Source organism: Pseudomonas sp. H3_A02, from assembly GCF_054671965.1.
The window spans coordinates 4,308,826-4,366,496 of record NZ_CP162807.1; the positions used below are offsets into that span (position 1 = coordinate 4,308,826).

Consider the following 57,671-nt stretch of genomic DNA (forward strand, 5'->3'; position numbering starts at 1 on the left):
CAGTCACGTGTTCAGCGGCACGCCGTCCATCGGCTTGCTGTTCTGCTTCGCGGCGTTCATCGGCTTCGAGGCCACCACTATCTACGGCGAAGAAGCCAAGAACCCGCAACGGACGATCCCGATTGCCACCTACTGTTCGGTGTTGCTGATCGGTGGTTTCTACGCGCTGTCGGTCTGGTCGATGGTGATCGGCGTGGGGGCGGACAAAATCGTCTCCACGCTCCAGGCCTTGCAGGACCCGACGACGTTTATCTATGGCATGTCCGACCACTTTGTCGGCCCGCACCTGACCCAGGTCATCCGCGTGCTGTTCATGGTCAGCATCTACGCCGGGCTGTTGGCGTTCCACAATGCCGCGGCCCGTTACTTCTATGCCATCGGGCGTGACGGCTTGCTGCCCAGCCGGCTGGGCACGACCCATCGCGTCCACCAGAGCCCGCACATGGGCTCGGCGTTGCAAAGCTTGATCTCCGCCGTGGTGGTACTGATTTTCGCCGCCATGGATGCCGACCCGATCCTGCAATTGTTCGCCTGGTTCTCCAACCTGGCGACGCTTTGCGTGATCTTGCTGATGGCGCTGACTTCCGCAGCGGTCTGGGTCTTTGCCCAGCGCCACCCCGAACTCAAGCTGGGGATCTGGCGTGGGCGGATTTTTCCTGGGTTCTCTTGCGTGGCGCTGTTGACGGTCCTGGTCATCGCGGTGGTGCATTTCGATGTGTTGACCGGCGCGAGCAAGGCCTTGTCGTATGGTCTCTGCGCCATCATTCCCGCGGCCTTGCTGGCGGGTGTGTTCCTGGCGGCGCGACTGCGCAAGGCGGCGCCGCAGCGGTATTTGGTGTTGGGGAGTCATAAGCTTTAGGGGTCCATGCTGGAGACCGGGTCGGCTGGACATGAGTGAACGAAGCCGAGGCTTTATGGGGCTGGCTGTGCTTTTTCTCGCCAACTCCGTAAGCTTTGCCTCACTATTCACCGTCACAGCGGATCCGACGCCGACAAGAAAGGGACGACATGTCAGAGATTTACAGCGTGGAAGTGCCGGGTGCGAAATCCCCGTGCACGAAAACATACCAGACGCTTGCCGAGAGTGCCGATCAATGGCAACTGCTGCTGAAAAATGCCCATGGCAAGCAGGCCAAGTGTTTATGTAAAGGCAACGGCTCAAAGCATCTCAATATCCGACACCTCAAGGTTCAGAAGCGGTACGTTCTCGCAAGGTATGCGAACACAGGCCCTGAGCATGCCTTGGATTGTCGCTTTTTCAGCGAAGCCGAGTATCGGACGGGGTTGCAATCCTACGTTGAGGGCGTCGTGGTGGAGGGGGATGAGGATGACGTCACTGTTCGTCTCTCTCAAGCGATTCAGCTCAGGAAGAAGAACGATGACGCCGAAGCCGAAGCCAAAGTCGACCTCCCACTCAATCCTCGAAAGCCGGGGCGAACACAGCGGGCAATGAAGCTCCGGGGGTTGCTGGATCTGCTGTGGACGCGCAGTAATCTAAATACCTGGTTCCCCAAAATGGAAGGCAAGCGGGATGACTCGATTCTTCAATGGAAGCTCAAGCAAACGGCGGAACACATCAAGACCCACCGAATGACGCTGGACAAAGTTCTTTTGTGTCCAGCACAAAAGGGTCCCAAGTGTGGAGCTCGAAACGTTGCAATTGTGAAACAGGCAGATCGACTCAAGTACAGGCTGGTCACCGTCGGTGTACTTATGCCTTACATCGAGGGTGAGCCCGTAGATCAGATGCAAACCCTTTCGCTGATGAACAGTAAAGGCATGCCCACGATGTACCTCAACGGGCGTACTTGGCCGGATGCACAAAAAAGCTTTGGCCGGGAGATTGGTGCCTGGAAAAAGGGTGCCAAGATCATTGCCATCGCATTTTTGGAGCTTCGACAAAATAACGCTCGTTATAGCGATGTTCTTGAGGTTGCCCTGATGCACGTGAGCGACATGTTGATTCCCCTGGACTCAGATCTGGAGGGCAAGGTCGAGGTGATGCTCCGTGAGCAAAAGCGTAAATTCTCAAAACCGCTGCGTTTCGATGACGACGACAAAACGATCCCTGACTTCTGGTTGAATGATCTGGATGACGAGTATCCGATGGAAGTGTTTGGGATGAACACGCCGGAGTATTTGCAACGCAAGGCCGACAAAGTTCTCCACTATCAGACTGAGTATTCAAAACGCTTGGGGTGGTGGTCTTGGGATGCTTATCAGAACAGCGATGTGGCAAGCAGTCCTGCACTGCCGCCTGCGACGAGGTAGTAGCTACGGCGGGTGATTCTAGCGCCGCAGCCTGGCGCACTCGTCTCGCCTAGCTAACGACGTGAGATGGATCCGGCCATTGGCGGGCAGCACGTCAGTTATTTTTACTTGGGGACATTGGCAAACCTATGCCTAGTCTCGGACTGAGCCCATCGGCGCCGGCCAGCGCCTTGGTGGCTGGCGTGCCAGGGGTTGTAAACACCAGAGGAGTCATCCAATGACACTTCCACAAGCGTTGGCATTTGATGTGTTCGGCACCGTTGTTGACTGGCATTCAGGCATCGCACGTGAGGCGAGTCCATTCGTGTCGACCTACCTGCCCGCGGTCAGCCCCGCAGAATTTGCAATGCAATGGCGCCGGTTGTATGCGCCAGCGCTGCACGAGTGCATCAAGGGGCATGGGGGCTTCGTTGTCCTGGATACATTGCACTACGAGACGCTGGTCCAGTTGTTGACGACTTACGGCTTGGAAGCCGATCAGCTTGCCCCCGAGGTATTGCACACGCTTGCCCATGCCTGGCGTCGCTTGGACCCGTGGCCTGACGTGGCCGAGGGGCTGGCCCTGCTGCGACGACGCTTTGCGGTGGTGACCTTGTCCAATGCCAATGTGGCCTTGATGATCGCAATGAACCGGTATAACGGTTTGCAGTGGGACGCGCTGCTGGGGGCGGAATTTGCACAAACCTATAAACCGGATCCTGCCGCGTACCTGTCCACGGCAAGGGCGCTGGATCTCAAACCCAATGAACTCTGCCTGGTGGCTTGCCACCACAGCGATCTTGCGGCGGCCAGGAATTGCGGCCTGATGACGGCCTATATCGACCGGCCCATGGAATACGGTGGAGCACCTGCCCCCGACGCCGCCGACGTACAGGATTGGGATTGGCAGGCCGATAGTTTCATCGAGCTTGATCACAAGCTTGCGTGACGGCGCCCGTCAGCTTACCTCCGCAGCCTCATCAAACTTCAACCGGGCCGCTTCAACCTCAGGCAATTTGTCGAGCGTCCATTTATGCAATTCGCGAAATGGCTGCTGCAGTGTTCGACCCAGTTGAGTGATCTCATATTGGACCGCCACAGGCGAGAACGAAATGACCTTGCGCGAGACGAGGCCATTTCGTTCCAGGCGCCGCAGGCACTGAGTCAGTGCCTTCTGAGTGACGCCCTCCAGGCGACGCCTGATGGCGTTAAAGCGATGTGGCCCGTCATCCAGCACCGCCAGAACCATCATTGACCACTTGTCTGCGATCTGGTCGAACAGCGCCCGGCTTGGGCACTCCGATGAAAAACATTGCGGCTTTAATTCCTGCATCGAAGTTTCCCCATATATACCTAGGCGACTCTAGGTGCCTAATTGACATTTGGTTTACAAAATATACTTATATGGCTTCCAAAAGCAAATGGGAGTCCATTCAATGTCAAACCTTGATACCAGCGTTTTATTCCGTCCTTTTTCCATTCGGTCGCTTGAACTGAAAAATCGGATTGTCATGTCGCCGATGACGAGGCAATTTTCGCCGGAGGGCATCCCCGGTGAAGGGAGCGCTGCATACTACCGGCGGCGGGCTGAGGGGCGAGTCGGGTTGATCTTGTCAGAAGGGACCGTCGTTGATCGTCCCGCTTCACGTAACGGCTCCGGCATTCCTTTTTTCCATGGTGAAGCAGCACTCGCTGGATGGAAGAACGTGATCGATTCTGTTCACAATGCTGGGGGCCGTATGGGGCCGCAACTCTGGCACACCGGCGCAGTGCGTGACGTCAGCGGCTGGGAGCCTGATGCGCCGGTTGAAAGCCCATCTGGCCTCGATTCGCCAAACGACCGGCGCGGCGTGGCAATGAGCGGAGAAGATATTGCAGACACAGTTGCTGCTTTCGCCAAGGCCGCGGCGGATGCCAAACGACTGGGTTTCGACACCGTTGAGATCCATGGGGCTCATGGTTATTTGATCGACCAGTTCTTCTGGGCCGGCACCAATCAGCGCACCGATCGTTATGGCGGACCGACGATCAAAGAACGCTCCCGCTTTGCCGCAGAGATCGTGACTGCAGTTCGTCACGCGGTCGGGCCCGAATTCCCTATCATCATGCGCGTTAGCCAATGGAAGCAGCAGGACTTTGGGGTGCGCCTCGCCGAGACGCCTGCCTTAATGGAAGACTGGCTGCTACCGTTGGTCGAGGCGGGTGTTGATGTTCTGCATTGCTCGCAGCGACGCTTCTGGGACCCTGAGTTTCCCGAAATTGATGGTGAAAACGGGCTGAACTGCGCAGGCTGGGCGAAGAAAGTCACTGGAGCCACAACCATTAGCGTCGGCTCGGTCGGGCTGGATAATGATGTGACTCACGCATTCGCCGGCCAAGGCTCAACCCCGGCGAGCCTGGATCGGCTCGTCGAGCGCATGGAACGCGAAGAGTTTGATCTGATCGCAGTAGGACGTGTTCTGCTGAGTGACAAGGATTGGGCCGCCAAAGTGGAAAAGGGCGATTATGCGGATCTGAAGGGCTTCAATCCGGCATCTTTAGCCGAATTGGTTTGAGCCTGAGTGGAGAGTGTGACGTCACAAAGGTTTTAGCCTGAAGGCGTAAGCGGTCTGGCCTCGGATGTCGCGAGGCCGAGATTGCAATCTGTTGTTGAGTGCGCCATGACAGTTTCAATGACTGATGTGTTAAGGCCACTCAACATGGGGTTAACACTTTTTTCGGAACTCGGTGGAATCTGTTACAGGCTATCCGGGTCGCCAAAAAACATCTGAATCCGCGAACGCAACCAGCGCTCCCCAGGATCATTGTCCTGAGAACCGCGCCAGGCCATGTGCAGTTCGAAGCTGCGCACCGGTATGGGTGGGTCTTCGGCGCGTACGCCACCGGCGGCGGTCAGTGCGTCGGCGGTGTAGTCGGGCACGGTGGCGATGATGTCGGTACCCGACAACAGCGTGCTCAAGCCGTTGAACTGCGGCACGGCCAACACCACATGGCGCTTGCGGTCGAGTTTTGCCAGTTCTTCGTCGATGAAGCCGCTCAAGTCCCCTGCGAAGGAGACCAGGGCGTGGGGGCGGGCGCAGAATTCGTCCAGGGTCAGTCGTCCCGGCGCGGTGTCGGCCCGCAACACTTTGGGCAAGCTGCGCCGCAAGACCTTGCGCTTGGCGTTGGCTGGCAGGTCGTCGGTGTAGCTGACGCCGATGGAGATTTCACCGGAGGCCAGCAAGCCCGGCATCAGAATGTAGTTGACCCGGCGCACCACCAGCACAATGCCCGGCGCTTCGGCCCGAAGGCGCTTGAGCAGCATCGGCAGCAGGGCGAATTCGGCGTCGTCCGACAGGCCGATGCGAAACACCGAGGTGCTGGTGGCCGGGTCGAATTCCGCGGCGCGGCTGACGGCCGTGGAAATCGAATCCAGGGCCGGAGAGAGCAGGGCGAAGATCTCCACCGCCCGGGCCGAAGGTTCCATGCTGCGGCCGGTGCGCACGAATAGCGGGTCATCGAACAGGCTGCGCAGCCGCGACAGCGCGGCGCTGATGGCCGGTTGGCCTAGAAACAGCTTCTCGGCCGCGCGAGTCACGCTGCGTTCATGCATCAACGTTTCGAACACGATCAACAGGTTCAGATCGACACGCCGCAGGTCATTACGATTCATCTGGGGTCCTGGCAGATTCGGTAAGCTTGACGTGAACGGCCATATGGGAACAATGGCCGGCATGAATCTTACGGGGAAAGGCTGGTACTCTGCATCGGCTAATTGAGTTTTCTTAGGTAAGTCCTACAGGAGTGGTTGGTTTTTCTTGCTGCGGAATCAATGACAGGCATGTCGACTATTAATAGCCACTGATGGTCTTGGGTACAAAGCCCGGATAGAGTTCATGGCATTAGAGGTTACTTTGACGAGGTTTGCGATGTCCCGCACGATCCGTTTTCACAAGTTTGGTGGTGCCGAGGTGCTCAAATGCGAAGAGCATGCGGCGGCTCTTCCTGCGCCAGGAGAAGTGCAGGTCCGCGTCGAAGCGATCGGCATCAGTTGGTACGACACGTTGTGGCGCCAGAACCTGGCGTCCTCCCAGGCACGCCTGCCTTCGGGCCTGGGCCATGAAATGGCCGGCGTGGTAACCGCCGTCGGCGATGGCGTCGATGACTTGGCCGTGGGCGACAAGGTTGCCAGTTTTCCGGCCGAAAGCCCGAACGATTATCCGGTGTACGGTGAAGTCATCGTACTGCCCCGCACCGCCCTGACCCGTTATCCCGACGTGCTCAGCCCGATCGAAGCCGCCGTGCATTACACGCCGCTGCTGATCGCGTATTTTGCCTACATGGACCTGGCGCGGGTCAAACCGGGGCAATTCGCCTTGGTCACCGATGCCAGTCATTGCGCCGGACCATCCTTTGTCCAGCTGGGCAAGGCCCTGGGTGTGCGGGTGATCGCGGCCACCAAGACAGCTGACGAGCGTGAGTACTTGTTGTCGCTGGGTGCCGAGAAAGTCATCGTCACCGAAGAGCAGGACTTGCTGATGCAGATCAACAAGCTCACCGACAACCGTGGCGTCGACGTGGTATTCGACGGGCTCGGCGGGCCGCAGATGTCACTGTTGGGTGATGTGCTGGCGCCCCGTGGCAGCCTGGTGCTGTATGGCTTGCAGGGTGGCAACCAGACGCCGTTCCCGGCCTGCGCGGCGTTCCAGAAGAACATTCAGTTCTTCGTGCACTGCATCGGCAATTTTACCGGCAAACCGGAACTGGGCATCCTCCAGGACCAGGTGGCGTTGCAGCGGGCATTGCGTGATATCAATCAACTGACCGCCGATCACGTGTTGTTGCCACTCAAGACTCGGGTCTTCCCGTTCTCCGAGTTTGTCGAAGCTCACCGGTACATGGGTGAATGCCCTTGCCGTGAGCGCGTTGCCCTTCAGGTTGTCGACCCCGCCTGATACCTGTCTTGCGCAAGAGTCATCGCCGGGCTCTTGCGCTGTTCGGCTTGATCCCCATCCTTCCTTTCCCACGACACTGGCTGCCTGGCGGCGGTGCATTCGTGTCTCGCAAGCCCCCTCAAGTTGCCTGTCCCGGTTCGTTCAAGGCAGAAACGGTTTGTCGGTGAACATCTGAACTGGTTTTTGCCCTCAATCTGTATCTTCTAATCATTATTTAAGTCCTGATAATTGAACGCTGATTTCCATATCAAGGAAGAAGTCGTGGTGCGGTATAACTTTCTCGAAGGCGTTCATCCTTCAAGGCACATTCAAGCTGCAACGAGCGTTAATGGGGACGGGGCTATCTATCGATTCTGGCGAGAACAGAGTGGGGTAGAGGGTCAATTAAAGTTCGGCAAGTTCCTTATTTTGCGTACTCATTATCTGTGGGACGTTGTCGGAATTCTCCTAGGACGTGCGGCCCGCGCGGCGAGCCCCCCGGTTTTAAAGGCCCGCGGCGGGGGATGCCAAGCGCGCGAGGTGACTCGTTGTGCATGTATCAAATAATTACGACAAGCAACGCTTGAGCGTATTGCTAATACTCTTTGGGTACTAGAACGATCCTTTCAGATCAACACGTCGCGCGGTCACGTAGGTGCGGGTGCGGCGCCGATAGTTGAATTTCAGGTAAATGGCTATGAGTGCAATTCATGAGCAGGCAATGACTCACGTGTATCAACAGATACTGCAACGATTGTTGGGTTTTTATTCCCGGGCCGAACGGACTGCGTTGCAGCTTTTGATCCAGCGATTGATTGTCGCCGCCGGAGGCATCGACCGGATTGGCGATTATCGGGTGTTGACGGTCCAGAACGGCAGCCGGGAGGGCTTTTATGTATTAACCGCTTTGCGGGCCGCGCAGCTCAGCATCGCGGGCCGGCATCCGGTGACCTTCGCCTTGCGCGTCGCCACGCCGCGCTTGAGCGAGACCACCCAGGCGACGCTTGAAAACATCCATCGCTGCTACAGCGCGCTGTTTGTCTATGACGATCCCCGGGTTGAATTGCTGATGGCGGATAACCGCGAAGTATTGCCGTTCAATCACCGGCAGCCCTTGTCGGTGGCGGGGCACGAGGCCAATCGCATGGACCTGTTGACCCTGGGGCACCTTCGCTCGGTCGACAGCCCCCTGGAAATCGGGAGTGAGGGCTACCTGGCGATGACAGAATTCTATCGGCACATGGCCCGCTGGGAGTCTGGCGTGGATTCGATGGTCAGCAGCGATACGCCTCGCCAGCAAAGGCAGTTCATTTCAGGCCTTCGCCGCGCGGCCCGCAAGATCGGCCTGCCGACCGACAATATAGGCTGCTTCGACAGCCTTTTTGCGCATCTTGATACCTTGAACAACGATCTCTACGAGCATTTCTACGGTCCTGAGCGCCTTGGCGCATGGAAACCCGAGGGGCATTACGAAGCCTGCCGGCGGATGAGTCACATCGGCATCGACGACCTGATCGTCGATCGCCTGGAAGGCACCAACTGGCCGCTTTTCAACGAATTCCTGCGGGTACAGACCGATGGTCTCATGCCTTCGGCGATCGAAAACGAATACCTTAGCCCGTTGCTGTTGGCTCATTTGCACGGCCTGCAGGCCTGTTACGTGCAAGGGCGCAGCTACGAAACGGGATACGGTGACTACGTGCAGCGGGCGATCATGCTCATGCATCGCAAGCAACTGCCGGAACACGCCTGCGAGCAGGCTCGGGCGCTGTTCGGCTCACCTTCGTCGATTCCCGAGCGCCGCGCCTACGCCGCCCTCGAAGCGCAAAAGATCCTGGGGCTCAGCGAAACGCAACTGGTGTGCATGCTGTTCGCCCCGTTCGTGGGGCAGGGCGCAGGCCTGGAACATTTCCTGCGCTGTTGCCATCCCGGCATGCTGGTGGCGATGCCGGACTTGCATAAAGCCATGCAGGGCGCGACGGTCGCTGATCAGATCGCGCAATGGATGGTCGACGTCAGTGGTCTGCCCGTCGGTGTCCTTGGCAAACTGTACCAGGCGAGCGTGGCATCGCCGGACCAACCGGAAACTGTTCCGGGAGGTGATCTGCAACAAGTCCTCGACGACGTCGACGCGGCAGAAACGGGGCAGGTCGCCGATGAGCCGCACGAACGCTCGGCAAGGCACTGAGGAACGAGGTTTGATGGACTCGTCTATCTCGTCCCTGGTCGTTGTGTCCGGCGTTGCGACCTGGCCGACGACAATCCGCTCTCCTGGCGTGATCCCATGAAAGGTTGCCGGGAGACAGACTTCGCCTACCAGGCGGTTTATCGCTACCTGACCACGCTGATCAACGAACTGGAGGTTGATGCGCGGGTGCGCCTGCCTTCGTTGCGGCAATTGGCCGAGCGTCTGAATGTGTCGATATCTACCATCCAGTACGCTTATTCGTTGTTGGAGAAGGAAGGGCGGGTGTACTCAATCGCCAAGTCCGGTTATTACGCGCTGCCGGCGCCCACCATGACTACCCTGGACGGTGGTGACGATTTGCTCGAAACCTTGTACGTCAATGCCCGGCGACCGGGCATGCGGGTGCTCAGTGCGGATGAGCCGGCATCGATGCAGCCGTTGGACAGCCCGATGTTGTTGCTCGAGCGCGAGCTGCTGCGCCAATACCCGCGCTCCTCGCAAACGCCCTCGCAACCTTGGGGCGAACTGGAGCTGCGCACCGCGCTGGCGGCCCGCTACACTTCGTCGCCGGCCCGTTGTTGGAATGCCGATGACGTCTACATCGGCGCCGACCTGCGGGGTGTCCTGGAGATTCTGATTGCCGTACTGGCACTCCGGGGCGCCACGGTGCTGATCGAATCGCCCTGCGACTGGGCCGTGTTGCGCCTGCTGCAGGCAGCCGACATCAACATCATCGAGCTGCCATTGCTGGCGAGCGGGGAAATCAACATCGAGCAGTTGGAGGAACTGCTCGAGAGCGAAACGGTACGCCTGGTGATGCTGTCCTCAGTCCTGAACATGCCCACGGGTTCGCTGGTACCTGAAGGGAACCGTCGCACCATCGCCCATTTGCTGGAGCGGCACGGCACCTGGGTGTTGGAGAACGATAGCCATACAGATCTGGCGTTCGAGGCCGGGGCGACGCCTTTTCGGGACTTGCTCGACCCGGACCGGTTGATCGTCTATTCCACGTTCGAGAAGACCATCGGTCCAGAGGCGCCGTATGGCTACGTGTTGTCGCGCCAGTTGACCCTGCACCTGCAGCGACATTTCCTGCTGCGCGCGTTTCGCCTGTCACCCATTCGCCAGAAAGCCATCGCTCGGCTGTACAGCAACGGTCGGATTGATCAGCATTTGCTGGTATTGCGACGCCTGCTGCGCGAAAGCGCGGTTTCCACTACACAATTGCTGTGCGAGCGGTTGGGGGATAGCCTGCAATGGGTGGAGCCCCAAGGCGGCGCGACGATCTGGATGCGCTCGACGCGACGGGTTGACTTGCGGCGGGTTTTCCATCGGCTGCTGGCCCAGCGCATCGTCATCGCACCGGGGGAGCTGTTCAGCCTTCATGGCCTGTATGGGCAACATATGCGTCTGACCCATGCGCTCAATGGGCCCCAGGACCTTGACGCGGCACTCTGCGCGCTGGCCGATGCCCTGAGGCTCGAACAATCGTAATCGGCGGCGATGGATCGAACCCGTCGCGCCATGGTCGAACTGTCAGTAAACTGCACCCCATTTCCCGAGCCACTCCACTCAGAGGTTTTGCATGACAGTCAGTCCATTTGCGGGCAAGCCGGCACCGGCAGAGTTGTTGATCGATATCCCGCGACTGGTGACGGCCTACTACACCGGCCGACCCGATGCCTCGGTTGCGACCCAACGCGTGGCTTTTGGTACCTCCGGTCACCGTGGTAGCTCCTTCGACCTGGGCTTCAACGAGTGGCACGTGTTGGCAATCAGCCAGGCGATCTGCCTGTACCGCGAAGCCCAAGGCATCGACGGGCCGCTGTTTGTCGGTATCGACACTCACGCGTTGTCGACTCCGGCGGGCGCCAGCGCATTGGAAGTGTTCGCGGCCAACGGCGTGACTGTCATGATCGCTGAAGGGGATGAATACACCCCGACGCCAGCGGTTTCCCATGCCATTCTCTGCTACAACCGTGGTCGCACCTCGGGCCTGGCGGACGGTATCGTTATCACACCGTCCCACAACCCACCGCAAAGCGGTGGCTACAAGTACAACCCCACCAACGGTGGCCCTGCCGATACCCATATCACCAAGTGGATCGAAGCCAAGGCCAACGAACTGCTGGCCAACCAGCTCGTCGGCGTCAAGCGTGTCAGCTACGAGCAGGCCTTGAAGGCCGATACCACCCACCGTCACGACTACGTCAACACTTACGTGGCGGACCTGATCAATGTCATCGATTTCGATGCCATCCGCGCCGCCGGGTTGCACTTGGGCGTCGATCCGTTGGGTGGTGCGGGCGTGCGCTACTGGCCGGCCATTGCCGAGCATTACCGCCTGGACCTGGACGTGGTGAACACCCACGTGGATTCCACCTTCCGTTTCATGACCGTCGACTGGGACGGGCAGATCCGCATGGACCCATCCTCCAGCCATGCGATGCAAGGGTTGATTGGCCTGAAAGAGCGTTTCGACGTGGCCTTTGCTTGCGACCCGGACCATGACCGCCATGGCATCGTAACGCCGTCCGGCGGCCTGTTGGCGCCGAACAATTACCTGGCGGTGTCCATCGACTACTTGTTCCAGAATCGCCCGCAATGGCGTGCCGATGCTGGCGTGGGCAAGACGGTGGTCAGCAGCGGCCTGATCGATCGCGTCGCCAAGCGCCTGGGGCGCCGCCTCTATGAAGTGCCGGTGGGCTTCAAGTGGTTTGCCGACGGTTTGTTCGATGGTTCCCTGGGCTTTGGCGGTGAAGAAAGTGCCGGTGCTTCGTTCTTGCGCAAGGATGGCGGTGTCTGGAGTACCGACAAGGACGGCCTGATTCCGGCGTTGCTGGCGGCTGAAATGACGGCGCGCACCGGCCGCGACCCGAGCCAGGCCTACCGCGCCTTGACCGACGAGCTGGGCGAACCGTTCTCGGTACGCGTCGATGCCAAGGCCAATCCGCAGCAGAAGGCACTGTTGAGCAAACTATCGCCGGATCAGGTGACGTCTACCGAACTGGCGGGGGAGAAGATCCAGAGCATCCTCAGCCATGCGCCGGGCAATGACCAGGCCATCGGCGGCCTGAAGGTCATGACCGAAAACGGCTGGTTCGCGGCGCGTCCGTCCGGTACCGAGGATATTTACAAGATCTACGCCGAAAGCTTCATTGGCGATGCGCACCTCAAACAATTGGTGGCTGAGGCGCAAACGTTGGTGGATGGGGCGATTACCAGCAAGTGATCCGTTAGCAAGTCTTGCTCCAACTTGTGGCCAGGTGATTCATGTGGGAGCAAGGCTTGCCCGCGATACAGACGATGCGGTATTTCAGAAAACGAGGCGCCTACTTCGCGAGCAAGCTTTGCTCCCACAACCCTCTCGCCACAAGATTAATCAAGCCAGGTCTACGAGCACGATTTCGCTGTCTTCGACCGCAGTCACCCGCAGAAGCTGTTCATCTTCAATCGCAACACCATCTCGAGCTTGTGCACGCAAACCATTGATTTCTATCAATCCTGTGGCAGGTACAAGATAGGCTCGTCGTCCGGCGTCCAGTCGGTATTCCGCACTTTCACCCGCCTTGAGGTTGGCCGCTACCAGCCGGGCGTCGGCGCGAATTCGCAGGCTTTGGTCGTCGCCGGCCTTGCCACTGGCCAACGTCACGAAGCCTTCGCGCGAGTCCTTGGGAAACGGTTTAGCGCCCCATGACGGTGCCAGGCCTTCTTCATTGGGAATGATCCATATCTGGAAAATGCGCGTGGCCGTCGATTCCAGGTTGTACTCGCTGTGGGCGATCCCGGTGCCCGCGCTCATGACCTGGACATCGCCAGCCTCCGTACGGCCCTTGTTGCCCAGGTTGTCCTGGTGGCTGATCGCGCCTTCGCGCACATAGGTGATGATTTCCATGTCCCGGTGCGGGTGTTGAGGAAAACCGCTGCCGGGGGCGATGACATCATCGTTCCAGACGCGCAGGTTGCCCCAGTGCATGCGTTGCGGGTCGTAATACTCGGCGAACGAAAAATGGTGGTGGGCATCCAGCCAGCCATGGTTGGCGGCGCCCAAGGTGGCGAAGGGCCTGAGTTCGAGCATGTTCGTGTCCTTTTCGCTGGGAGCGAAAGCGAGGGTTGATGGGGCTATTTTGTCCAAGCAAACCATCGATAAAAAGCGTAAAAAACGCGTCAAAACTATCGCCTATTTAGATATTAAATCGTGAGCCAACTTTCACTTCATCGCCTAAACCTATGACTTAAAAGCTTTTGGGTGGAACCTGGCGGCAAATACAGACACCATAGCCGTCATGGTTCATGAACACCGGAGTCCCCAGCGTGTCGCAACACACTCCTGATCTTCCCCCCGAGCTTTTACCCCTGGCCCAAATGCCGTTGCTCAAGCGCCTGGCCGCTCGGTTATTCGGCCATGGCCTGACGCGCCTGCGCGCCCAGCACCGAGCGTCCTGGTTGCACGGCCAGGCCGATGGTTTTCGCAGCGGCCATACCGCCGGTTTCGACTATGGCTATAAGGAAGGCCGGGCCGAAGGGCTTGAGGAGGGCCGCCAGGTCCTGTTGATCCGTGATTCCCGCAGTACGGAGCATCCGGCACCGCAGGTCGATGATTTGCTGTTCGATGACTGGCGCCTGCCGCTGACTGCCGAGCTGAAGAAACGCATCAAGGCGGATGTCGCCCGATTGCTGCCAGCGCACGCACAACCAAGTGCTGCGCAATGGAAGATGATTTTCAGCGACACACCGTCTACCTCGGTGGTCGCCGGGGCGGGTGCTGGCAAGTCGACGACCCTGGTGCTGCGTATTGTGTTGCTGTCCCACTACCTGGGATTCGAACTGGACTCAATGACCGTGGTGACATTCACCCGGGAATCGCGCAAGGACTTCATTCAGAAATTGATCGAAGTGTTTGCCCTGTGGGGGCGAACCGTCAGCCTCAAGGACGCCCGTGACTTGGTGCGCACGTTCCATTCGCGCATCTTGCCCATGGTCCGTAGCCTGCCCGGGTTCGAGCGCCTCCAGGCCTTCGAGACCCTGAGTCATCGCGCCGAAGCGGACGACGACGCCCAAGGCAATCCCTTTGAACTGCGTATCAACGATGTCCAGCGCCGGCAACTCAACGCCTGTTATTACAACCTTTACCAGAGGGACGCGCGTTTCCGTGAGCTGATCCAGCCATTGTCCCGTCACGCCCTGCAACTCAAGGAGCTGGAGCGCGATCACCCTGATGTGCAAAAACGGGTGGCCGTGACCGAGCTGGCGGCCCAGCGCGACGAGGAATTGTGCGACGCCGTCGAAGACCTGTGGTTTCGCGCCGGTGCCTGGCCAATCAAGGGCATCGAGCCAAAACGACAAACCTTCGAAATCAATGGTTCGACATTCCACTGCCATGGCTACGCACCCTCACTGGATGCCTGGGTGATGCTGGGGTTCGATCCGCGGGAAGATGCCCGGCTCAGTCGTCCGGGTGCCAAGTTGAGCATCCGCGCGGAGTGGGCGGTAAAGCGCACATTGTTTCAAGCTTTCTGTCGTAAGCCGCTGATCTGGCTCGAAAGTTACGAAGTATCCAAGCGTGTAGTGGCATCCATGGCCGGCGACGCCAGCGCTGGTCCCGGGTTCGACTATAAGGTCAAGGGTGAGCTGGGTTCGGCGCCATTGCTCGACTGTTTTGTCGCGGCGGCGGGATTTATCGAGAACCTTGGCCTGGACGTTCCGGATGCCGTAGGCCGGATGTCTTTTGCCCAGGATGATCCCGACCGGTATTTCTTCGAAGCGCTGAGCCGCTACTGGCGGGCATTCGAAGACCATTTGCTTGATCAATCGCCACCGATCATGACCTACAACCGCATGTTCGCGTTGTTCAGCGAGCACTCGCCGGAAAATTTCAAGTTGCTGGGTGATGCCTTACTGAGGCCGCTTTCGCACCTGATGATCGACGAGTTCCAGGACGTGTCACCGCAGATCGTCTCCTGGCTTCGCGCCAGTCTTCGGGAGGTCCGCAGCCGTGGGCCTGTGCTGCACGTGGGGCGCGGCGCCCAGCGTTCTTCCTTGTTGTGTGTCGGGGACGATTGGCAATCGATCTATGGCTGGCGCGGCAGTTCGCCGAGCTACTTCATGGCGTTCAACAAGCAATTCCCGTCACCCGCGACAACCCGAGTCATGCTTACGGACAACTATCGCAGTCACCAACACATCATCGATGCGGCTGAGCACATCGTGCGCGCGGCTGCGGCTATTCCGGGCAAAAAAGCCAAGGCCAGCGGTATGCCTCGCTCGCTGAGTCCGGTCAATGTGTTGGATCGAGACGATGAAGGGCTGGCCCTGCGATTGGATGAACACTATCGCAAAGGTGATTCCATCCTGATGTTGTATCGAAAAAGTAGCGATAAGTTTCTGATAGAAAAGTATATTCATCCAATAGTTAATGTTGATTCTAGCTTGCCGTACGATGCCCGGCGGCTCAGGCAAATGACTTACCACAGTGCCAAGGGGCTCCAGGCCGATGCGGTGTTTTTGTTGGGCGACTGCCAGCACCTGAGCAGTTCGCCTTACAAGAATCAGGTTTATCGGATGGCTGGGCTGGGGCAGGACGGAGATGCTGAGCCTTACGACACGGCGCAAAAAGATGAAATTTTGCGTTTGGCGTATGTGGGGATCACTCGTGCAGTGCAGCATTGTTATTGGTATGTCGATGGGCAGGATGGGCAGGCGGCCAATGGGCCGAAGGCTTCGGATCGTGTTGCGGCGGACAAGCCTTTTTTTGCTGACCACCGGCGTAAAGGATAAGGATGTGTACGGGTGCGGATATACACCCAAAACCCAAGCCCAAAAAAACGGCGCCTTCCACAAAAGAGGAAGGCGCCGCTTTTTAAATGATCAACATCACCCTTGTCAGGAAGCAAACCGCCGCAACCCCACCGGTGGCACAAACGCTTCCAGCTCGGCCTCTACCGCCTCGATTATTCGCTCCACATCCGGCGCATTCATCACCGTCGCGCAGGGGATCCCCGCAATGGCGATCATCGTCTCGCCGCTGGCACGGTCAAACAACCGGGCAACCATACTGCCAGGCGCATCCATGCTCGCTTCGAATCCCATGGGATGGAAGTGCCAGCGCATCAACTGGCAAGCGTTGGGGAACGTAACCTTGCTGAAAGATCCTTTATTCATGTGTTGCCCGCCTTCTTCAATCGAGCGCTTCCTTTTGCTCATGTCAGGAAGGAAGAGCCATCATGGCTCTACCAGTGAGAACTAAAAATAGCACCTGAAAATGAAGCTCATGTGGATTTTTTCAGTCCGTTTTGCGATTGGTTCACTTTTTTTGATCCGGATCACGACTTAAGCGGCAATACTCAGAATGCCATCACACTTGGCTACGGGTGTCCTTGGCTTCGCCGAACTGCTCTGGCACGCGGTATTTCAAGGCGATGACCACGGCCAGGATCGCCATCGCCAGGGCGACGGCGAAGGTCGTGTGCAGCCCGTTCGTCACGGCCTCGGGGCTGGCGCGGGTGATGTCATTTGTCGCCGCTACAGTCGCAAACACCGCGCCGAGCACGGAGGCTCCGGTGAAGAAACCCAAGTTGCGCGACAGGTTGAGCAGCCCGGCTATGACACCCCGCCTCTGGGCGGCCACATCGGCCATGACGGCCGTGTTGTTGGCCGTCTGGAAAAACGCGTAGCCCAGGGTCGTGACCACGATGGCGGTGATATAGCCGGCGATGCCAAGGGCAGGGGCAACCAGTGACAGCATCAGGCAGCCGAGGGCCATGGTCGCCAGGCCGGCGAGTCGCATGGGCTGCACGCCGAACCGGTCCGCCAGGCGTCCGGCAGGCACTCCGGCCAGCGCTGCGACGCACGGCCCTGTCGCCAGCACCAGCCCGACGAGGGCCGCTGGCAGTCCGAGAGCGATGGACAGGTAAAAAGGCCCGACCAGCAGCGTCGCCATCATGATCGTTGCGACCAGGGCGCTCGTCGCCAGGCCCGAAACCAATGACTTGTCGCGAAAGACTGCCAAGGGAATCAGCGGCGACACGGACCGGGACTGGACCCGAACGAACAGCCCGCCGCCCACCAGCGCGGCCAGTAACAACGCAACATTCAACCCGCCAAAGTTTCCGCGCCCGGAGGTCATGGCCAAGGCATAGGTGGCGAGCGTCAACGCCAACAGCACTGTGCCGGTGATATCGAAGCGAGTCGCTTCAGCCTTCGGCGGCACTTGCCGCACCGGTAGCGCGTACCACGCCAGCCCTAACGTCAGCAGGCCGAGGGGGAGGTTGACCAAAAACAAGGCCTGCCAACCGAACTCGCTGATCAGCAGGCCGCCGAAGGACGGCCCAAAGGCCGTGCCCACCGCCGACAGCGTGGCCAGCAGGCCCATGGCGCTGCCGGCTTTCTCCTGGGCGACTGTTTCGCCGACCAGGGCCAGGGTCAGCGTCATCATGATGGCAGCCCCCAGGCCTTGCAATGCCCGACCCGCGACCAGCAACCAAAGCGAGGGAGCCAGGCCGCACAACGCCGAGGCCAAAGTGAACAGGGCGATACCGACCAATAGCAGCTTGCGACGACCCATCAGATCGCCCAAGCGGCCGACGCTGACAATCAGCGTGGTCATGGCGAGCAGATAGGCCAGCACTACCCATTGGACCTGTTGGAAAGAGGCATCGAGGACCTGGGCCAGCGTCGGCAACGCCACTGCGGCCACACTGGCGCCCAGGGAGGCCAGCAACGTTGAGAGCGCAAGGCTGGCCAAAGCCCAGCGAGGTGAAAAGAGCCGGTTTGCGGGTGCGGTTGCCGGCGAGTTTGGTTGCGTGTTGATGGGTTTCATCGCTTCACCTGTATCCGTGGCGCTCTAAACGGCGCTGTCAGAACATTACAGCTGGGCATAACATGGCGGAAGGCGCAGCATTTGCAGGTTATAGCTGCACAAGACGCCATCTACTCAACTCGAGACTCCGCCATGTCTTCGCCTGACCTCAATCTACTCGTCACCCTCGATGTGCTGCTCTCGGAAGGCAGCGTGGCCCGCGCCGCCCGACGGTTGCGGCTCAGCCCATCGGCCATGAGCCGGGCATTGGCACGGTTACGCGAAACCACCGGTGACCCGCTGTTGGTAAGGGCTGGGCGAGGGCTGGTGCCGACACCCCGTGCACTGGAGTTGCGCGAGCAGGTCAGCCAACTGGTGCTGCAGGCCCAGGCGGTGCTGCGGCCAGTGGCGACCCCGGACCTTGGCCGGTTGAACCGTACGTTCACGCTGCGCACCCGTGAAGGATTCGTGGAAAACTTCGCCATCGACCTGATCGCCCGTATCCACGAGCAAGCGCCGGGCGTGCGGTTGCGTTTCGTGGAAAAGACCGACCGGGACAGCACGGCGCTTCGCGAAGGCACCGTGGACCTGGAGACCGCCGTGGTGGACAAGGACACCAGCCCGGAACTGCGAACCCAGGCGTTGTTCAGCGACCGTTTGATTGGCGTGGTGCGCACGGGTCACCCGTTGAGCCACGCGGCGGTGAGTGCCCCCGGTTATGCGGCGGGCGGGCATGTCGGCGTCTCGATGCGCGGCCTGGACCATGGCCTTATCGACCAGGCCCTGGCGGCGCTGGACCTGTCCCGGGAAATCGTCACCACCGTGCCAGGTTTCTCTTCGGCGTTGGGGCTGGCGCGCTCCAGCGACCTGATTGCCAGCGTGCCTGAGCGTTACACCACCAGCCTGCGGGTCGGTCTGCACAGTTTCGCGCTGCCGTTCCCGGTGCCTGGATTCACGATCGCCATGCTCTGGCATCCGCGAATGGACGCCGACCCCGTGCATCGCTGGCTTCGGGGCTGTTTGCGGGAAGTGTGCGCAAGTAAACCATAGTGGTCTTAGTAGATATTCATTAATAGCACTTCGCTGGCACTTAGTTGGCGAAAGTGTGGCGCCGTGCACAAATGCCTAGTTATGGATATTTAATATTTAAATAGAGTTTTGTCCGACAATCTGTAACTCGGGCAGTTGAGCGTGCGCACTAAGAAGGTAGAAACCTATTGTTTCCGGGCGTTAAGGGAATCGACGTGAAATTGAACGAAAAAATTGCTAGACGTTTGATTTCAAATTATGTCAGGTTTCTTGCGTCCTCATTGGGCGAGTGATAGGACGATCTCGCCAGAGATCGCCTGTCTGACTAAAACTGTTCCATTAGCAAACAAGGAAGTGTGTTTATGTCGAAAGTCAAAAACAGCGCTATTGATTCTGCCGAACAACTGCTCTGGGCTCCGCAATTGGCGGCGCCCAGTAATGCGTTCAACCAGATCAATAGTTTCAGCCATCAATACGACCGCGGCGGCAACCTGACCGTCAACGGCAAACCGTCGTACTCCGTCGACGAGGCGGCCACTCAATTGCTGCGCGACGGCGCGGCTTACCAGGACCGGGACGGCAGCGGCAAGATCGAGCTGACCTATACCTTCCTGACGTCTGCCTCTTCCAGCACCATGAACAAGCATGGGATCAGCGGCTTCAGCCAGTTCAGCGCCCAGCAGAAAGGCCAGGCCGCCCTGGCCATGCAATCCTGGGCGGACGTGGCCAATGTCACCTTCACCGAAAAAACCAGCGGTGGCGACGGTCACATGACCTTCGGCAACTACAGCGGCGGCCAGGATGGCGCCGCGGCGTTCGCTTATCTGCCGGGGACTGGCGCCGGTTATGACGGGACGTCCTGGTACCTGATCAACAGCAGCTACACCCAGAACAAGAACCCGGACCTGAACAATTACGGCCGCCAGACCCTGACCCACGAAATCGGTCACACCCTCGGCCTGGCCCACCCGGGTGACTACAACGCTGGTGAAGGCAGTCCGACCTACGACGACGCCACCTATGGCCAGGATACCCGTGGCTACAGCGTCATGAGCTACTGGAGCGAAAGCAATACCAACCAGAACTTCAGCAAGGGCGGCGTCGAAGCCTACGCCTCGGGCCCGCTGATGGATGACATCGCGGCCATCCAGAAGCTCTACGGTGCCAACACCACGACCCGTACCGGCGACTCGACCTACGGTTTCAACTCCAACACCGGTCGCGATTTTCTCAGTGCCTCTTCGTCGTCGGACAAAGTGGTGTTTTCGGTATGGGACGCGGGCGGCCGCGACACCCTGGATTTCTCCGGGTTTACCCAGAACCAGAAAATCAACCTCAATGACGCCTCGTTCTCCGACGTGGGGGGCATGGTGGGTAACGTGTCCATCGCCCAAGGGGCAGTCATCGAAAATGCTATCGGCGGTTCGGGCAGCGACTTGCTGATCGGCAATGCGGTGGCCAACGAACTCAAGGGCGGTGCCGGCAACGATATCCTTTGGGGCGCCGGTGGCTCGGACAAGCTTTGGGGCGGCTCGGGTTCGGACACTTTTGTGTTCGCCGCCAGTTCCGACTCACGGCCGGGGGCGACGGACCAGATCCTCGATTTCGTCAGCGGCCTGGACAAGATCGATCTGACGGGCATCACCAAGGGTGCGGGCCTGCATTTTGTCAGCGCCTTCACCGGTGCGGCGGGGGATACGGTGCTGTCGACATCGGGTGGCAACAGCCTGTTGTCGGTGGACTTCTCCGGGCACGGCGTGGCTGACTTCCTGGTCAGCACCGTCGGCCAGGCAGCCGTTTCGGACATCGTGGCGTAATGCTGAAATCCCTGTAGGAGCTGCCGCAGGCTGCGATCTTTTCGCTTGAGACTCAAGTGCTAGGGGAAAGATCGCAGCCTCGCTTCGCTCGACAGCGCCTACAGGACCCAGCCAGGATCAAGCCAATGCGTAGAGAATCGATGCCCTGTAGCGTTCAGGCAACCGCCGGGTTGCTCGCTACGTTGATGATGTTTTGTGGAGAAGTCGCCATGGCGCGCAGCCTGTTGTTAGCAGAATCCTCGCAGTTGGCCGGTCAGTGGCAGGCCGTTCTGTCGAGCCCGCAGGACACTGCGCAAAGCCAGGCGATGCAGGACAAACCATCCAACACCTGCCTTGTCGAGCTCAAGGCGGACCAAACCCTGGGCGGACAAACCGAATGCCTGGGCCACTGGCTGGGGGATGAACCGGTCCATTGGTTTACCGAACCCGATGGTCTTTCCCTGATTGGCAGACAGAACTCTAGAGTGCACCTGGGGTTGCGCCAAGAACATCATTATCAGGTCACTTTGAAGTCCGGCCTGACACTCAGGCTTGAGCGGCCGATCCAGCGTTAACAAATTGTTACGATTGTCCCAGGGCGAGACGCGTATGTTCAATCAGGCGTGCGCATCGGCCGGGGCCGATTGAATAATTAAAGATTGGTAGTGCATAACAGCCGGATATCCGGCGAAGCCAACAGCAGGAAGATCCATGACTAAGAGCCGGGGCGCTGTCGCCGTGCCGTTGTTTAAAGCGCTGGGCGCTTATAAACACATTCTGATCAGTGTCGGTTGTTTTACTGCATTGATTAACGTCTTGATGCTTGCGCCGTCGATATACATGCTCCAAGTGTATGACCGCGGGTTGTCATCCCAAAACGAAACCACCCTGGCGATGTTGTCGTTGATGGTGGTCGGGTTCTTTGTGTTCATCGGACTGTTGGAAATAGTGCGCAGCTTCATTGTCATCCGCATCGGCAGTCAGTTGGAAAGACGCTTCAACCTCCAAGTGTACAAAGCTGCGTTCGAGCGCAATCTGTGTCAGGGCGAGGGCAATGCAGGGCAGTCCCTGGGCGACCTTACCCATGTTCGCCAATTTGTCACGGGACCTGCATTGTTCGCGTTCTTCGACGCGCCATGGTTCCCCATTTACTTGCTCGTGATTTATCTGTTCAACGTCTGGCTCGGTGTATTCGCCACCGTCGGCACACTGCTGCTGATCGGCCTGGCCTGCCTGAACGAAGCCATGACCAAAAAACCGTTGGGGCAGGCCAGTGTCTACTCACAACGATCCAGCCAACTGGCCACCAGCCATTTGCACAATGCCGAGACCATCCAGGCCATGGGCATGCTCGACGCGCTACGCAGCCGCTGGTTCGCCGTGCACTCGCGTTTTCTCGGTCTGCAAAACCAGGCCAGTGACACCGGTGCGGTGATCAGTGCCTTGAGCAAGACTCTGCGTCTGTGCTTGCAGTCGCTGGTGCTGGGGTTGGGCGCGCTGTTGGTGATCAAGGGCGAGATGACCGCCGGAATGATGATTGCCGGCTCGATCCTGATGGGCCGGGTGTTGAGCCCCATCGACCAGTTGATTGCCGTGTGGAAGCAGTGGAGCGGAGCCAAGCTCGCCTATCGCCGCCTCGATGCGCTGTTGCAGGCTTACCCGTCACAGGATGATGCGATGGCGCTGCCGCCGCCCAAGGGCCAGCTGAGTTTCGAGCAGGTGAGCGCCGGCCCGCCGGGGCAACGCAATGCCACCCTGCAGCAGGTCAGCTTCAGCCTAGCGGCGGGGGAAGTCCTCGGGATTCTGGGGGCTTCGGGCTCCGGTAAATCCACCCTGGCTCGTGTGCTGGTCGGCGTGTGGCCGACACTAGGGGGAAAGGTGCGGCTCGATGGGGCGGATATTCATCGCTGGAATCGCGACCAGCTCGGCCCGTATATCGGCTATCTGCCCCAGGACATCGAGCTGTTCAGCGGCAGCATCGCCGAGAACATCGCCCGCTTTCGCGAGGCCGACCCGCAAAAAGTCGTCGCCGCCGCGCAACAGGCCGGCGTCCATGAGTTGATCCTGCGCATGCCCCAGGGCTACGACACCGTGCTGGGGGAAGACGGCAGCGGTTTGTCCGGCGGGCAGAAGCAACGGGTCGCCCTGGCCCGGGCGATGTACGACCGGCCGAGCCTGGTGGTGCTCGACGAGCCCAACTCCAACCTCGACACGGTTGGCGAGGCCGCGCTCGCCGGGGCCATTGCGCAGATGAAGGCCCAAGGCACCAGCGTCGTGCTGATCACCCATCGTTCCTCGGTATTGGCCCAGGCCGACAAGTTGCTGGTGCTTGATGAAGGTCGGCTACAGGCCTTCGGCCCGAGCCAGCAGGTGCTGCGGGCACTGTCCGGGCAGCCGGATTCACAGGGCAACGCGCCGCGCCATTCACCGCCAAACAGCCCCCCGGCGACCCCCAACGGACTGAGCATGAGTCGCCAGTACCAGGCAGTCGGCAAACCGGGTGGCGTATGAGCAAGGAGTGCGAGATGAATCTCGAATTGGCCCAGGACTTCGAGCGCCCGGAGCGCGACGCCCGTTTCTTCACCCGCATGGGCTGGGTACTGGCGTTGGTGGGGGCCGGCAGTTTTTTCACCTGGGCCAGCCTGGCGCCGCTGGACCAGGGCATCCCCGTGCAAGGCACCGTGGTGGTTTCCGGCAAGCGCAAGGCCGTGCAGTCGATGAGCGGTGGTGTGGTCAGCCGGATCCTGGTGCGCGAAGGCGAGGTGGTGAAGCAGGGCCAGCCGCTGTTCCGCTTGGACCAGACCCAGGCCGCCGCCGATGTGCAATCGCTGCAAGCGCAGTACCGGATGACCTGGGCCAGCCTGGCGCGTTGGCAAAGCGAGCGGGACAACCTGTTGCAGGTGAGCTTCCCGGCAGAGTTGAGTCGCGATCCCGATCCACGCCTGGCGCTGGTGCTCGAAGGCCAGCGGCAACTGTTCAGCAGTCGCCGCGAAGCCTTCGCCCGGGAGCAGGCGGCGTTGCGCGCCAACATCGAAGGGGCCACGGCGCAACTGGCAGGCATGCGCCGGGCCCGCAGCGACTTGACCGCCCAGGCTGACTCCCTGCGCCTGCAACTGGGCAACCTGCAACCCTTGGCGGACAACGGCTACATCCCGCGCAACCGCCTGCTGGACTATCAACGCCAGCTGTCGCAAGTGCAGCAGGAACTGGCGCAGAACAGCGGCGAAAGCGGGCGAGTGGAGCAGGGGATCGTCGAGTCGCGCCTGAAGCTGCAGCAGCACAACGAGGAATACCAGAAAGAGGTGCGCAGTCAGTTGGCCGAGGCCCAGCTCAAGAGTGAAACCCTGCAACAGCAACTGAAATCCGCCGGGTTCGAGCTGCAACACAGCGAGATCCTCGCCACCGCCGACGGCATCGCCGTGAACCTGGGGGTGCACACCGAAGGCGCGGTGGTGCGCCAGGGCGACACCTTGCTGGAAATCGTCCCCCAGGGCACGCGGCTGGAAGTGGAAGGGCATCTACCGGTGCACCTGATCGACAAGGTCGGCCCGCATTTGCCGGTGGACATCCTGTTTACCGCCTTCAACCAGAACCGCACGCCGCGGGTGCCTGGGGAAGTCAGCCTGATTTCCGCCGACCAGATGCTCGATGAGAAGACCGGCGCGCCGTACTACGTGCTGCGCAGCAGCGTCAGCGACGTGGCGATGGACAAGCTCAACGGCTTGGTGATCAAACCCGGCATGCCGGCCGAAATGTTCGTACGCACCGGCGAGCGCTCGTTGCTCAACTACCTGTTCAAGCCGCTGCTCGACCGAGCAGGCTCTGCGTTGACCGAAGAATAAGGAAGCCTGGCGGTATGAAGCGTTTCTATTGGGTGGCCGTGCTGGCCGTTTCCGTGTGCAACAACGCCTGGGCCATGGGGCCCTTCGAGTTCTATGAGCAGGCGCTACGCAATGACCCGGCCTACCTGGGCGCGATCAAGGAGCGCGATGCGGGCCTGGAGAACCGCGCCATTGGCCGCGCCGGGCTGTTGCCGCATTTGGGCTACAGCTACAACAAGGGCCGCAACCAATCCAAGGTCACGTACCTCAATGACCGTGGCGCCAGCCAGCATGACGATCGCAACTACAGCAGCTACGGCTCCAGTCTGACGCTGCAACAACCCTTGCTGGACTACGAGGCATACGCGGCCTACCGAAAGGGCGTGGCCCAGGCATTATTCGCCGACGAAAGTTTTCGGGACAAGAGCCAGGCGCTGTTGGTGCGGGTGCTGGGCCAGTACACCCAGGCGTTGTTTGCCCAGGACCAGATCGACATTGCCCAGGCCAAGAAAAAGGCGTTCGAGCAGCAATTCCAGCAAAACGAACAGCTGTTTCGCCAGGGCGAAGGCACGCGCACCGACATCCTCGAGGCGCAGGCGCGCTATGAACTGGCAATCGCCGAAGAAATCGAGGCGAGGGACGAGCAGGACGCCGCCTTGCGTGAGCTCGGCTCGCTGATAGGCGTCCCGGCCCTGGATATCGGCGACCTGGCCCCGTTGCACGACACCTTCCAGACCTTTGTCTTGCAACCGGCCAGTTTCGACACCTGGCATGAGTTGGCCGTGAGCAATAACCCCAGCCTGGCGTCCCAGCGCCAGGCGGTGGATGTGGCGCGCTTCGAGGTCGAACGCAACCGCGCCGGACACCTGCCCAAGGTCAGTGCCTACGCGACGATGCGCCAGAACGAATCGGAAAGTGGCAACACCTACAACCAGCGCTACGACACCAACACCATCGGCCTGGAAGTCAGCGTGCCGCTGTATGCCGGCGGTGGGGTCTCGGCGTCGACCCGTCAGGCCAGCCGCAACATGGAGCAGGCCGAATACGAGCTGGAGGCCAAGACCCGCGAGACGCTGATTGAACTGCGCCGTCAGTTCAGCGCTTGCGTGTCGGGGATGAACAAACTGCGCGCCTACCAGAAGGCCCTCAGCTCCGCCGAGGCGCTGGTGGTATCGACCCGGCAAAGCATCCTTGGTGGCGAACGGGTCAACCTTGACGCACTCAATGCCGAGCAACAGCTCTACACCACCCGCCGCGACCTGGCCCAGGCCCGCTACGACTACCTCATGGCCTGGACCAAGCTGCATTACTACGCCGGCACTCTTGGCCCGCAGGACTTGGCGAAGGTGGACGAGGCGTTTGTGTCCCAGGGGGCAATTCAATGACCAGCGCGTTGCCTTTGTGACCAGGGATTGCTCCCGCTGGGTTGCGCAGCGGCCCCAAAAAGCCTGGGAGCGCTTCGCACTCCAGCGGGAGCAATCTCTGGCCACAAAAAGCTGTACCACCCGGTTCTAGCATTCCAACAACAAAAAGAGGGCAACAACCATGGGTATCTACGACTACAAGAACTTCGGCACCACCGAATCCAAAGCATTGGTCAGCGATGCGATGGCAATCATGCTGTATTCCTATCACAACCTCGACAACGGCTTTGCCGCCGGGTACCAGGACAACGGTTTCGGCGCCGGATTGCCGGCGACCCTGGTCACCGCGCTGTTCGGCGGCACGGATTCCCAAGGGGTGATCCCCGGTGTGCCGTGGAACCCCGATTCGGAAAAGCTCGCCTTGGAAGCGGTGCAGAAGGCTGGTTGGACGCCCATCAGCGCCTCGCAACTGGGCTACACCGGCAAGGTCGATGGACGGGGGACGTTCTTCGGCGAGAAGGCCGGCTACACCACGGCGCAGGCGGAAATCCTTGGCAAGTACGACGCCGATGGGCATCTGACGGAAATCGGTGTGTCGTTTCGTGGCACCAGCGGCCCAAGAGAGAACTTGATCGTTGACTCCATAGGCGATGCGATCAGCGATTTACTGGCGGCCTTCGGACCGAAGGATTACGCCAAAAACTACGCGGGCGAAGCCTTCGGCAATCTGCTCGCAGACGTCGCCAAGTTTGCCCAGGCCCACGGCCTGACCGGCGCGGACGTGCTGGTCAGCGGTCACAGCCTGGGTGGGCTGGCGGTCAACAGTCTGGCGGACTTGAGCACCAGCCAATGGTCGGGGTTCTACGCCGATGCCAACTACATCGCCTACGCTTCGCCAACCCAGAGCAGTACCGACAAGGTCTTGAATATCGGTTACGAGAACGATCCGGTGTTCCGCGTCCTGGATGGTTCGACGTTCAACCTCGCGTCGGTAGGGGTACACGATGGGCAACAGGAGTCGGCCACCAACAACATCGTCAGCTTCAACGACCACTACGCTTCGGCGGCATGGAACGTGTTGCCGTTCTCGATTCTCAACATCCCCACCTGGATTTCCCACTTGCCCAGCGGCTACGGCGATGGCATGGGCCGGATCATGAGCTCGGCGTTCTACGACCTCACCGAAAAAGACTCCACCGTTATCGTCGCCAACCTGTCAGACCCCGCGCGCGCCAATACCTGGGTGCAGGACCTCAATCGCAACGCCGAAACCCACACCGGCAGCACGTTCATCATCGGCAGCGACAGCAATGACCTGATCCAGGGCGGCAAGGGCAGCGACTACCTGGAAGGCCGCGCCGGCAACGACACCTTCCGCGATGGTGGTGGTTACAACGTGATACTGGGCGGGCAGGGCAGCAACAGCCTGCAACTGCAGCAGTCGGTGAAGGATTTCAGCTTTGCCCATGACGGGGCCGGAACGCTGTACATGCGCGATGCCCATGGCGCGATCAGCATCACCCGCGACATCGGTACCTTGGTCAGTAAAGAGCCCGGATTATTCTGGGGACTGCTCAAGAATGAGGTGAGCCATAGCGTCACCGCCAATGGTTTGGTGGCGGGCGGCAATCTGACTGCGTATGCGTCTTCGGTCAAGGGCAGTGCGGCCAACGACACCCTGGTGGCGGGAGCAAAGGGGGACTGGCTGTTCGGTCACGACGGCAACGATGTGCTGGTGGGCGGCGCGGGTAACGACACCTTCGTTGGCGGTGCGGGCAACGACCTGATGCAATCGGGCGGTGGCAGCGACACCTTCCTTTTCAACGGTGCGTTCGGCCAGGACCGGATCAGCGGTTATGGGGCGGGGGACAAGCTGGTGTTCCTTGGCGTACCCGGCGCCGGGACAGGCCACGACTACAGCGATTACCTGTCACAAGTGGGCAATGACACGCTGCTTAAGGTCGGCGACAGTTCCGTGACCCTGGTAGGGGTTGGTATCGGTCAGGTTGGCGGCGACGGGATCGTATTCGCCTGATATCGCTATCGCGAGCAAGCTCGCTCCCACAGGGGATCTCGGGTGTATGCAAGATTTGTGTTCACCCCCGAAGCTGTGTGGGAGCGGGCTTGCCCGCGAAGGGGCCTGAACATTCAACATCATTGCAAGCTGATCCACCGCTATCGCGAGCAAGCTCCCACAGGGGATTTCGGGTGTACGCAGTATTTGTGTTCACCACCGGCCTTTTGTGGGATCGAGCTTGCTCGCTATGGCGGCCTACCAGGCGAATCACAGGGAATCAGTCTTCCTTGCGAATGGTCGCCACATCATCGGCGCGGACCCGGACTTTCCTGCCGGAAATGTCCTCGAACTCGTAGAAACCGTCGGCGGTGCGGGTGTTGGGGGTGTCCTTGGTCAAATACTGGGTACCGTTTTGCAAGGTCACTACCGTGGGCGACGCGCAGCCAGCCAAAGCCATAAATGCCACGGCGACCAGGGGCAGGCCCAGAAACCTGATGTTCATAACCATAACCTCTCAATCAAAAGGACACGGAGCAGCTGATTCGACCGCGCCATCACATTAGCTAACCGCCATTGGTCTCGCTTGCCGTAGGAAAGTTCATCGCTAGCTGAAGGATTTCACCTTAAATATAGGAGACCGTTCATCTTTTGCGGTTGCCTGAGTGGTTTACAGCTGTTATCTGTATGCATAACCAGTACCCCGACACCCCTTGGCGTTTCTTCCCGTGGCAACCCGTTCTCTCGACGATCCGTTTTATTACCTGATCAACTTCCAGCAAGTGCTCGCCTGGTTGACCCAGCGTTATACCGATGTGCTCAGCGGCGAAGAACAGCGCTTCATTGACGATTTCGCAATGCTGCCCCGTGCCTCCCAAGCCTTGCTGGTGCGGATGGTGATGCGCAAGGGGCTGCGGTTCCGTCATAGCAAGTTGAGTTACCCGGAAATCGGTGACATCGATGCGGCCGTCACGCCGCTGCTGGCGCTGGGTTGGGTTGAGGAACAGGCGCCCATCGGGCTCGTTGAACTGTTCGAAGTGCTGCTCAGGGCGGAAATCCTCCTGTGCCTTGGCCACTTGATTGAACACCCCAAGGCGAAAAAGACCGAATGGCTCCAGGCGCTGGATGATCACTCAAACCACTTTCAGCCGTTCCGGGCCTGGTGTCCGCAGCTCGACGACCGTTTGTACAGCCTGACGATCATGACTCTGTGCGACAGGCTGCGCTTGATGTTCTTCGGCAACCTTTACCAGGATTGGTCGGAATTCGTCCTGGCGGACCTGGGGATCTTCACCTACGAAACCGTTGAGTTCAGTGCCGAGTCACGGGGCTTGCGCAGTCGTGAAGACGTCGATGCCTATCTGTTCCTGCACGACTGCCAGCAACGCTTCGAAGCCGGCGAGCCCCTGGAAGCTGTCGTCGCCCAGGTCAACGAGTTGTCCTTGGATAATCCCTGGCTGGAGCGGCGCCGGGGCAAGTTGTTGTTTCAGATCGGCCAGCACGGCGAGCGCATCGGTGATTTTGCCTTGGCCTTGTGCATCTATCGCGATTGCACCTACCCGGGCGCCCGGTTGCGAAGGGTCCGGGTGTTGGAACGTATCGGCGAGTTCGCCCTGGCCCTTGAACTGAGCGAGGCGGCGGCGCAGGCACCGCAAAGCGCCGCCGAGACCCAGGCTCTGCTTCGGATCGTGCCTCGCCTGCGGCGCAAGCTGGGCGGCCCGCCGGTGCCACGGGCCATGGCCCGGGAAGTGGAGCGTCTGGAACTGCACTTGTCTCGCGTCGATCCTAGCTTGTCAGTGGAATACCACGTCCAGGCCCACCTGCACGATGAAGCCGCGCCGGTGCATTACGTCGAGAACAGCCTGATCAATTCACTGTTCGGCCTGCTGTGCTGGCCGGCGATCTTCGCGCCGTTGCCGGGCGCGTTTTTCCACCCGTTCCAGCGCGGGCCGGTCGACCTGCTCAATGAGGATTTCCATGCTCGTCGCGCCGAGTTGTTCGTGGCCTGCCTGGCGGAGTTGGACGATGGCCGCTATCGGCAGACCATCTACCGCCGTTACGTCGAAAAGTGGGGCGTGCAATCGCCGTTCGTGTTCTGGGGCGCGTTGTCCGAGCCTTTGCTGGAGCAGGCTCTCGATTGCCTGCCGGCCGAGCATCTCAAGCATTGGTTCCAGCGCTTACTGCTGGACATCAAGGCCAACCGCGCCGGCATGCCGGACTTGATCCAGTTCTGGCCGCAGCACAAGACCTACCGCATGATCGAAGTCAAAGGCCCTGGCGATCGCCTGCAAGACAACCAACTGCGCTGGCTGGAGTTCTGTCACGAGCACCGGATGCCCATCGCCGTTTGTTATGTGCAATGGGCAGAGTCCCCCATCGCGAGCAAGCTCGCTCCCACAGAGGGTGAACCATCACAGCACACCTGTGGCAGTGAGGTCGGGGACGAACCATCACCGATCACTTGTGGGAGCGAGCTTGCTCGCGATGGGGCCCCATGAGCCTGGCACCCAGCTACAGCATCGCCGTACGAGCGCTGTGTGAGTTCACCGCCAAGGTGGGCGACCTCGACCTGCGCTTCACCCCCTCGCCGACAGCCCTGGAAGGCATCGCCGGCCATCGCACCGTTGCCTCGCGGCGAAACGAGGGTTATCAGGCTGAAGTGGCCCTCGAAGGTCACTACCAAACATTGACGGTCAAAGGCCGAGCCGACGGCTATGACCCCGTCCGCCAGTGCCTTGAAGAAGTGAAGACCTATCGGGGTGACCTGAGCAAACAGCCGGCCAACCATCGCCAGTTGCATTGGGCCCAGGCGAAGATCTATGGCTGGCTGATGTGCCAGAAGCTGCAGTTGCCGCATATCGACGTGGCCCTGGTGTATTTCGACATCGTCAGCGAAAAGGAAACCTGCATCACCCAAAGCTTTGAGGCGGCGCAGTTGCACACCTTCTTCGAAGGGCAATGCGCGTTGTTCCTGGCCTGGGCCGAGCAGGAAATGGCCCATCGACAGGCGCGCAACCTCGGCGCGCAGGCGCTGGTCTTTCCCCATGCGGGTTTCAGGCCCGGGCAACGGCACTTGGCCGAGTCGGTGTTCAAGGCGGTCAGTACCGGCCGCTGCCTGATGGCCCAGGCGCCCACTGGCATCGGCAAGACCGTTGGCACCTTGTTCCCGATGCTCAAGGCCCTGGCACCGCAGCAACTGGACAAGGTGTACTTTCTCACGGCGAAAACCCCAGGGCGCAAGCTGGCCCTGGACGCGGCGCGCGTGATCACCGATAGCGCGCCTTCGATGCCATTGCGGGTGCTGGAAATGATCGCCCGGGACAAGGCCTGCGAACACCCGGACAAAGCCTGCCATGGTGAATCCTGCCCGCTGGCCCGGGGTTTCTATGACCGCCTGCCGGGCGCCCGGGCAGCGGCGAGCCGGGTCACCTTGCTCGATCAGGCGGCGTTGCGCGAGATTGCCCTGGCCCATGAGGTGTGCCCGTATTACCTCAGCCAGGAAATGGCCCGTTGGGTCGACGTAGTGGTGGCCGACTACAACTATTACTTCGATTTCAGCGCCTTGCTCTTTGGTCTGGCCCAAGCCAACGGCTGGACGGTCGCGACCCTGGTGGACGAGGCCCATAACCTGGTAGAACGTGGACGGCAGATGTACAGCGCGACCCTTGACCAGGCCACGCTGAGCAGCGTGCGCAAAACCGCCCCCGAACCGCTGAAGAAATCCCTGGAGCGGGTCAATCGCCAGTGGAACGCCTTGCACACGCCTCAGGTGGCGGCCTATCAGGCCTATGGAAAACTGCCGGAAAAGCTGCTCCAGGCTTTGGCCACCTGTACCACCACCATTGGCGATTATCTCAACGATCATCCCCAGGGCCTGGACAGCGGCTTGCAGGCGTTCTACTTCGACGCCTTGCAGTTTGGCCGGGTGGCGGAGACCTTCGACGAGCACTTCCTGTTCGACATCCACAAGCGCGAGCTCGGTCGCCAGCGAAGCTTGTCGACGCTGTGCCTGCGCAACGTGGTACCGGCCGCGTTCCTGCGACCCAGGTTGACGGCGGCCCGCAGCGCCGTGCTGTTTTCGGCGACCCTGAGCCCTCGGCATTACTATGCAGACTTGCTGGGGACGCCGGGCGACACGGTGTGGATCGATGTCGAATCACCGTTCAAGGCCGAGCAGTTGGACGTACAGGTTGTCAGCCGCATTTCCACGCGATTTACCCATCGCCAGGCGTCCCTGGAGCCGATTGTCACGTTGATGGCCCGCCAGTTCAGCGAGCGTCCGGGCAACTACCTGGCTTTTTTCAGCAGCTTCGATTACTTGCAGCAAGTGGCCGGGCTGTTGGCCGAGCGACACCCGCAGATTGCTCTCTGGACGCAATCGCGCGGCATGGGCGAAGCCCCTCGGCAGGCATTTCTCGAACGCTTCATGGAACACAGCCAAGGTATTGGCTTTGCGGTGCTGGGCGGAGCGTTCGGTGAGGGCATCGATTTGCCGGGCTCTCGCTTGATCGGCGCTTTCATCGCCACCTTGGGGCTGGCGCAGTTCAACCCGGTCAATGAGCAGATGAAACAACGCATGGCGGCGATCTTTGGCGATGGCTATGACTACACCTACCTGTACCCCGGGCTGCAAAAAGTTGTGCAGGCGGCTGGCCGCGTCATCCGCACCCAGCAGGATCGCGGGGTGGTGATGCTGATCGATGATCGGTTTGGCGAGGCCAGGGTGCAGCACTTATTGCCGCGCTGGTGGTCTGTCACTCAGGAAGCACACTCCGCCACCTGTGGGAGCGAGCTTGTTCGCGATAGCGGTCTGTCAGTGACGTGAAGGCTGGCTGAAACACTGCTATCGCGAGCAAGCTCGCTTCCACAGGGGAATTGAGTAGGACTTGGGTTGTGAGCAGTCTGGAGACTTGCTGATTCGCTCAATCATTTTTCCTGACGCCAGACTTGTTCCATACTCCGCAAAAAATCCATACGGATGCCCCGGCCAGATGCTTGAGAATGCCCCCAAGACCCCACTCATCAACGAGGAGCAGCGCTTTCGCCTGCTCATCGACGCGGTGGTCGACTACGCCATCTACATGACCGACCCGTCGGGCATCATCACCAGCTGGAACTCCGGTGCCAAGCGTTTCAAGGGTTATGAGGAGTCCGAGATCCTCGGCCAGCATTTCTCCCGTTTCTACACCGATCAGGACCGCGCCGCCGGTCTGCCGCAACGGGCGCTGGACACCGCCCTGCATGAGGGGCGTTTCGAAGGCGAGGGCTGGCGGGTGCGCAAGGACGGCACGTTGTTCTGGTCTCATGTGGTGATCGATCCGATCATCGACAGCCAGACCGGCACCTTGCTCGGCTTCGCCAAGATCACCCGCGACCTGACTGACCGCAAGATGGCCGAGGAAATCCTCAAGCAAAGCGAGCAGCAGTTTCGCCTGCTGGTGCAAAGCGTCACCGATTACGCCATCTACATGCTCGACCCGCAAGGTCAGATCACCAACTGGAACCTGGGGGCGCAGCGGATCAAGGGTTATCTTCCGGTGGAAGCCATCGGCCGGCATTTCTCGATGTTCTACACCCCCGAGGATCGCGATGCCGGCGAGCCGCAGCGCGCGTTGAGCATCGCTGCCAGCGAAGGGCGTTTCGAGAAAAAAGGTTGGCGCATGCGCAAGGACGGCACACGCTTCATGGCCCATGTGGTCATCGATGCGATCCGCAGCGATACCGGTACACTGTTGGGGTTTGCCAAGATCACCCGCGACATCACCGATGCCACCCAGGCCCAGCAGGCCCTTGAGCAGGCCCGTGAGGCGCTGTTCCAATCCCAGAAGTTGCAAGCCATCGGTCAGCTCACCGGCGGTATCGCCCATGATTTCAATAACCTGTTGACGGTCATCCTCGGCAACCTGGAAATCTTGCGTAAGCGCATGCCCGGCGATCCGAAGCTCACCCAACTGCTGGATAACGCGACCCAAGGCGCGCTGCGCGGTGTTTCGCTGACCCAACGTATGCTGGCGTTTGCCCGCCGGCAGAAACTGACCTATGAATCGGTCGAGCTGTCGACCCTGGTGCAGGGTATCAGCGGCCTGCTGCAAAGCTCCCTGGGCCCGTCGATACACATCCAGACCCGTTTCGCCGAGGCGCTGTCGCCGGTGCTGGCCGATGTCAACCAACTGGAACTGGCGATTCTCAACCTGGCGACCAATGCCCGGGACGCCATGCCCCATGGGGGCCAGATCATCATTGCCGCCGATGAGCGGCAAGGATCTGATGCCGGGCTGGACAAGTCGATGGCTACCGGACGCTACATTTGCCTGACGATTACCGATGAAGGCGAGGGCATGGACGACGTCACGCTGGCCTCGGCCGTGGACCCGTTCTTCACCACCAAGGGCGTTGGCAAGGGCACGGGCCTGGGACTGTCCATGGTGCATGGCCTGGCGGAACAGCTGGGCGGCCGACTGATGCTCAAGAGCCAGAAAGGCCTCGGTACCACTGCCGAGTTGTGGTTGCCTGTGGCTGACGATCCGGCGGTTGGCAAGGCGGCAATCGAGGCGGCGGCGCTGCCGGTCCATGAGTTGAAAGTGCTGGTGGTCGACGATGACAGCCTGGTGCTGACCAGCACGCGACTGCTGATCGAAGACCTGGGGCACCGCGTCCTTTGTGCGCCATCGGGGGCTCAGGCACTGGAACTGCACGAGCGCAACCAGGACATCGACCTGGTGATCACCGACATGGCCATGCCGCAGATGGACGGCGCGCAGTTGGCGAAATTGTTGCGCGACCGCCAACCGACCCTGCCCATCATCCTGGCCACCGGTTATGCCGAACGCTTGGAAGGGTTCGCCACGCAACTGCCTCGATTGATCAAACCGTTCAAGCAAATTGACCTGATGCAGATCATTGGGCAGACGATGAAATAGATACGGATCCCAGGTTGAATGCAGCTCCCCTGGCCACAGGGGTATATGCCTGCCCGCAACGGGAATGGGCTTATTCAGTGTTCTTCCTGAACCCCCGTAAATTCATCGCACACAAGCAGAACTGCAACACGATCAATGCATAGGCGTGGGTATGCAGCCCCCAGACCACCCACAAAATGTTGCTCGCGATAAAACAACTGAACCCCGCCACCCTGCGTCGGGGTTGGCGTGAGCCGATCAACCAGGCCGCCAGCACCGTGACGACCATCGCCGGCCATTGCACCCATCCAAGATAATCCACATAACCCTCCTCTTGCCCTTACATCCTAGAGACCTTGACGGTGGGGCAGCGTTTCCTCGGACTTCACTGCACCTGCGGTCCATTGGCTTGAACTTGCCGCGCATCGGGTTCTTCTAATGAGTTCGAATCATCACCGAGGCACGCCTGCGCAATGCCCAGAATACTCACCGGGCCGACCCCGGACGAAGAACTGACAGAACACAATGCCAAATTGTTTGGCTCGCCCAAGGAGCGATTGGATTTCTATCGCCGGGAGATCCAGTACGAAACCAGTATCCTGGCCAATCGAACCGATGCTTACCTGGCCGCCCAATCGTTCCTGGTGATCGCCTTTGCCTCATGCATGGCCAACCTGAACCCGGAGTGGGGCAAGTTGTTCACGCTGATCGTGCCGCCATTCCTGGCCTTGCTGGGATTCCTGAGTTCGCTCAACGCCTGGCCGGGGATCAAGGCGGCCTACGAAATCATTGATCATTGGCATTTCAAACAGAGCGAGTTATTGCGCGCCGAACCCTTGATGGGCCTGGCCTACGACGAATCGCCGCTGTTCAGCAAACGGGAGTCGACCCACAAGGGCTACCGCAAGTCGTTGCTGTTCTCGCTGCGTACACCCTGGATCTTCGCCACGTTCTGGGTGCTGCTGGGGGTGTATTCGGTCTTTATCCAAGTGAGCGATCCTGGCGGTTGAGACACACGCGTTGAAGTGGGACATCATTGTGGCGAGGGGATTTATCCCCGCTGGGCTGCGAAGCGGCCCCCTCATTCATCTGATACACCGAAGCGTCAGCTCCATGGGCCGCTTCGCGCCCCAGCGGGGATAAATCCCCTCGCCACAACAGCGTTCATCTCCTGCCACAGTGCCTTAATCCGGATGCTTACGGCGCTCGTACCATGCCAACGTGGGCTGTGTGGTGACGCCATGGACCAGAATGCTCAAGGCCACCACCGACAGGGTGAGGTTGATGCACAGTTGCGCCACCTCTGGCGGCAGGTCATGGTTCAAGGCGAAGAACAGATAAAACAGGCTGCCGATCCCGCGAATACCAAACCAGCCGATCAGCAGCCGTTGCGGTCCGTCGAGCAATCGCCCCCAGGGCACCACCAGCACACTCAGCGGGCGAATCACGAGAAACAGCAGGGCACCGATTACCAAGGCCCGCCAGTCCCAATGGTTGGCCAGCACGACCCCCAGCAGGGTCACCAGGAACACCTCCATCGACCGCTCCACCAAGCTGCCGAACGCCAGCATGTCGCTCATCATGACTCCGGCGGCCAATTGACCATCGTCCAGCGCCTCGGTATCGCCCAGAACAGCCTCTTGGGGATCGACGGTTTCGTGGCCCACCACCGGTTGCACCAGGTGTTCCGCCGGCGGTGCCGCTTCATCGGTGGACTTGACCTCGGCCTGGCGCAGGCCCAGTCCGGCGGCGAACACCGAGAGAAAACCGTAACCCTGGATCCACTCGGCCACGACGTAGGCCAGGGCAATCAGCGCCAGGGCCAGGTAATCGTTGGGGGACAGGGTGCTGTCGGCATTCCTGATGCGCATCGACAAGGTCAGCTTGCCAATTCCGCGGCCCATCCAGTAACCGACCAACAACCCGGCTGGCACGGCCCACAGTACGTCGCGCAGCAGCCATTCACCGAAAAAACCGCTGCCGTCTTCACGCAGCATCAACAGGCCCAGGATCACAAAGGGAAACGCCGTGCCGTCGTTCAGTCCCGCTTCACCCGACAGGCCGAACCGTACCCGGTCGTCATCCCGCGCATCATTGACCTGCACCAGCGCCGCCAACACCGGGTCGGTGGGCGCCAGTATCGCGCCAATCAGCATCGACACGCCCCAACTCAGGCCCAACAGATAGTGCAACGCCAGGCACAGGCCGGCGATGCACAGGATCATCACCGGCCCGGCCAGCCCATAGGCCACGCGCCAGGTGCGGTCCTTGAGAGGCAGGCGCAACTTGAGGCCGCTGACGAACAGCGAAAACACCACCGCGACTTCCGTGAGGTGTTCCATCCAGACCGACGAGTCACTGACGTCCAGTTTCAGTACGTCCAACCCCAGCGGCCCGATGGCGACGCCCAGCACCAGGCACATCGCTGAGGTGGTGACCGGCATCCAGCGCAGATAAGAGGAGGTCAGGGCCAGGGTCAGCAACACCGCGCCGAGCACCGCTACCCATACTGTGAACGTCATCGTTGCTCCTTGGATGCGCAACACTTTGCATGACCGCCAAGCACAATTGTGTGGCGAGGGGATTTAGCGAAACGTCGCACCGCCTCGCTGTGGGAGCAAAGCTTGCTCGCGATGCAGGCGCCTCGGTTCCAGAGAGACCGCGGTGTTTTTATCGCGGGCAAGCCTTGCTCCCACAGATAACCCCCCTCGTCACAAGGTGTTCACTTGCTGGTATTGGTGCACTTGTCACTCATTTGAGGCCCAGAGCGAAGCGAGGGTTCCCACCAATGCAGCAGACTCCCGTTTATCCGCCTGCCATTCAATCCAACGGAATTTTTCGCCGTTCCTGGCGCTCTGCAACAGAAGAGACGTTCTGATTCAGCGTCCGCCAAGAACCCGAGAGGCCCTTATGACTGCGCTGACACCCCTCCAATCCCAGCCGGCCACCGTGCACCCTGTTATCCATAACGGGCAGGTGCGCCAATGCTATGAACGGCTGTTCCAGGGCCCCGACGACGCTGACAAGCAAGACGTCGCCCAAGCGTTCCTCCAGCGATGCCTCACGAAGGCTGAGGCGCTCCCCCAGGAGATGCCTGCTGACCCCTCGGCGCTACAGGCCTGGGTCGAACAACACAGCGCCGGCGTGGCCCGGCAATACGCTGACTATCTGCAACGGCGCAAAACCGGCGGCCCGCGGGAGTTCTTCCGCAGCAAAGCCCACGCGCTGTACTTCCTCCAGGCGGTAGCCCCGACCAAAAGGGTCGACGGCGCCTGGCTGTATGGCGTGGTCAAGCACTGGCACGACCACCGTTTCGAAGGGTTGCTGTGCACCTACCTGGAAGAACTGGGGGACGGTCATCCCGCGCAGAACCATGTGGTGCTTTATCGCAAGTTGCTTGCCGAATACGACCTGGTGGACGCCCCGGACATCGACGACGACCTTTATCTGCAAGGCGCTGTGCAACTGGCCCTGGGCTATGCTGGCGACGAGTACTTGCCGGAGGTCATCGGCTACAACCTGGGCTATGAACAATTGCCCCTGCATCTGTTGATCAGTGCCTATGAGCTGAGCGAACTGGACATCGATCCATACTATTTCACCCTCCACGTCACCATCGACAACGCCAGCACCGGCCACGCCCACAAGGCCGTGCAAGCACTGCTGCAACTGATGCCGATGGAAGCGGACCGTGAGGCCTTCTGGCAGCGGGTCACCCTGGGCTATCGCCTCAATGACCTGGGGCAGGGCAGCCGGGCCATCATCGGCTCGTTCGACCTGGATCGCGAAGTGCTGGACATGCTCGAACGCAAACGCCCGTTCGGCCAGCACATGCATTCCGATTACTGCAAGTTCGAAGGCAAGACCGTCAACCAGTGGCTCGCGGCGCCGGGTCAGTTGGAAGGGTTCCTGGCGGCCATGCAGAACAAAGGCTGGATCAAGCGCCATGAAGACCCGCAAAACAGCCGCTTCTGGACATTGATCGATGGCGCAGGGGCGGCCATGTTCGGGGTGTTCAGCCCCTACGAAAAACAGCTGCTGCACGATTGGATTGCCGGTGACTGGCTGGACGAGGGCACGAAGTCTGGCGTGCGGCGTAGTCCGGTTGCCGCTTGCGAGGCCGCCACGCCGATGGACGATCCCGATGTGCAAAGCCTGCAACAGGCGCTGCAAGGCCGCACGCCGGACGAGCAGATGCAAGTCCTGATGCCCTGGCTCTGCGCCCGCTGCCACAGCCACCCGGCCGGGCTGCTGGCGACGCGCCGCTTCATTGAACTCAAATCCGCACTTCGCTAGGGAGCCCTGCATGAATGAAGAAGAACGCCTGTCCGAGCCGGACCTTGCGCTGTTGCAACTGGGCCGACGCCTGCAAGCCGACGGCTATCGTTTCATCACCCCGACGCCGTTGACCCATGAACGGGTCAACCAGCGACCCGGCAATGAGCGCGCCAAGACCTTGCGGGACGTATTTGGCTGGTCACGGCCGTTTGCGCCGGGGCTGATCAGCACCGACGAACAGCGGCAACTGCAAGACGCCCAGGTGCTGGAAGCACACGACGGCTTGTTGCGTAGCCGGGTGCGCTGGTCGAGCCTGGATGGCTTGCTGTTTGCCCATTCGCAGTTCCCCACGCAAGCCACCGACGCGGTGTTCTTCGGCCCTGATAGCTACCGTTTCGCCCAACTGATCCATACTCATCTACAACAGAACTTCACGGCCGTGCAGCGCGCCGTGGACATCGGTTGTGGCGCCGGTGTCGGCGCCATCGTGATTGCCCGCGCCCGCCGTGAAGCGCAAGTGCTGGCCGTGGACATCAACCCCCAAGCCCTGCGCCTGAGCGCCGTGAACGCTGCGCTGGCGGAGGTGGCCAACGTCGAGGTCGCCCGCAGCGACGTGCTGCAGGATGTGCCAGGCCAGTTCGACCTGATCGTCGCCAACCCGCCGTACATGGCCGACCCCTCCGAGCGCGCCTATCGCCATGGCGGCGGCACATTGGGCGCCGGGCTGTCGCTGCGCATCGTCGAGCAGGCCTTGCCCCGGCTTACACCGGGCGGCTCGCTGGTGCTCTACACCGGCGTGGCCATGGTGGACGGGCGCGACCCGTTCCTCGAAGCGCTGGGGCAATGGCGTGACTCGGCGGATTTCGGCTGGACCTACAAGGAATTGGACCCGGATGTGTTCGGTGAAGAACTGCTCACGCCGGGTTATCAGGACGTGGAAAGGATCGCCGTGGTGGCGTTGGTTGTAACCCGCATTGGCGCAGGTCTCGGCGGGGTTATCGGAGGGACTATCGATGAACAGACGCATGAAGTTCGGCGTTGAAGAGGAGTATTTCATCACCGACCTGAACACCCGGTGCATGCCGGGTGAGCCACCCGCGGAGGCTGTCGCCGCGTGCCAGGCCGAGCTGGGCAAGCATTTCGCCCATGAAATGTTTCAATGCCAGGTGGAGATGGCCTCGCCCATCTTTCGCAGCCTGCCCGAGGCCGCCGACTACCTCAGCCAGGTGCGTACGGGCCTGAACCAGCGGCTGGCGCCCTATGGCCTGGGCCTGCTCAGTGCCGGTTCACACCCAATGGCCACCCCTGTGCTGCAACCCACCGATGAGGTGCATTTCCAGCAACTGTTCGATGATTATCAGCGGGTGGCGCGGCGTAGCGTGCTCTCGGGCCTGCATGTACACGTGGAAGTCCCGGCCACCCAGGATCGGGTGCGGGTCATGAATGAAATCCTGCCCTGGTTGCCGATGTTCCTGGCCCTGAGCGCGTCATCGCCGTTCTGGAACGGTGGCTACAGCGGCTTCAGCAGCTATCGACAAGTGGCCTGCGATGAATGGCCGCGCATGGGCGTGCCGGAGTACTTCGAAGATGAGTCGGCGTTCGCCGGCTACGTCGACATGCTCATGCGCACCGGGTCCATTCGCCAGGCCAGCGATTGCTGGTGGGTGATACGGCCTTCGTCACGTTATCCCACGCTGGAGCTGCGCATCTGCGATGCCTGCCCTCGGGCAGAGGACGTCCTTTGCCTGGTCTCGCTGTTTCGCCTGATGGTGGCCCATGCCGTCGCGCAGCGCCGGCCCGGCGCCCACTACAGCCAGATGTCCCAGTGGATCCTCAAGGAAAACCGCTGGCGGGCCAAGCGCCACGGGATTCTCGCGGAGTTTATCGTCGAGGGGCAGGACCAACCGATGCTGATCGGTGAATGGCTAACCCTGGCGGAGCAGACCTTCGGTGAAACCGCGGCCCAACTGGGCGTCCAGGACGTGTTCAAGCAGGCCCGGCGGATCGTGCAGGAAGGCACCAGCGCCGATCGGCAAATCGTGCTCTACGAACAAGGCCTGCTGTTGGGCGATTCAGTCGAACAGGCCTTGAGCCGCGTGGTCGATCAGTTGCTCGCGGAAACCGCCGGGATGCCGGTTGCCGACCCAGCCTTGCAACAGGTGGCAGGTGGTCCATGAGCAGCAAGACCCTGGATGACTACAACCGCATGCGAGATTTCGCCGCCACCCCGGAGCCGGCGGCGAAACGTTCGCGCAGATCGCCAAAGACCGCCCACGCCTTGCAGTTCTGCATTCAAAAGCACGATGCCTCGCGATTGCATTACGACTTCCGGCTGGAGCTGGACGGCGCGCTCAAGAGCTGGGCGGTGCCCAAGGGACCCTCCCTGGACCCGAAAGCCAAGCGCCTGGCGGTGCATGTCGAAGACCATCCGTTGGACTACGCGACGTTCGAGGGCAGCATCCCCGAAGGCCACTACGGTGCCGGTGACGTGATCGTCTGGGACCGGGGTGTCTGGATTCCCCAGGGAGATCCCCACGAGGCCTATGAAAAAGGCCGGCTCAAGTTCGAGCTGCAAGGCGAAAAACTCAGCGGCTTGTGGAACCTGGTGCGCACTCACATGCCTGGCAAGCAGGAACAGTGGTTCCTGATCAAGCATCAGGACCAGGCCGCCCGTGCCGAAAGCGAATACGACGTGGTCGAAGCCGAGCCGGACAGTGTGCTCAGCGATCGCACCCTTGTGCCCAAGCGTCGAGGCAAGGCCGCCGCGGCGAAAGCGGTGAAGCAACCGGAAAAAGCCGCCCAGCCGAAATCGCCGAAACGCACCTCGAAAACCACCCTCAGCGGTGCGGTCGCTGGGCCGCTGCCGGAAACCCTCAAACCGGAACTGGCGACGCTGGTGGACAGCGCACCCGACGGCGATTGGCTTTATGAGATCAAGTTCGACGGTTACCGGGTCATGGCGCGGATCGAAAACGGCGACGTCAGGCTGTTGACCCGCAACGGCCATGACTGGACCCACAAGTTGCCAAAGCAGGCCGAGGCCTTGGCTGGGCTGGGGTTGGAATCGGCCTGGCTCGACGGTGAAATGGTGGTCGCCAACGATCAGGGCGTGCCGGACTTCCAGGCCTTGCAAAACGCCTTTGAGGTCGGCAGCAGTGGCAAGATTGCCTATTACCTATTCGATATGCCTTATCTCAACGGCATGGATTTGCGCAAAGTGCCGGTGCAAGAACGCCGGGTGGCATTGGCCGCCGTGCTGGAACCCAATCAAAGCCCCTTGTTGCGGTTTTCCGATGCCTTTGAGGACCCCCCTGAAGCGCTGCTCAACAGTGCCTGCCAGATGCAGATGGAAGGGCTGATCGGCAAGCGCGTCGGCAGCGCCTATGTGTCCAGGCGCAGCAACGATTGGATCAAGCTCAAATGCAAGAATCGCCAGGAATTCGTGGTAGTGGGTTTCAGCGATCCCAAAGGTGCCCGCAGTGCCTTCGGTGCCTTGCTGCTGGGGCTGCATGACGCTGACAGCGGCCAATTGCGTTACGCCGGCAAGGTCGGCACCGGTTTCAACGAAACTACCCTCAAGAGCATCTACCAGCAACTGCTGCCCCTGGAGACGAAAAAGGCCGCCGTGGTGAACCCGCCCACCGGCTACGAAGCCAAGGGCGTGCACTGGCTCGAACCGACGCTGCTGGCCGAAGTGGCCTTTGCCGAAATGACCAAGGAAGGCTCGGTGCGCCATGCGGTCTTCCATGGCTTGCGCAACGACAAGCCGGCCAAGGCCATCACCCAGGAGCTTGCCAAACCCGTGAAAAAAACCACTGCGACGAAGAAAACCAGCAGCAAGGATGAACCTGACGCGAAACCGGACAAGAGCAAGGACAAGGCAAAGTCCCAGACAAAAGCCAAGGCGCCGGCCATGAACGGCAAGGTCCGCATCACCCACCCGGAGCGGGTCATCGACGCCAGCAGCGGCACCACCAAACTGCAGTTGGCCGAGTACTACGCCAGCGTTGCCGAATTCATCCTGCCGGAACTGAAGGATCGCCCGGTCGCCCTGGTCCGGGCGCCGGAAGGCATCGCCGGTGAGCTGTTTTTCCAGAAGAACTCCGAGCGTCTGGCGATTCCCGGCATCGTCAGCCTGGACAAGGAACTGACCGGGCAGCCGGTGATGATCATCAACAACGCCGAGGCGCTGATTGGCGCGGTGCAGATGAGCACGGTGGAACTGCACACCTGGAATGCCACCTCCGTCGACCTGGACAAGCCCGACCGCTTCGTCCTCGACCTTGACCCGGACCCGGCATTGCCCTGGAAAAGCATGGTCGAGGCGACGCAGCTCACGTTATCGGTGCTCGATGAACTGGGACTCAAGGCATTCCTCAAGACCAGCGGCGGCAAGGGCATTCATGTGGTGGTGCCGTTGACACGCAAACTGGGCTGGGATGAGGTCAAGGGCTTTAGTCATGCGATTGTCAGTCATATGGCCAAGCTGCTGCCGGACCGTTTTTCGGCGGTGTCCGGGCCGAAGAACCGGGTAGGGCGGATCTTCATCGATTACCTGCGTAATGGGTTGGGCGCCACTACCATCTGCGCCTACGCGGCCCGGACTCGGGAAGGGTTGCCGGTTTCAGTGCCGATCTTTCGTGAGGAGATGGCTGAGCTCAAGGGGGCGAATCTGTGGAATGTGCACAATGTTCATGAGCGTTTGGCGCAGGTGGGGCATGAGCCTTGGGCTGGGCTGAAGAAGACTCGGCAGAGTATTACGGCTGAGATGCGTCGGCGTATCGGCATGAGGAAGGCGTAAGGTGTTTGGGTGGTGGTGCATCTATCCGTTGCTGCGGTGACGGCTACTTAGGGATGCGCAGCCGACCTGATCGTGGGTGAACGCGTTTCTTCTGTGGGAGCGGGCTTGCTCGCGAAGAGGCCAGCACATTCAACATCATTGTCGACTGTAATGCCGCCTTCGCGAGCAAGCCCGCTCCCACAAATGATGCCGCACGCTCAGCCCACCGGAACACGCAGATATTCCGGCTGCAGGTAGTTGAACCATAGCAAGATCATTTCCACCAGAATCGTTACCAGCACCAGCAAGCCAACGCCCCAGACACTCGCCGAGTACAGCAGGCCCTGTTCTTTCTTGAGGCCCATGAACTTGGGCAGGCCGACAAACAGCAGGAATGTCGAGTAGGCCGATGCCAGCAACAAGGCCGTGACCGCCAACCAGCGACTCGGATAAAGCCCGAAGATCCCGGCCAGGAAGTACGGCGTGGCGGTGTAGGCGGCGAAACCGATGCATTGGTTGACCGTTGGGCGCACCTCGAAGGTTCGGGACATCCAGCGAATGAACAGTCCCATCAACGTGACGCCAACTACGATGGTCAGGTACAGCAGCACGCACAATTGCAGCGCGCTGGCGCGGCTGAGCCGTACCGTTTCGTTTTCAGCCAGGCTCCAGCCGGTCCAAGTGGTGCCGATGAACAGGCACACCACCGGAATCAATGCGAGCAACAGCAAGTGAACCAGATAATGAAGCGGATGCGCCTGTTCCTGCTCGCGGATGTCGGCCCAGGCAAATTCGGGGTGCGTGAACAGTTTGACGAAAGGTGCAGACATGACGACCTCCTGATCAGGACGGCCCCGCATGAGGCCCATGTAGATTTGAGGTACAGCTAGAGGTAGGGGTTTCATTTATTTGCTGGCCCCTTTTATGTGCTCGTCCCGCACCGCGGCGCGATAAAGGGAATGAAACACAACGGCAGGGGTCAACCCATCAGCATCCCTGAAGGACCGCCTGCCATGACTGTTGCCCAAACCCTGGTTGATTATTTACGTGATCATGACCTGCGCCTGACCACGGCCGAATCCTGCACGGCCGGGCAGATCGTCACGTTGCTGGCCGAGGTGCCCGGCAGCGGCTCACTGATCGAAAGCGGCTATGTGGTGTATTCCCCGGAAGCCAAGCAGCGCCTGCTCGGCGTCAGTCCACGCACCATCGAGACCTTCAATCTCACCAGCCGAGAAGTCGCTGAGGAAATGGCCCTCGGCGCCTTGCACGATGCCGATGCCAACGTGGCGGTGGCGACCACCGGCCTGCTCGGGCCAGACGACAAGGACGGAATACCCGCCGGTACCGTCTGCTTTGCCTGGGCGTTCGATGTGAACGGCCAGCGAGCCTTGTTCAGTCGCTGCGTCCGGTTCTTCGGCAGTCGTGGCCAGGTGCAATTGTGGGCCGCCGAATACGCGTTGCAGCAATTGCCCAGCTTTCACCAGCGTGCCTTGGTCGGCGAGCGGCGATAGGGGACGGACCATGAGCGATCCATACGAGCAGGACGACCACCGTAGCCGCCAGTTTCCGGTATGCGAGGACATGGCGTTCCAACACAAGGTCTGGCGTTTCGAGCGAGTTGGCTGGTACGTGCTGGTGCTGCTGGTGATCCTGACCTTGCTGGGGCTGTTTTCCCGTGGCCCGTTGAGCAGCCGGGAGCTGCACAGCAGCGACGGTAGCCTGAGCGTCGAATATGAGGCTTTCCACCGCAACGGCTCCAGCAACGCCGTGGTCATACGTCTGAAGGGCCAACCCAACGCCGTGCTGGAAGTCGAGTTGGGTGGCGACTGGCTGGAAGGGTTCGAGGTGCAAGCGTTGCAACCTCCACCGCTGCGCTCGGCGGGCGCGGGGCAGGGCATGACGCTTTGGGTCCAAGCGGATAAACAGGGGCAGGCCAGCCTGCATCTGTCATTGCTCGGCGAAGGCTTCGGGACCTATCACAGCCGCATCGCAACCGCCGGCGGTGCCGTGGTCAGTTTCAACCAATTCATTCTTCCTTAGGTGACCTATGGATTCGGTGCTGCGAGCCGCGGTGATGTATGCCGCATTGATGGTGTTGTTCAAGATCGCCGGGCGACGTTCACTGGCAGAACTCACCACTTTTGATTTCGTGTTGTTGATGATCATCGGCGAAGCCACTCAACAGGCGCTGTTGGGGGATGATTTCTCGATGACCAACGCGCTGATGGTGATCGTGACACTGATTGCCATTGATGTCGGCTTCTCGTTGCTCAAACTGCGCTCCCAATGGGTGTCGCGGCTGATCGACGGTGGCCCGACCATCATCGTCGAGGACGGCCGAATCCTGCGCGGCCGGATGCGTCATGCGCGGTTGGTGGAGGCGGACATCATGGAAGCGGCGCGCTCGAGCCAGGGCATCGAGAGCCTGGAACAGATCAAGTTTGCGATCATCGAGCGCAATGGGAAGATTTCGGTGATTGCCAAGGAGTAACCCCGAGTGCTGGCGAACTTCATTGTGGCGAGGGGATTTATCCCCTCGCCACAAAAAACAGGCTCAGCCGCCTTGATCACAACATCGGCTTGCCCCCGGTAACCCCATAACGGGCCCCGGAAATGTAGCTGCCTTCATCCGAGGCCAACAGCACGTAGATCGGCGCCACCTCAACCGGCTGGCCAGGGCGGCCAAGGGGTGTCTGGGAACCGAAATTCTGCACTTCTTCCTCGGGCATGGTCGCCACGATCAGCGGCGTCCAGATCGGTCCCGGCGCCACGCTGTTCACGCGGATGCCCTTGGGCCCGAGCAGTTGCGCCAGGCCGCCGGTGAAGTTGGCGATGGCTCCCTTGGTGGTGGCATACGCCAGCAGCGTCGGCTTGGGCATATCGGAGTTGACCGAGCTGGTGTTGATGATCGAGCCGCCCGGTTTCATGTGCGGCACGGCGGCCTGGCAGATCCTGAACATCGCCGTGATATTGATATCGAAGGTACGCACCCATTCTTCGTCGGGAATCTCCTCGAGGCTTTCGTGAGTCATCTGGAACGCGGCGTTGTTGACCAGAACGTCGATATGCCCGAAGCGGGCGACAGTCTCATCGACGATTTTGCGGCACAGGCCTTTGTCCGCCAGGTCACCGGGCAACAGCAGGCATTGGCGTCCGGCCTGCTCGACCCAGCGCGCGGTTTCCTGGGCGTCTTCATGCTCGTCCAGGTAGGCAATCGCCACGTCCGCGCCTTCACGGGCGAAGGCAATGGCGACGGCGCGACCGATGCCGCTGTCGGCGCCGGTGATCAGGGCGACCTTGTTCGCCAGTCGTCCGGAGCCGGTGTAGCTCTGTTCGCCGCAATCCGGGTAAGGGTCCATGTTGCGCTGGGTGCCGGGCACCGGCTGGCTTTGTTTCGGGAAAGGTGGGAAAGGGTAGTCGACCATCGTCATTCTCCAGGCTGGATGTGGTTGTGATGGAGGGTGGACTTTGGGTTTTCCGGCAGAGTTCGGTCGGATTACCCTGCCAGTCGATGAGCGTCACGGCAGGTCGTTTCGTCGGTGAATCGTCGGCTGTGGCGAACATGGGGCGAGCCGGTATTCTCCAGCGTCATTACCGGTGTCGATAAGGAGCAGGACAATGTTCAGTCACATACAGATCGGCGCGCGCGACCTGCCGAAAATGGTCGCTTTTTATGACGCCGTCCTCGGCTGCCTGGGGCTGGAACGTATCGAGGGCGAAAACGATTCGGGCCCGCCGGGGGAGGGTTGGCGTCAGCCCGGCAAGTATTGGCCGCAGGTTTTTGTCCAGTTGCCTTTCAACGGGCTGCCCGCGACCTGGGGCAATGGCATGCAAGTAAGCTTCGCCGCCGACTCCCCACAAACCGTCCGCGCCGCCTGGGAGCAGGCGATGGCGATGGGCGGTACTGACGAAGGCCCACCCGGTCCGAGGCCGCAGTATTGCGAAGGTTATTTCGGGGCGTATTGCCGTGATCCGGAGGGGAACAAGCTGTGTTTTGTCTATGCGCCGGATATGCATGAATAACGCATAAACCCTTGTGGCAAGGGCACTTGTGTGGCGAGGGAGCTTGCTCCCGCTGGGCTGCGGAGCAGCCCTCAGATTTCACCAATACTGGGTGCTCTGCTAGTTAGGGGGCGCTCCGCGCCCCAGCGGGAGCAAGCTCCCTCGCCACAAGGGATTGCTTCGCCTGCTGGATCAGCCCCTGGCTTTCAGGCTGCGCTCCATCCGTGCGATGCCTTCCTCCAGCAATGCCCGCGGGCAGCCGAAGTTCAGGCGCACGAACTGCCCGGCATCGTCAGCAAAATCCAGCCCGGCGCTCAGCCCGACCTTGGCTTCTTTCAAGAAGAACCCTTGAGGGTCATCCAGCCCCAATCCGGAGCAATCCAACCAGGCCAGGTAAGTGCCTTGGGGCACAGTCATGGTGACGCCCGGCAGGCGAGTGTTCACCGCCTCTACCAGGTAATCGCGGTTGGCTTGCAGGTACGCCTTCAAGGCCTCGAGCCACGGACCTGCTTCGCTATAGGCCGCACGGGTCGCTTCCAGGCCCAGGGCATTGACGCTGTCGACCATGCCGGCCCGGGCACTGTTGACCCGCTCGCGCAGCTTGGCGTTCTGGATAATGGCGAACGATGTTTTCAGCCCAGCGATGTTGTAGGCCTTGCTGGCCGACATCAACGTGATGGTGCGCTCGGCAATCTCCGGGCTGAGGGAGGCGGTCGGAATGTGCACGCGGCCGTCGAAACACAGTTCGGCATGGATTTCATCGGAGATGATCCAGGCGTCCTGCGCCAGGCAAATGTCGGCCACGGCCTTGAGTTCTTCGCGCTCGAACACTTTGCCCAACGGGTTGTGGGGATTGCTCAGCAACAGCGCGCCGCCACCCTGCAACGCCTCGCGCAATGCCGCCAACGGCGTATGGAACTCACCGTTGACCGGGGTGAACGGCAACTCCACTTTATTCAACTGCCAATGATCGGGGGCGTGGCGCAGCGGCGGGTAGTTGGGCACCTGCACCACGACGTTCTGCTGGGGGGCCACCAAGGCGTGCAGCGCCATGTTGAAACCCGGCTCGACACCGGGCAGGAACACGATCTGCTGGGGCTCGACGCGCCACGCGTATTTGTCCCAAAGATCGGCGACGATGGCCGCACGCAGATTGTCCTGGGCGACGCTGTAGCCCAGCATCGGATGTTCGAGGCGCTTGTGCAGCGCGTCGATGACCACCGGCGGGGCGGGGAAGTCCATGTCGGCCACCCACATTGGCAACACATCGGCCGGGTAGCGGCTCCATTTGGTACTGCCGGTGCCGTGGCGCTCCAATACGGTGTCGAAATCGAAAGTCATGGGGGTTCCATCAGTCTGTCATGAGATGGCGAACATCATAAAGCAAAGACCGCCGAGAAAAGCTTAGTGGCGTAGTGCTACTAATTGATGATAATCAGTTAAAGTTCTCACTCGACACGCCGCTAAGCCGTTTACGCCATTTTGGTAACGGACCTACAAGTCTTTGAAAAGGACGACCCCCATGACTTCGCCCGTGCGCTTTCACGATCACCACCGTAAAGCCGACCGCATCATGCTGGGGCTGCTTTGGCTCACGCTGCTGTATTCCCTGAGCCTGGCATTCCTGCATTCGACGTTCACCCAGGCGCTACTGGTGGGGGCGACCACCTGCGTGGCGAGCACCGCGCTTTATCGCGTTTTGGCCGGCACCCGGGCCATGCGCTGTGTCATCGCGGTCGCGCTGATGGTCATGGCGGCACTGCACATCAACCAGACCCACGGCGTGATCGAATTCCACTTCGGGATCTTTGTGCTGCTGGCCGTGCTGACGTTTTACCGTGACTGGCTGCCGATTGTCGTCGCCGCCGCCACCATCGCGGTTCATCACCTGGGGTTTCACTGGCTTCAACACCAGGGTTATCCAGTGTTCGTCATGGGTAGCCACGGTGGCTGGTCGATGGTCTTTCTCCACGCGTTCTACGTGGTGGTGGAAAGCGTGATCCTGATTTACCTGGCGAACCAGAGCCTGGCCGACGCCACGGAAAACCAGGAGGTGCTCGACAAGGTGCTGGCGGCGGCCGCCCAACTGAGCAACGACACCGGCAGGCAGCACAGCGATGGCGTCAAGGTCTCTTCGAGTGAGCGTTTCGATCATTTCCTCCAGCAGGTCACTCAACTGGTGGACGGCGTGGTACGCGACACCCGCAACCTTTCGGACCTGGGCCAGGACCTGTCCCAGGTAGGCCAGACCCTGGAAACCGGTGCCCGTCACCAACTGGATGAAGTGGCACAGATGAGCGGTGCGATCGGCCATCTGGTCCAAGCCATGGAAAACATTGCCGGCCATGTCGACCAGACCCTGCAGCGTGCCGGCCAGGCCAACGAGCAGGTCACCCTCGGGCGCAGCACGGTTGACCAGACCCGAGAAGAGATTGTCGAGCTGGCAGGGCGTATCAACCTGACCAACGAAACCGTGCAGGTCTTGGCCGAGCAGGCACAGCAGATCGGTCAGGTGCTGGATGTGATCAACGGCATTGCCGAGCAGACCAACCTGCTGGCCCTTAACGCCGCCATTGAGGCGGCCCGGGCTGGCGAACAGGGCCGTGGGTTCGCGGTGGTGGCCGACGAGGTCCGCACCCTGTCACAAAAGACCTCGGCGTCTACCACCGAGATCCAGCAGATCATCGCCAAACTGCAGCAAGGCAGCCGCCAGGCCGCCGTCGCGATGCAAGACAGCCGCGACGGGGTGGAGCGCTGCGTGTCCGCCAGCCAACTGGCTTCGCAACTGTTGCACGCCGTCGTCGAAGACATTGCCGTGATCAACCATTTCAACGACCTGATCGCCAGCACCACCCAGGAACAATCCAAGGCATCGATGGGCATCAACCAGCGCCTGCAAAGCGTGCAGGCCGTGGCTGAGCGCAATGCGGACAACATTGGCATCCTGACTCGCAGCAGTCAGTGCTTGCCGCCGTTGGCGGAGCGCTTGGCGGTGTTGGGGCAGGCGTTTCACGGCAAGGGCGGGGCGGCCTGAGTCGAGCTCGGCTTTCACACTGGTTCTCGGGTCGAAAATCCAGCGCTCACCACAAATCCCTGTGGGAGCGAGCCTGCTCGCGATAGCGGTGGATGAGGCAACATTGATGTGAACCATGATCGCATCTCACCGCTCGGTCTGCTCGGCAGACCGAGCTTTTCCCGCACAAATGTATCTCTTTGTATCCAGCCCCCCTGTCGATACGGACTGTTTCTTTCAGGCCCGTCCGTGACATATCCGGGATACCTCACCGGCGTCAAATGAACCCATCGAGACCGCCCCCGCCGTCTCGGGTCATTCGACGTTGGAGACAGTGTCATGAGCCGCAACCCCCAGCATCGCCCAGCGTATGCCACGCCTAGCCCTTGGCGCGGTAGCGGCCAACGCGCGGGACGGCGTGCCATCGCCAGTGATTTGTCCCGGCAACGATCGCCAGGCCTGTCGGCCATTTACTCAAGGAGATTCATCATGCCCGCAGCTTCGTCCTCTTCCGCCTGGCAGCGTTGCCTGGCTTCATCCGCCATCGGCAGTGTGCTCGGTCTCGCACTGCTGGCTGGAAGCATTGGTGCATGGGCGGCCACTGCGGTGGTCGACAACCCATCCTCCAGTACGGTACCAGCTCAATCGGAGGCCATTCGTCCGTATCGCGTTCACGTTGATGAAGCGAAGTTGGCTGATCTGCGCAAACGCATTGTCGATGCGCGGTGGCCGGATAAAGAAACCGTCAGTGATGTGTCTCAAGGTGTGCAACTGGCCCAAGTGCAAGAGCTGGTGAAGTACTGGGGCAGCGGTTACGACTGGCGCAAAGCCGAGGCCAAGCTCAATGCCTTGCCCGAGTTTATCACCACCATCGATGGGGTCGACATTCAGTTCATTCATGTACGCTCGCGCAACCCCAACGCCATGCCGCTGATCCTTACCCATGGTTGGCCGGGTTCACAGTTCGAGTTTCTCAAGACTATCGGCCCACTGACCGATCCGACCGCGTACGGCGGGCGTGCCGAAGACTCGTTCGACGTTGTGATCCCTTCAATTCCCGGTCATGGCTTTTCCGGGAAACCGACCGAATTGGGCTGGGGGCCCGACCGTGTGGCCAAGGCTTGGGACGTGTTGATGAAGCGCCTGGGCTACACCCACTACGTGTCCCAGGGTGGCGATCATGGTTCGGTGATCTCCGATGCACTGGGCCGCCTGGCGCCTCCCGGTTTACTGGGTATCCACTTGAATATGCCGGCGACCGTCCCACCGGAGCTGGTGAAACCGATCAACAGCGGCGATCCGGCACCGGCCGGGCTGAGCGATCCGGAACGCAGCGCCTACAACTCGCTGAGTACATTCTTCGGCCGCAATGCCGCCTACGGCGCAATGATGGTGACTCGGCCGCAGACCATCGGCTACCTGCTGGCCGATTCGCCTTCCGGCACAGCCGCGTGGATGTACGAAAAATTCGCCGCCTGGACCGACAGCGACGGCAAACCGGAACGCGTGCTGAGCCGCGATGAAATGCTCGATGACATCAGCCTTTACTGGCTGACGGACACCGGTGCGTCGTCCTCCCGTTTCTACTGGGAGAACAACAACAATAATTTCAGTGCGGCGGCGCAAAAGACGGCGGACATCAAAGTCCCGGTGGCCATCACCGTGTTCCCCCATGAGATCTATCGAGCCCCGAAAACCTGGGCCCAGCGCGCCTATCCATCGCTGTCCTACTACAGCGAAGTCAGCAAGGGCGGCCATTTCGCGGCCTGGGAGCAGCCTCAATTGTTCAGTGAGGAACTGCGCAAAGCCTTCCGGCCGTTGCGCACGGCTGCAAAAAACACGCTTGCCCAGACTGCTCGATAAACCTCTCCAAGCGGTTCCGAACGGGAGCCGCTCACCCGCCGTTCGCAAAGGAGATTCACCATGGACACGACTCTGTTGAACCACACATCCGCCGCGCGGCCTCGGCGCCTGTTCGGCCCATCTATCCTGATGTTCGCCATGATGCAACTGGGCGCCTTGGGACTGGCCTCGTCCCAGGCGAGCGCCGCGGATGTACCTGCCAGCACCATCGCCTCCATCACGCCGGGCAGTCACACCTCGTTCGGCCCGCTCAAGCACGTCAAGGCTGGCCTGCTGGACGTTTCCTATGCCGAGGTCGGTCCTGCCGATGGGCCGGTGGTCATCCTGCTGCATGGTTGGCCCTATGACATTCACAGCTACGCCGACGTTGCGCCGGCACTGGCCGAGAAGGGCTATCGCGTGTTGATTCCCTATGCCCGCGGTTATGGCGATACGCGTTTCCTGTCGGCCAAGACCCTGCGCAACGGCCAGCCTTCTGCGCTGGCAAGCGATCTGATCGACTTCATGGACGCGCTGAAGATCAAGCAGGCCGTGCTCGGCGGTTACGACTGGGGCGCCCGCACCGCCGACATCGTCGCGGCCCTGTGGCCGGAGCGGGTCAAAGCCCTGGTGGCGGTGAGTGGCTACCTGATCGGCAGCCAGGAAGCCGGCAAGACGCCGCTGCCGCCGGCCGCCGAGTTGCAGTGGTGGTACCAGTTCTACTTCGCCACCGAGCGTGGCCGTCTGGGCTACGAAAAAAACACCCACGACTTCGCCAAGCTGATCTGGAAACTGGCGTCGCCGAAGTGGAATTTCGATGACGCGACGTATGACCGAAGCGCCGCCGCTTTGCAGAACCCCGATCACGTCGCCGTCTCAATCTTCAACTATCGCTGGCGCCTGGGCCTGGTGAAGGGCGAGGCCAAGTACGACAAGCTGGAGAAGAAACTCGCGACCTTTCCGTCCATCAGCGTGCCGACCATCACCCTCGAGGGCGACGCCAACGGCGCACCGCATCCACCGGCCGAGGCCTATGCCAAGCGCTTCACCGGCCAATATGAGCATCGTCTGATCGACGGCGGTGTCGGCCACAACCTGCCGCAAGAGGCTCCGCAAGCGTTCGCCCAGGCCGTGATCGACGCCGATCACCTCCAATAGCGCCCAGGGGAGAACAACGATGAAACTCAAGCAACTGGCGGTCTCCGCTGTCATTGCAGTGGCTGCACTGACCGCGACCGGCATCGCCTTGGGCGACGCCGGCAACGGCGAGGCGTCACCGATCTATGGCGTAAAGCTTCCTGATGGGTATCGCCAATGGGCGCTGATAGCCCCGGCCCAGGAGGCGGAACCCCTGAACGAGCTGAGAGCGGTATTGGGCAATGACCTGGCGATCAAGGCTTATCAGGATTCAACACTGCCGTTCCCGGACGGCGCGGTGCTGGTCAAGCTGGCCTGGAAACACGTCCAGTCGCCGGAGTTCGAGCCGGCTTCGATCCCCGGCGCGGCGACCACCGTGCAGGTCATGGTCAAGGACTCCAGCAAATATGCCGCCACCGGCGGCTGGGGCTTTGGCCGCTTTATCAATGGCAAACCCGCCGATGAGGCACAGCACCAGACGTGCTTCGCCTGCCATCAGGCGCGCGTGCAGAACCACGACTTCGTCTTCACCCGATTCGCCCAATAGCCCTGTCACCCAAGGAGTTTCCAATGAAAAAAGTCATGACCGCACTGGCGTGCAGCGCCGGCCTGTTCATCGCGGCCAACGCGTTCGCACAAACTGAAAAACCCACGGTCGTCCTCGTACACGGCGCTTTTGCCGACGCTTCAAGCTGGAATGGCGTGGTGAAGATCCTCGAGAAAGATGGCTATACCGTTGTCGCCGCAGCCAACCCGTTGCGCAGCGTGAAAAGCGATGGTGCTGCAGTTTCCGCCTTGCTGAGCAGCATCCAATCTCCCGTTGTGCTGGTCGGCCATTCCTACGGCGGCAACGTCATCAGCGAAGCGGCCAACGACCATGCCAACGTCAAGGCACTGGTCTACGTCAGCGCGTTCGCCCCCGAGGCGGGCGAAACCGTCGCCGGGCTCGCCGGCAAATTCCCCGGCAGCACCCTGGGGCCAACCCTTGCTCCACCTGTCGCACTGGCTGACGACGGAAAGGATCTGTACATCCAACAGGACAAGTTCCGCGACCAGTTCGCCGCTGATGTTCCCGCCGGGCAGGCGGCATTGATGGCGGCGACACAGCGTCCGGTCACTGAGGCGGCGTTGAACGAACAGGCCGGGACCCCGGCCTGGAAGCACATTCCGTCCTGGTACATCTACGGCGACAAGGACAAGAACATCCCGCCCCAGACCATGGCCTTCATGGCCAAGCGTGCCGAGGCCAAGGTCGTGAAAGTGGTCAAGGGGGCTTCCCATGTGGTGATGGTTTCCAATCCGGAGCCGGTCGCCCGGCTGATTGAAACCGCTGCTGCGGCGAAGTGATGGCGGGGCCTGTAAAAACTGGTCATAAGAGCAATAGTGCTTACTTAGGGACGTGAAATCCGTGGTGAGGAGTGGCCGGCGCAAGCAACCTCCCTCGCCACAACAGAGTTTCGTTTCAAGGGCCGGTTAGCGGAATTCACCTTGAATCGGGCAAACATGCCGGCGAATCCGGCAAACGGATCCGTTTCTCGCTCCACATACTTTCGCGCCCCTGGGGCTCTGCCACCGATGTATCCGCTCGAGGGCACATCGATGGTCGGTTGAAAACATGTGTGTGAGAGCTTGGTATGGAAAACAGCGCTATCCGATTTGCCTGCAACGGTTGCGGGATTTGCTGCAAGGGCCGCCTGATTCCACTGACGCTGAACGAGGCACGGCAGTGGCTCCAACGAGGGCATGAAGTGGCGGTCATACTGGAGGCGTTCGATGAAACGACTTGGGCTTCTGCGCCTGGGCAATTCACCCACAGCGCCCAGCGGGCCGTGGAGGTAACCAGCGGCAATGCGCAGATTCGAGTCGTTGCGGTATTGGCCGGCAATGCCCTGACGCAATGTCAGAACCTGGGCGACGACGGCCGTTGCGGCATCTATGAAGAGCGCCCCCTGGTCTGTCGAATTTACCCGATGGAAATTAATCCGTTCATTACCCTGCGCCCGGCCGATAAGATTTGCCCTCCCGAAGTCTGGGAGGCGGGGGATATTCTCTTCACGGACCGGGTCGTCGATCCGATCCTGGCCGATCAGATCGAACGCTCACGCCAGGCCGATAGAGACGATGCCCAGGCGAAAATCCAGGTATGTGAAGCCCTGGGAATGAATGTCGCGGCGTGGAAGGGCCACGCGTTGGCGGTGTACCTCCCAGACCGAACGCAGCTGTTCGAGGCGATCAGCCGTTACGACGGCGGGTCAGTGGCTCCGGCCCGTGCGGATTGGAAAGTCCGGGTCGACACGCCAGTTTTGCGCGAACAACTGGGCCAGGCAGGGGTAGCGTTGGACGATCAACCGTCCACCCGCTACATCTTCCATAGACTTTAGGTGCCAGGCGAAGTCATCGCTTTGGGCATCCTTATTTCCTGAAACATCTTGTTATACTTGGATGTCAGGGTCTTCTGGCTCTGATGGCTCGTTGAATCGTGCAAGAAATTGCGCTGATCAGGCAAGCGAGCCGAACCACCGGCCCAGCATACTCCACCGTGGGCGGACTTGCGGTCGGAGCGAACCTCGTTCGCTGTGAGCCGTCCAGGCCTGATGTTTCCAGGAGTCGAATGTGCCAACCGATTTTACAAGCGCCAAAACCCTCAGCGACATAGAACGTCTGGCCGATTCGGTCAGTCAACGGCTGCCCAGCGACGGCGACCAGATCACCGCCATACCCGGCTTGAGCCTGCATCGGCGCAAAGCGATCACTGCGCCCATGCACTGCATCTACGGCCTGGGTATCGGCGTCACCTTGCAAGGCCGTAAGCAAGCCATGGTGGGGGAGGACATCCTGACCTATTCACCCGGTCAGTCCATGGTGACCAGCGTAGATCTGCCAGTCATTTCACATATCTGCCAGGCCAGCGTCGCCGAGCCTTTCCTGGGCATGATGCTGAGATTCGAAAGCACCACGGTGATGCAAGTGGCCGAGCGCATGCGGCTGTCGCAACGCATGAGAGACGACGCGTTCAAACCCATTACCGTGCAGGCTTTGGATGCCGGTGTGCTGGATGCCCTGAAGCGTCTGGTCGAGCTGTTGAAGGAGCCGCCACTGCTTGAGACTGTGGCCCCGCTGATCAAGGAAGAGATCATCGCTCGTCTGTTAAGCGGTGCCCATGCTCCGCAATTGCTGCATGTCATCGCCGCAGGCTCACCCAGCCAACACATCGCCAAGACCCTCGCCTGGTTGAAACTCAATTTTCGCCTGACGCTGCGCATGGACGATCTGGCGGCACAGGCGCACATGAGTCCTTCTACCTTTCGCCAGCACTTTCGCACCGTGACCGGAATGAGTCCGCTGCAATACCAGAAACAGTTAAGGCTACAAGCCGCTCGGCATTTGATGTTGACCCAGAATGTCGACGCGAGCAGCGCAGGCGGGCAGGTTGGCTATGAAAGTGCTTCGCAGTTCAGCCGCGAGTACAGCCGCCTGTTCGGAGAGCCACCGCAGCGGGATATCAAGCGGATTCGCTTGTAACAGGGAGGCACGTCTGGCAGCGC

At 60.6% G+C, this 57,671-nt stretch carries 46 protein-coding genes (1 of these 46 running past the window's edge); 35 read left to right on the forward strand and 11 right to left on the reverse strand.

Annotation, left to right across the window (positions count from 1 at the left end; translation table 11 throughout):
- The 3 genes from AB4N80_RS18995 to AB4N80_RS19005 all read left to right on the forward strand — a co-directional run.
- Positions 1-859, forward strand: partial view of an APC family permease gene (locus tag AB4N80_RS18995; protein WP_305481615.1) — the 3' portion only. 590 nt of this gene lie to the left of the window's left edge; the window shows 859 of its 1,449 coding nt (coding positions 591-1,449); its start codon lies off the left edge, out of view; the stop codon is at positions 857-859.
- Between the two features lie 149 nt (positions 860-1,008).
- On the forward strand, positions 1,009-2,271 hold the full coding sequence (locus AB4N80_RS19000; RefSeq protein WP_460078228.1) for a DUF1173 family protein: 1,263 nt from the start codon (positions 1,009-1,011) through the stop codon (positions 2,269-2,271).
- A gap of 217 nt (positions 2,272-2,488) precedes the next feature.
- Positions 2,489-3,199 (forward strand): haloacid dehalogenase type II, encoded by a 711-nt coding sequence (locus AB4N80_RS19005; protein WP_460078231.1) that lies wholly within the window; start codon positions 2,489-2,491, stop codon positions 3,197-3,199.
- Positions 3,200-3,208: 9 nt separating this feature from the next.
- Here AB4N80_RS19005 and AB4N80_RS19010 read toward each other — a convergent pair whose 3' ends face one another.
- Entirely contained in the window at positions 3,209-3,583 is a 375-nt protein-coding gene (locus AB4N80_RS19010; RefSeq protein ID WP_354338943.1) for a winged helix-turn-helix transcriptional regulator, read from the reverse strand.
- Positions 3,584-3,686: 103 nt separating this feature from the next.
- Between AB4N80_RS19010 and AB4N80_RS19015 the strand changes: the two genes are divergently transcribed.
- Positions 3,687-4,805 (forward strand): NADH:flavin oxidoreductase, encoded by a 1,119-nt coding sequence (locus AB4N80_RS19015; protein ID WP_305467084.1) that lies wholly within the window; start codon positions 3,687-3,689, stop codon positions 4,803-4,805.
- Positions 4,806-4,987: 182 nt separating this feature from the next.
- Here AB4N80_RS19015 and AB4N80_RS19020 read toward each other — a convergent pair whose 3' ends face one another.
- Positions 4,988-5,902 (reverse strand): LysR family transcriptional regulator, encoded by a 915-nt coding sequence (locus AB4N80_RS19020; protein WP_069970812.1) that lies wholly within the window; start codon positions 5,900-5,902, stop codon positions 4,988-4,990.
- A 256-nt stretch (positions 5,903-6,158) separates the two neighbouring features.
- Here AB4N80_RS19020 and AB4N80_RS19025 point away from each other — a divergent pair, with 256 nt between their 5' ends.
- The 4 genes from AB4N80_RS19025 to pgm all read left to right on the forward strand — a co-directional run bounded on the left by AB4N80_RS19025 (position 6,159) and on the right by pgm (position 12,583).
- Positions 6,159-7,184 (forward strand): zinc-dependent alcohol dehydrogenase family protein, encoded by a 1,026-nt coding sequence (locus tag AB4N80_RS19025; RefSeq protein WP_122566930.1) that lies wholly within the window; start codon positions 6,159-6,161, stop codon positions 7,182-7,184.
- A gap of 676 nt (positions 7,185-7,860) precedes the next feature.
- Positions 7,861-9,351: a hypothetical protein gene (locus AB4N80_RS19030; RefSeq protein WP_460078235.1), complete on the forward strand. Its 1,491-nt coding sequence runs from the start codon at positions 7,861-7,863 to the stop codon at positions 9,349-9,351.
- Positions 9,352-9,447: 96 nt separating this feature from the next.
- A complete protein-coding gene (locus AB4N80_RS19035; RefSeq protein WP_305467082.1) occupies positions 9,448-10,845 on the forward strand; it encodes an aminotransferase class I/II-fold pyridoxal phosphate-dependent enzyme in 1,398 nt (465 codons plus the stop codon).
- A gap of 91 nt (positions 10,846-10,936) precedes the next feature.
- A complete protein-coding gene (pgm, locus tag AB4N80_RS19040) occupies positions 10,937-12,583 on the forward strand; it encodes a phosphoglucomutase (alpha-D-glucose-1,6-bisphosphate-dependent) (RefSeq protein WP_305467081.1) in 1,647 nt (548 codons plus the stop codon).
- Between the two features lie 150 nt (positions 12,584-12,733).
- On the opposite strand, the gene AB4N80_RS19045 is transcribed toward pgm, so the two are convergent.
- The gene (locus tag AB4N80_RS19045; RefSeq protein ID WP_122566926.1) at positions 12,734-13,429 is read right to left on the reverse strand and encodes a pirin family protein; all 696 of its coding nucleotides are present in this window, start codon (positions 13,427-13,429) and stop codon (positions 12,734-12,736) included.
- Between the two features lie 236 nt (positions 13,430-13,665).
- Here AB4N80_RS19045 and AB4N80_RS19050 point away from each other — a divergent pair, with 236 nt between their 5' ends.
- Entirely contained in the window at positions 13,666-16,128 is a 2,463-nt protein-coding gene (locus AB4N80_RS19050; RefSeq protein ID WP_460078241.1) for a UvrD-helicase domain-containing protein, read from the forward strand.
- A gap of 105 nt (positions 16,129-16,233) precedes the next feature.
- Here AB4N80_RS19050 and AB4N80_RS19055 read toward each other — a convergent pair whose 3' ends face one another.
- Both AB4N80_RS19055 and AB4N80_RS19060 read right to left on the reverse strand, forming a co-directional pair.
- Positions 16,234-16,512: a DUF1652 domain-containing protein gene (locus AB4N80_RS19055; RefSeq protein WP_003201764.1), complete on the reverse strand. Its 279-nt coding sequence runs from the start codon at positions 16,510-16,512 to the stop codon at positions 16,234-16,236.
- A gap of 193 nt (positions 16,513-16,705) precedes the next feature.
- On the reverse strand, positions 16,706-18,169 hold the full coding sequence (locus AB4N80_RS19060) for an MFS transporter (RefSeq protein WP_460078243.1): 1,464 nt from the start codon (positions 18,167-18,169) through the stop codon (positions 16,706-16,708).
- Between the two features lie 132 nt (positions 18,170-18,301).
- Here AB4N80_RS19060 and AB4N80_RS19065 point away from each other — a divergent pair, with 132 nt between their 5' ends.
- From AB4N80_RS19065 to AB4N80_RS19095, 7 genes are all read left to right on the forward strand, one after another.
- Positions 18,302-19,198 (forward strand): LysR family transcriptional regulator, encoded by an 897-nt coding sequence (locus tag AB4N80_RS19065; protein WP_122566923.1) that lies wholly within the window; start codon positions 18,302-18,304, stop codon positions 19,196-19,198.
- Between the two features lie 341 nt (positions 19,199-19,539).
- Positions 19,540-20,994: a serralysin family metalloprotease gene (locus AB4N80_RS19070; RefSeq protein ID WP_460078246.1), complete on the forward strand. Its 1,455-nt coding sequence runs from the start codon at positions 19,540-19,542 to the stop codon at positions 20,992-20,994.
- Positions 20,995-21,119: 125 nt separating this feature from the next.
- Positions 21,120-21,548: an AprI/Inh family metalloprotease inhibitor gene (locus AB4N80_RS19075; RefSeq protein WP_460078249.1), complete on the forward strand. Its 429-nt coding sequence runs from the start codon at positions 21,120-21,122 to the stop codon at positions 21,546-21,548.
- A gap of 136 nt (positions 21,549-21,684) precedes the next feature.
- Positions 21,685-23,484: a type I secretion system permease/ATPase gene (locus tag AB4N80_RS19080; protein WP_122566921.1), complete on the forward strand. Its 1,800-nt coding sequence runs from the start codon at positions 21,685-21,687 to the stop codon at positions 23,482-23,484.
- A complete protein-coding gene (locus AB4N80_RS19085) occupies positions 23,481-24,815 on the forward strand; it encodes an HlyD family type I secretion periplasmic adaptor subunit (RefSeq protein WP_122566920.1) in 1,335 nt (444 codons plus the stop codon). The genes AB4N80_RS19080 and AB4N80_RS19085 overlap by 4 nt, the downstream gene beginning before the upstream one ends.
- A 14-nt stretch (positions 24,816-24,829) precedes the next feature.
- Positions 24,830-26,179: a TolC family outer membrane protein gene (locus AB4N80_RS19090; protein WP_122566919.1), complete on the forward strand. Its 1,350-nt coding sequence runs from the start codon at positions 24,830-24,832 to the stop codon at positions 26,177-26,179.
- Between the two features lie 160 nt (positions 26,180-26,339).
- The gene (locus AB4N80_RS19095) at positions 26,340-28,193 is read left to right on the forward strand and encodes a polyurethane esterase (RefSeq protein WP_122566918.1); all 1,854 of its coding nucleotides are present in this window, start codon (positions 26,340-26,342) and stop codon (positions 28,191-28,193) included.
- A 259-nt stretch (positions 28,194-28,452) separates the two neighbouring features.
- Here AB4N80_RS19095 and AB4N80_RS19100 read toward each other — a convergent pair whose 3' ends face one another.
- Positions 28,453-28,677, reverse strand: a complete 225-nt coding sequence (locus AB4N80_RS19100) for a YgdI/YgdR family lipoprotein (protein ID WP_053119970.1) — start codon at positions 28,675-28,677, stop codon at positions 28,453-28,455.
- A 223-nt stretch (positions 28,678-28,900) separates the two neighbouring features.
- On the opposite strand from AB4N80_RS19100, the gene AB4N80_RS19105 reads away from it, so the two are divergent.
- The 3 genes from AB4N80_RS19105 (at position 28,901) to AB4N80_RS19115 (ending at position 35,092) form a co-directional block, all read left to right on the forward strand.
- Complete coding sequence (locus tag AB4N80_RS19105; RefSeq protein ID WP_354338959.1) at positions 28,901-30,670, forward strand: VRR-NUC domain-containing protein; 1,770 nt, start codon at positions 28,901-28,903, stop codon at positions 30,668-30,670.
- Positions 30,667-32,997, forward strand: coding sequence for an ATP-dependent DNA helicase (locus AB4N80_RS19110; protein ID WP_460078255.1), 2,331 nt, complete (start codon positions 30,667-30,669; stop codon positions 32,995-32,997). Before AB4N80_RS19105 ends, AB4N80_RS19110 begins: the two co-directional genes overlap by 4 nt.
- A 166-nt stretch (positions 32,998-33,163) precedes the next feature.
- Complete coding sequence (locus AB4N80_RS19115) at positions 33,164-35,092, forward strand: hybrid sensor histidine kinase/response regulator (RefSeq protein ID WP_354338963.1); 1,929 nt, start codon at positions 33,164-33,166, stop codon at positions 35,090-35,092.
- 70 nt (positions 35,093-35,162) lie between these two features.
- Here AB4N80_RS19115 and AB4N80_RS19120 read toward each other — a convergent pair whose 3' ends face one another.
- Positions 35,163-35,393 carry a hypothetical protein gene (locus AB4N80_RS19120; protein WP_354338965.1) on the reverse strand — a complete coding sequence of 77 codons (231 nt, stop codon included), beginning with the start codon at positions 35,391-35,393 and terminating at the stop codon, positions 35,163-35,165.
- Positions 35,394-35,544: 151 nt separating this feature from the next.
- Between AB4N80_RS19120 and AB4N80_RS19125 the strand changes: the two genes are divergently transcribed.
- Positions 35,545-36,081 carry a hypothetical protein gene (locus tag AB4N80_RS19125; RefSeq protein ID WP_122566913.1) on the forward strand — a complete coding sequence of 179 codons (537 nt, stop codon included), beginning with the start codon at positions 35,545-35,547 and terminating at the stop codon, positions 36,079-36,081.
- Between the two features lie 174 nt (positions 36,082-36,255).
- Here AB4N80_RS19125 and AB4N80_RS19130 read toward each other — a convergent pair whose 3' ends face one another.
- A complete protein-coding gene (locus tag AB4N80_RS19130; protein ID WP_122566912.1) occupies positions 36,256-37,593 on the reverse strand; it encodes a cation:proton antiporter in 1,338 nt (445 codons plus the stop codon).
- A 388-nt stretch (positions 37,594-37,981) separates the two neighbouring features.
- On the opposite strand from AB4N80_RS19130, the gene AB4N80_RS19135 reads away from it, so the two are divergent.
- From AB4N80_RS19135 to ligD, 4 genes are read left to right on the forward strand one after another with little or no spacing between them, the layout of a single operon-like run.
- Complete coding sequence (locus AB4N80_RS19135) at positions 37,982-39,367, forward strand: iron-containing redox enzyme family protein (RefSeq protein ID WP_122566911.1); 1,386 nt, start codon at positions 37,982-37,984, stop codon at positions 39,365-39,367.
- Between the two features lie 10 nt (positions 39,368-39,377).
- Positions 39,378-40,391: a methyltransferase gene (locus AB4N80_RS19140; RefSeq protein ID WP_122566910.1), complete on the forward strand. Its 1,014-nt coding sequence runs from the start codon at positions 39,378-39,380 to the stop codon at positions 40,389-40,391.
- Positions 40,363-41,526: a carboxylate-amine ligase gene (locus AB4N80_RS19145; RefSeq protein WP_122566909.1), complete on the forward strand. Its 1,164-nt coding sequence runs from the start codon at positions 40,363-40,365 to the stop codon at positions 41,524-41,526. Before AB4N80_RS19140 ends, AB4N80_RS19145 begins: the two co-directional genes overlap by 29 nt.
- The gene (gene ligD / locus AB4N80_RS19150; RefSeq protein WP_460078262.1) at positions 41,523-44,150 is read left to right on the forward strand and encodes a DNA ligase D; all 2,628 of its coding nucleotides are present in this window, start codon (positions 41,523-41,525) and stop codon (positions 44,148-44,150) included. Before AB4N80_RS19145 ends, ligD begins: the two co-directional genes overlap by 4 nt.
- 197 nt (positions 44,151-44,347) lie before the next feature.
- Here ligD and AB4N80_RS19155 read toward each other — a convergent pair whose 3' ends face one another.
- Positions 44,348-44,959 carry a Yip1 family protein gene (locus tag AB4N80_RS19155; protein ID WP_122566907.1) on the reverse strand — a complete coding sequence of 204 codons (612 nt, stop codon included), beginning with the start codon at positions 44,957-44,959 and terminating at the stop codon, positions 44,348-44,350.
- Between the two features lie 183 nt (positions 44,960-45,142).
- On the opposite strand from AB4N80_RS19155, the gene AB4N80_RS19160 reads away from it, so the two are divergent.
- From AB4N80_RS19160 to AB4N80_RS19170, 3 genes are read left to right on the forward strand one after another with little or no spacing between them, the layout of a single operon-like run.
- Positions 45,143-45,643 (forward strand): CinA family protein, encoded by a 501-nt coding sequence (locus AB4N80_RS19160; RefSeq protein ID WP_122566906.1) that lies wholly within the window; start codon positions 45,143-45,145, stop codon positions 45,641-45,643.
- Positions 45,644-45,653: 10 nt separating this feature from the next.
- Entirely contained in the window at positions 45,654-46,172 is a 519-nt protein-coding gene (locus AB4N80_RS19165; RefSeq protein WP_354338973.1) for a hypothetical protein, read from the forward strand.
- Positions 46,173-46,179: 7 nt separating this feature from the next.
- On the forward strand, positions 46,180-46,623 hold the full coding sequence (locus AB4N80_RS19170) for a DUF421 domain-containing protein (RefSeq protein ID WP_122566904.1): 444 nt from the start codon (positions 46,180-46,182) through the stop codon (positions 46,621-46,623).
- 76 nt (positions 46,624-46,699) lie between these two features.
- Here AB4N80_RS19170 and AB4N80_RS19175 read toward each other — a convergent pair whose 3' ends face one another.
- Positions 46,700-47,557, reverse strand: coding sequence for an SDR family oxidoreductase (locus AB4N80_RS19175; RefSeq protein ID WP_460078267.1), 858 nt, complete (start codon positions 47,555-47,557; stop codon positions 46,700-46,702).
- A 193-nt stretch (positions 47,558-47,750) separates the two neighbouring features.
- Between AB4N80_RS19175 and AB4N80_RS19180 the strand changes: the two genes are divergently transcribed.
- Complete coding sequence (locus AB4N80_RS19180; RefSeq protein ID WP_122566902.1) at positions 47,751-48,155, forward strand: VOC family protein; 405 nt, start codon at positions 47,751-47,753, stop codon at positions 48,153-48,155.
- A gap of 171 nt (positions 48,156-48,326) precedes the next feature.
- Here the strand turns inward: AB4N80_RS19180 and AB4N80_RS19185 are convergent, their stop codons facing one another.
- Positions 48,327-49,475 carry a MalY/PatB family protein gene (locus tag AB4N80_RS19185; protein ID WP_305490422.1) on the reverse strand — a complete coding sequence of 383 codons (1,149 nt, stop codon included), beginning with the start codon at positions 49,473-49,475 and terminating at the stop codon, positions 48,327-48,329.
- 181 nt (positions 49,476-49,656) lie between these two features.
- Between AB4N80_RS19185 and AB4N80_RS19190 the strand changes: the two genes are divergently transcribed.
- The 7 genes from AB4N80_RS19190 to AB4N80_RS19220 all read left to right on the forward strand — a co-directional run bounded on the left by AB4N80_RS19190 (position 49,657) and on the right by AB4N80_RS19220 (position 57,648).
- Positions 49,657-51,168: a methyl-accepting chemotaxis protein gene (locus AB4N80_RS19190; protein ID WP_122566900.1), complete on the forward strand. Its 1,512-nt coding sequence runs from the start codon at positions 49,657-49,659 to the stop codon at positions 51,166-51,168.
- 468 nt (positions 51,169-51,636) lie between these two features.
- Positions 51,637-53,010 carry an epoxide hydrolase family protein gene (locus tag AB4N80_RS19195; RefSeq protein ID WP_460090415.1) on the forward strand — a complete coding sequence of 458 codons (1,374 nt, stop codon included), beginning with the start codon at positions 51,637-51,639 and terminating at the stop codon, positions 53,008-53,010.
- A 60-nt stretch (positions 53,011-53,070) separates the two neighbouring features.
- Positions 53,071-54,147 carry an alpha/beta fold hydrolase gene (locus tag AB4N80_RS19200; RefSeq protein WP_122566898.1) on the forward strand — a complete coding sequence of 359 codons (1,077 nt, stop codon included), beginning with the start codon at positions 53,071-53,073 and terminating at the stop codon, positions 54,145-54,147.
- A 19-nt stretch (positions 54,148-54,166) separates the two neighbouring features.
- Positions 54,167-54,673: a cytochrome P460 family protein gene (locus AB4N80_RS19205; protein ID WP_305490418.1), complete on the forward strand. Its 507-nt coding sequence runs from the start codon at positions 54,167-54,169 to the stop codon at positions 54,671-54,673.
- A gap of 23 nt (positions 54,674-54,696) precedes the next feature.
- Positions 54,697-55,473, forward strand: a complete 777-nt coding sequence (locus tag AB4N80_RS19210) for an alpha/beta fold hydrolase (RefSeq protein WP_122566896.1) — start codon at positions 54,697-54,699, stop codon at positions 55,471-55,473.
- A 287-nt stretch (positions 55,474-55,760) separates the two neighbouring features.
- Entirely contained in the window at positions 55,761-56,507 is a 747-nt protein-coding gene (locus tag AB4N80_RS19215; protein WP_460078274.1) for a YkgJ family cysteine cluster protein, read from the forward strand.
- A gap of 232 nt (positions 56,508-56,739) precedes the next feature.
- Positions 56,740-57,648, forward strand: a complete 909-nt coding sequence (locus tag AB4N80_RS19220; protein WP_122566894.1) for an AraC family transcriptional regulator — start codon at positions 56,740-56,742, stop codon at positions 57,646-57,648.
- The last annotated feature ends 23 nt before the right edge of the window (positions 57,649-57,671 follow it).

Excerpts from the sequence above, each read along its gene's own strand:
- AB4N80_RS19010 (WP_354338943.1), bottom strand. The coding sequence starts at position 3,583 with ATGCAGGAATTAAAGCCGCAATGTTTTTCATCGGAGTGCCCAAGCCGG.
- AB4N80_RS19210 (WP_122566896.1), top strand. The coding sequence starts at position 54,697 with ATGAAAAAAGTCATGACCGCACTGGCGTGCAGCGCCGGCCTGTTCATC.
- AB4N80_RS19015 (WP_305467084.1), top strand. The coding sequence starts at position 3,687 with ATGTCAAACCTTGATACCAGCGTTTTATTCCGTCCTTTTTCCATTCGG.
- AB4N80_RS19035 (WP_305467082.1), top strand. The coding sequence starts at position 9,448 with ATGAAAGGTTGCCGGGAGACAGACTTCGCCTACCAGGCGGTTTATCGC.
- AB4N80_RS19175 (WP_460078267.1), bottom strand. The coding sequence starts at position 47,557 with ATGGTCGACTACCCTTTCCCACCTTTCCCGAAACAAAGCCAGCCGGTG.
- AB4N80_RS19070 (WP_460078246.1), top strand. The coding sequence starts at position 19,540 with ATGTCGAAAGTCAAAAACAGCGCTATTGATTCTGCCGAACAACTGCTC.
- AB4N80_RS19085 (WP_122566920.1), top strand. The coding sequence starts at position 23,481 with ATGAGCAAGGAGTGCGAGATGAATCTCGAATTGGCCCAGGACTTCGAG.
- AB4N80_RS19195 (WP_460090415.1), top strand. The coding sequence starts at position 51,637 with ATGCCCGCAGCTTCGTCCTCTTCCGCCTGGCAGCGTTGCCTGGCTTCA.
- AB4N80_RS19140 (WP_122566910.1), top strand. The coding sequence starts at position 39,378 with ATGAATGAAGAAGAACGCCTGTCCGAGCCGGACCTTGCGCTGTTGCAA.
- AB4N80_RS19095 (WP_122566918.1), top strand. The coding sequence starts at position 26,340 with ATGGGTATCTACGACTACAAGAACTTCGGCACCACCGAATCCAAAGCA.
- AB4N80_RS19060 (WP_460078243.1), bottom strand. The coding sequence starts at position 18,169 with ATGAAACCCATCAACACGCAACCAAACTCGCCGGCAACCGCACCCGCA.
- AB4N80_RS19215 (WP_460078274.1), top strand. The coding sequence starts at position 55,761 with ATGGAAAACAGCGCTATCCGATTTGCCTGCAACGGTTGCGGGATTTGC.
- AB4N80_RS19065 (WP_122566923.1), top strand. The coding sequence starts at position 18,302 with ATGTCTTCGCCTGACCTCAATCTACTCGTCACCCTCGATGTGCTGCTC.
- AB4N80_RS19030 (WP_460078235.1), top strand. The coding sequence starts at position 7,861 with ATGAGTGCAATTCATGAGCAGGCAATGACTCACGTGTATCAACAGATA.
- AB4N80_RS19185 (WP_305490422.1), bottom strand. The coding sequence starts at position 49,475 with ATGACTTTCGATTTCGACACCGTATTGGAGCGCCACGGCACCGGCAGT.
- AB4N80_RS19170 (WP_122566904.1), top strand. The coding sequence starts at position 46,180 with ATGGATTCGGTGCTGCGAGCCGCGGTGATGTATGCCGCATTGATGGTG.
- AB4N80_RS19110 (WP_460078255.1), top strand. The coding sequence starts at position 30,667 with ATGAGCCTGGCACCCAGCTACAGCATCGCCGTACGAGCGCTGTGTGAG.
- AB4N80_RS19165 (WP_354338973.1), top strand. The coding sequence starts at position 45,654 with ATGAGCGATCCATACGAGCAGGACGACCACCGTAGCCGCCAGTTTCCG.
- AB4N80_RS19025 (WP_122566930.1), top strand. The coding sequence starts at position 6,159 with ATGTCCCGCACGATCCGTTTTCACAAGTTTGGTGGTGCCGAGGTGCTC.
- AB4N80_RS19200 (WP_122566898.1), top strand. The coding sequence starts at position 53,071 with ATGGACACGACTCTGTTGAACCACACATCCGCCGCGCGGCCTCGGCGC.
- AB4N80_RS19020 (WP_069970812.1), bottom strand. The coding sequence starts at position 5,902 with ATGAATCGTAATGACCTGCGGCGTGTCGATCTGAACCTGTTGATCGTG.
- AB4N80_RS19100 (WP_053119970.1), bottom strand. The coding sequence starts at position 28,677 with ATGAACATCAGGTTTCTGGGCCTGCCCCTGGTCGCCGTGGCATTTATG.
- AB4N80_RS19205 (WP_305490418.1), top strand. The coding sequence starts at position 54,167 with ATGAAACTCAAGCAACTGGCGGTCTCCGCTGTCATTGCAGTGGCTGCA.
- AB4N80_RS19130 (WP_122566912.1), bottom strand. The coding sequence starts at position 37,593 with ATGACGTTCACAGTATGGGTAGCGGTGCTCGGCGCGGTGTTGCTGACC.
- pgm (WP_305467081.1), top strand. The coding sequence starts at position 10,937 with ATGACAGTCAGTCCATTTGCGGGCAAGCCGGCACCGGCAGAGTTGTTG.
- AB4N80_RS19090 (WP_122566919.1), top strand. The coding sequence starts at position 24,830 with ATGAAGCGTTTCTATTGGGTGGCCGTGCTGGCCGTTTCCGTGTGCAAC.
- AB4N80_RS19180 (WP_122566902.1), top strand. The coding sequence starts at position 47,751 with ATGTTCAGTCACATACAGATCGGCGCGCGCGACCTGCCGAAAATGGTC.
- AB4N80_RS19160 (WP_122566906.1), top strand. The coding sequence starts at position 45,143 with ATGACTGTTGCCCAAACCCTGGTTGATTATTTACGTGATCATGACCTG.
- AB4N80_RS19055 (WP_003201764.1), bottom strand. The coding sequence starts at position 16,512 with ATGAATAAAGGATCTTTCAGCAAGGTTACGTTCCCCAACGCTTGCCAG.
- AB4N80_RS19125 (WP_122566913.1), top strand. The coding sequence starts at position 35,545 with ATGCCCAGAATACTCACCGGGCCGACCCCGGACGAAGAACTGACAGAA.
- AB4N80_RS19135 (WP_122566911.1), top strand. The coding sequence starts at position 37,982 with ATGACTGCGCTGACACCCCTCCAATCCCAGCCGGCCACCGTGCACCCT.
- AB4N80_RS19005 (WP_460078231.1), top strand. The coding sequence starts at position 2,489 with ATGACACTTCCACAAGCGTTGGCATTTGATGTGTTCGGCACCGTTGTT.
- AB4N80_RS19115 (WP_354338963.1), top strand. The coding sequence starts at position 33,164 with ATGCTTGAGAATGCCCCCAAGACCCCACTCATCAACGAGGAGCAGCGC.
- AB4N80_RS19145 (WP_122566909.1), top strand. The coding sequence starts at position 40,363 with ATGAACAGACGCATGAAGTTCGGCGTTGAAGAGGAGTATTTCATCACC.
- AB4N80_RS19080 (WP_122566921.1), top strand. The coding sequence starts at position 21,685 with ATGACTAAGAGCCGGGGCGCTGTCGCCGTGCCGTTGTTTAAAGCGCTG.
- AB4N80_RS19075 (WP_460078249.1), top strand. The coding sequence starts at position 21,120 with ATGCGTAGAGAATCGATGCCCTGTAGCGTTCAGGCAACCGCCGGGTTG.
- AB4N80_RS19045 (WP_122566926.1), bottom strand. The coding sequence starts at position 13,429 with ATGCTCGAACTCAGGCCCTTCGCCACCTTGGGCGCCGCCAACCATGGC.
- AB4N80_RS19190 (WP_122566900.1), top strand. The coding sequence starts at position 49,657 with ATGACTTCGCCCGTGCGCTTTCACGATCACCACCGTAAAGCCGACCGC.
- ligD (WP_460078262.1), top strand. The coding sequence starts at position 41,523 with ATGAGCAGCAAGACCCTGGATGACTACAACCGCATGCGAGATTTCGCC.
- AB4N80_RS19155 (WP_122566907.1), bottom strand. The coding sequence starts at position 44,959 with ATGTCTGCACCTTTCGTCAAACTGTTCACGCACCCCGAATTTGCCTGG.
- AB4N80_RS19000 (WP_460078228.1), top strand. The coding sequence starts at position 1,009 with ATGTCAGAGATTTACAGCGTGGAAGTGCCGGGTGCGAAATCCCCGTGC.